This is a genomic window from Paraburkholderia hiiakae (genome assembly GCF_904848665.1).
GTDB classification, from domain to species: Bacteria; Pseudomonadota; Gammaproteobacteria; order Burkholderiales; family Burkholderiaceae; genus Paraburkholderia; species Paraburkholderia hiiakae.
The window spans coordinates 113,149-170,819 of sequence record NZ_CAJHCQ010000009.1 but is presented as its reverse complement, the minus strand read 5'-3'; the positions used below and the strand labels follow the sequence as shown (position 1 = coordinate 170,819).

49 protein-coding genes (2 of these 49 only partly in view) are annotated in these 57,671 nt (G+C 64.3%); 22 read left to right on the top strand and 27 right to left on the bottom strand.

Going from position 1 to position 57,671, the window contains the following annotated elements; genetic code table 11:
• The 4 genes in view from JMY28_RS18865 to JMY28_RS18850 are tightly spaced (at most 33 nt apart) and all read right to left on the bottom strand, a layout consistent with a single transcriptional unit that may run on beyond the window.
• A protein-coding gene (locus JMY28_RS18865) for an acetyl/propionyl/methylcrotonyl-CoA carboxylase subunit alpha (RefSeq protein ID WP_201697424.1) crosses the window boundary here: on the bottom strand, window positions 1-1,867 show its 5' portion. It extends 143 nt beyond the left edge of the window; only the first 1,867 of its 2,010 coding nucleotides appear in the window; the start codon lies at window positions 1,865-1,867; its stop codon lies beyond the left edge, outside the window.
• A gap of 33 nt (window positions 1,868-1,900) precedes the next feature.
• Window positions 1,901-2,689 carry an enoyl-CoA hydratase/isomerase family protein gene (locus tag JMY28_RS18860; RefSeq protein WP_201697423.1) on the bottom strand — a complete coding sequence of 263 codons (789 nt, stop codon included), beginning with the start codon at window positions 2,687-2,689 and terminating at the stop codon, window positions 1,901-1,903.
• 18 nt (window positions 2,690-2,707) lie between these two features.
• Window positions 2,708-4,315: a carboxyl transferase domain-containing protein gene (locus JMY28_RS18855; protein ID WP_201697422.1), complete on the bottom strand. Its 1,608-nt coding sequence runs from the start codon at window positions 4,313-4,315 to the stop codon at window positions 2,708-2,710.
• A 25-nt stretch (window positions 4,316-4,340) separates the two neighbouring features.
• Complete coding sequence (locus JMY28_RS18850) at window positions 4,341-5,522, bottom strand: isovaleryl-CoA dehydrogenase (RefSeq protein ID WP_201697421.1); 1,182 nt, start codon at window positions 5,520-5,522, stop codon at window positions 4,341-4,343.
• A 194-nt stretch (window positions 5,523-5,716) separates the two neighbouring features.
• On the opposite strand from JMY28_RS18850, the gene JMY28_RS18845 reads away from it, so the two are divergent.
• Complete coding sequence (locus JMY28_RS18845) at window positions 5,717-6,442, top strand: TetR/AcrR family transcriptional regulator (protein ID WP_201697420.1); 726 nt, start codon at window positions 5,717-5,719, stop codon at window positions 6,440-6,442.
• A 21-nt stretch (window positions 6,443-6,463) separates the two neighbouring features.
• Here the strand turns inward: JMY28_RS18845 and JMY28_RS18840 are convergent, their stop codons facing one another.
• Genes JMY28_RS18840 through JMY28_RS18825 form a run of 4 tightly spaced genes read right to left on the bottom strand, consistent with a single transcriptional unit; the run spans window position 6,464 to window position 11,044 of the window.
• On the bottom strand, window positions 6,464-7,951 hold the full coding sequence (locus JMY28_RS18840; protein WP_201697419.1) for a chemotaxis protein CheW: 1,488 nt from the start codon (window positions 7,949-7,951) through the stop codon (window positions 6,464-6,466).
• Window positions 7,948-8,502, bottom strand: coding sequence for a chemotaxis protein CheD (locus tag JMY28_RS18835; RefSeq protein WP_201697418.1), 555 nt, complete (start codon window positions 8,500-8,502; stop codon window positions 7,948-7,950). Before JMY28_RS18835 ends, JMY28_RS18840 begins: the two co-directional genes overlap by 4 nt.
• The gene (locus tag JMY28_RS18830) at window positions 8,486-9,328 is read right to left on the bottom strand and encodes a CheR family methyltransferase (protein WP_201697417.1); all 843 of its coding nucleotides are present in this window, start codon (window positions 9,326-9,328) and stop codon (window positions 8,486-8,488) included. The genes JMY28_RS18835 and JMY28_RS18830 overlap by 17 nt, the downstream gene beginning before the upstream one ends.
• A 15-nt stretch (window positions 9,329-9,343) precedes the next feature.
• Window positions 9,344-11,044 carry a methyl-accepting chemotaxis protein gene (locus tag JMY28_RS18825; RefSeq protein ID WP_236596923.1) on the bottom strand — a complete coding sequence of 567 codons (1,701 nt, stop codon included), beginning with the start codon at window positions 11,042-11,044 and terminating at the stop codon, window positions 9,344-9,346.
• A gap of 876 nt (window positions 11,045-11,920) precedes the next feature.
• On the opposite strand from JMY28_RS18825, the gene JMY28_RS18820 reads away from it, so the two are divergent.
• On the top strand, window positions 11,921-12,319 hold the full coding sequence (locus tag JMY28_RS18820; protein ID WP_201697416.1) for a hypothetical protein: 399 nt from the start codon (window positions 11,921-11,923) through the stop codon (window positions 12,317-12,319).
• Window positions 12,320-12,344: 25 nt separating this feature from the next.
• On the top strand, window positions 12,345-12,893 hold the full coding sequence (locus tag JMY28_RS18815) for a glycine zipper family protein (protein ID WP_201697415.1): 549 nt from the start codon (window positions 12,345-12,347) through the stop codon (window positions 12,891-12,893).
• A gap of 108 nt (window positions 12,894-13,001) precedes the next feature.
• Here JMY28_RS18815 and JMY28_RS18810 read toward each other — a convergent pair whose 3' ends face one another.
• Entirely contained in the window at window positions 13,002-16,172 is a 3,171-nt protein-coding gene (locus JMY28_RS18810) for a transglycosylase domain-containing protein (protein WP_201697414.1), read from the bottom strand.
• 225 nt (window positions 16,173-16,397) lie between these two features.
• Between JMY28_RS18810 and JMY28_RS18805 the strand changes: the two genes are divergently transcribed.
• Both JMY28_RS18805 and JMY28_RS18800 read left to right on the top strand, forming a co-directional pair.
• On the top strand, window positions 16,398-16,730 hold the full coding sequence (locus JMY28_RS18805; protein ID WP_201697413.1) for a hypothetical protein: 333 nt from the start codon (window positions 16,398-16,400) through the stop codon (window positions 16,728-16,730).
• A 272-nt stretch (window positions 16,731-17,002) separates the two neighbouring features.
• Window positions 17,003-17,254, top strand: a complete 252-nt coding sequence (locus JMY28_RS18800) for a hypothetical protein (RefSeq protein WP_201697540.1) — start codon at window positions 17,003-17,005, stop codon at window positions 17,252-17,254.
• Between the two features lie 103 nt (window positions 17,255-17,357).
• On the opposite strand, the gene JMY28_RS18795 is transcribed toward JMY28_RS18800, so the two are convergent.
• On the bottom strand, window positions 17,358-18,092 hold the full coding sequence (locus JMY28_RS18795) for a response regulator transcription factor (RefSeq protein ID WP_201697412.1): 735 nt from the start codon (window positions 18,090-18,092) through the stop codon (window positions 17,358-17,360).
• A 383-nt stretch (window positions 18,093-18,475) separates the two neighbouring features.
• Between JMY28_RS18795 and JMY28_RS18790 the strand changes: the two genes are divergently transcribed.
• Both JMY28_RS18790 and JMY28_RS18785 read left to right on the top strand, forming a co-directional pair.
• Complete coding sequence (locus JMY28_RS18790; RefSeq protein ID WP_201697411.1) at window positions 18,476-19,777, top strand: MFS transporter; 1,302 nt, start codon at window positions 18,476-18,478, stop codon at window positions 19,775-19,777.
• Between the two features lie 127 nt (window positions 19,778-19,904).
• Window positions 19,905-21,374 (top strand): MFS transporter, encoded by a 1,470-nt coding sequence (locus tag JMY28_RS18785; protein WP_201697410.1) that lies wholly within the window; start codon window positions 19,905-19,907, stop codon window positions 21,372-21,374.
• Window positions 21,375-21,438: 64 nt separating this feature from the next.
• Here the strand turns inward: JMY28_RS18785 and JMY28_RS18780 are convergent, their stop codons facing one another.
• The 3 genes from JMY28_RS18780 to JMY28_RS18770 all read right to left on the bottom strand — a co-directional run bounded on the left by JMY28_RS18780 (window position 21,439) and on the right by JMY28_RS18770 (window position 22,608).
• Window positions 21,439-21,708, bottom strand: coding sequence for a hypothetical protein (locus JMY28_RS18780; RefSeq protein WP_201697409.1), 270 nt, complete (start codon window positions 21,706-21,708; stop codon window positions 21,439-21,441).
• A gap of 70 nt (window positions 21,709-21,778) precedes the next feature.
• Window positions 21,779-22,213, bottom strand: coding sequence for a DoxX family protein (locus JMY28_RS18775; protein ID WP_201697408.1), 435 nt, complete (start codon window positions 22,211-22,213; stop codon window positions 21,779-21,781).
• A gap of 233 nt (window positions 22,214-22,446) precedes the next feature.
• On the bottom strand, window positions 22,447-22,608 hold the full coding sequence (locus tag JMY28_RS18770) for a hypothetical protein (RefSeq protein WP_169739094.1): 162 nt from the start codon (window positions 22,606-22,608) through the stop codon (window positions 22,447-22,449).
• A 198-nt stretch (window positions 22,609-22,806) separates the two neighbouring features.
• On the opposite strand from JMY28_RS18770, the gene JMY28_RS18765 reads away from it, so the two are divergent.
• The 7 genes from JMY28_RS18765 to JMY28_RS18735 all read left to right on the top strand — a co-directional run bounded on the left by JMY28_RS18765 (window position 22,807) and on the right by JMY28_RS18735 (window position 32,982).
• Entirely contained in the window at window positions 22,807-23,637 is an 831-nt protein-coding gene (locus tag JMY28_RS18765; protein WP_201697407.1) for a helix-turn-helix domain-containing protein, read from the top strand.
• Window positions 23,638-24,095: 458 nt separating this feature from the next.
• Complete coding sequence (locus tag JMY28_RS18760) at window positions 24,096-27,887, top strand: nitrate reductase subunit alpha (RefSeq protein WP_201697406.1); 3,792 nt, start codon at window positions 24,096-24,098, stop codon at window positions 27,885-27,887.
• Window positions 27,884-29,407: a nitrate reductase subunit beta gene (narH, locus tag JMY28_RS18755; RefSeq protein ID WP_201697405.1), complete on the top strand. Its 1,524-nt coding sequence runs from the start codon at window positions 27,884-27,886 to the stop codon at window positions 29,405-29,407. Before JMY28_RS18760 ends, narH begins: the two co-directional genes overlap by 4 nt.
• A 2-nt stretch (window positions 29,408-29,409) precedes the next feature.
• Window positions 29,410-30,105, top strand: coding sequence for a nitrate reductase molybdenum cofactor assembly chaperone (gene narJ, locus JMY28_RS18750; protein ID WP_201697404.1), 696 nt, complete (start codon window positions 29,410-29,412; stop codon window positions 30,103-30,105).
• A 55-nt stretch (window positions 30,106-30,160) separates the two neighbouring features.
• Window positions 30,161-30,844: a respiratory nitrate reductase subunit gamma gene (narI, locus tag JMY28_RS18745; RefSeq protein WP_201697403.1), complete on the top strand. Its 684-nt coding sequence runs from the start codon at window positions 30,161-30,163 to the stop codon at window positions 30,842-30,844.
• A gap of 31 nt (window positions 30,845-30,875) precedes the next feature.
• Window positions 30,876-31,664, top strand: a complete 789-nt coding sequence (locus JMY28_RS18740; RefSeq protein WP_201697539.1) for a peptidylprolyl isomerase — start codon at window positions 30,876-30,878, stop codon at window positions 31,662-31,664.
• 31 nt (window positions 31,665-31,695) lie between these two features.
• The gene (locus JMY28_RS18735; protein WP_201697402.1) at window positions 31,696-32,982 is read left to right on the top strand and encodes an MFS transporter; all 1,287 of its coding nucleotides are present in this window, start codon (window positions 31,696-31,698) and stop codon (window positions 32,980-32,982) included.
• 33 nt (window positions 32,983-33,015) lie between these two features.
• Here the strand turns inward: JMY28_RS18735 and JMY28_RS18730 are convergent, their stop codons facing one another.
• Window positions 33,016-33,477 carry a universal stress protein gene (locus tag JMY28_RS18730; RefSeq protein ID WP_201697401.1) on the bottom strand — a complete coding sequence of 154 codons (462 nt, stop codon included), beginning with the start codon at window positions 33,475-33,477 and terminating at the stop codon, window positions 33,016-33,018.
• A 767-nt stretch (window positions 33,478-34,244) separates the two neighbouring features.
• Here JMY28_RS18730 and flhD point away from each other — a divergent pair.
• Window positions 34,245-34,565 carry a flagellar transcriptional regulator FlhD gene (gene flhD / locus JMY28_RS18725; protein WP_201697400.1) on the top strand — a complete coding sequence of 107 codons (321 nt, stop codon included), beginning with the start codon at window positions 34,245-34,247 and terminating at the stop codon, window positions 34,563-34,565.
• A gap of 11 nt (window positions 34,566-34,576) precedes the next feature.
• Window positions 34,577-35,179, top strand: a complete 603-nt coding sequence (gene flhC / locus JMY28_RS18720) for a flagellar transcriptional regulator FlhC (RefSeq protein ID WP_158759205.1) — start codon at window positions 34,577-34,579, stop codon at window positions 35,177-35,179.
• 148 nt (window positions 35,180-35,327) lie between these two features.
• Here flhC and JMY28_RS18715 read toward each other — a convergent pair whose 3' ends face one another.
• The 9 genes from JMY28_RS18715 to JMY28_RS18675 form a co-directional block, all read right to left on the bottom strand.
• Complete coding sequence (locus tag JMY28_RS18715) at window positions 35,328-36,653, bottom strand: Nramp family divalent metal transporter (protein WP_201697399.1); 1,326 nt, start codon at window positions 36,651-36,653, stop codon at window positions 35,328-35,330.
• 52 nt (window positions 36,654-36,705) lie between these two features.
• Complete coding sequence (locus tag JMY28_RS18710; protein ID WP_201697398.1) at window positions 36,706-37,899, bottom strand: acyl-CoA dehydrogenase family protein; 1,194 nt, start codon at window positions 37,897-37,899, stop codon at window positions 36,706-36,708.
• 82 nt (window positions 37,900-37,981) lie between these two features.
• A complete protein-coding gene (locus JMY28_RS18705; protein ID WP_201697397.1) occupies window positions 37,982-38,638 on the bottom strand; it encodes a methionine ABC transporter permease in 657 nt (218 codons plus the stop codon).
• Window positions 38,631-39,746: a methionine ABC transporter ATP-binding protein gene (locus tag JMY28_RS18700; protein ID WP_201697396.1), complete on the bottom strand. Its 1,116-nt coding sequence runs from the start codon at window positions 39,744-39,746 to the stop codon at window positions 38,631-38,633. Before JMY28_RS18700 ends, JMY28_RS18705 begins: the two co-directional genes overlap by 8 nt.
• A gap of 53 nt (window positions 39,747-39,799) precedes the next feature.
• Window positions 39,800-40,627, bottom strand: coding sequence for a MetQ/NlpA family ABC transporter substrate-binding protein (locus JMY28_RS18695; protein WP_407945516.1), 828 nt, complete (start codon window positions 40,625-40,627; stop codon window positions 39,800-39,802).
• A 222-nt stretch (window positions 40,628-40,849) separates the two neighbouring features.
• The gene (locus JMY28_RS18690) at window positions 40,850-42,418 is read right to left on the bottom strand and encodes an efflux transporter outer membrane subunit (protein WP_201697394.1); all 1,569 of its coding nucleotides are present in this window, start codon (window positions 42,416-42,418) and stop codon (window positions 40,850-40,852) included.
• 23 nt (window positions 42,419-42,441) lie between these two features.
• On the bottom strand, window positions 42,442-45,627 hold the full coding sequence (locus JMY28_RS18685; RefSeq protein ID WP_201697393.1) for an efflux RND transporter permease subunit: 3,186 nt from the start codon (window positions 45,625-45,627) through the stop codon (window positions 42,442-42,444).
• 104 nt (window positions 45,628-45,731) lie between these two features.
• Window positions 45,732-46,949: an efflux RND transporter periplasmic adaptor subunit gene (locus JMY28_RS18680; RefSeq protein WP_201697392.1), complete on the bottom strand. Its 1,218-nt coding sequence runs from the start codon at window positions 46,947-46,949 to the stop codon at window positions 45,732-45,734.
• Between the two features lie 69 nt (window positions 46,950-47,018).
• A complete protein-coding gene (locus JMY28_RS18675) occupies window positions 47,019-47,912 on the bottom strand; it encodes an alpha/beta hydrolase (RefSeq protein WP_201697391.1) in 894 nt (297 codons plus the stop codon).
• Between the two features lie 188 nt (window positions 47,913-48,100).
• Between JMY28_RS18675 and JMY28_RS18670 the strand changes: the two genes are divergently transcribed.
• Window positions 48,101-49,105, top strand: a complete 1,005-nt coding sequence (locus JMY28_RS18670) for a LysR family transcriptional regulator (RefSeq protein WP_201697390.1) — start codon at window positions 48,101-48,103, stop codon at window positions 49,103-49,105.
• Window positions 49,106-49,317: 212 nt separating this feature from the next.
• Window positions 49,318-49,590, top strand: coding sequence for a DUF4148 domain-containing protein (locus tag JMY28_RS18665; RefSeq protein ID WP_201697389.1), 273 nt, complete (start codon window positions 49,318-49,320; stop codon window positions 49,588-49,590).
• 204 nt (window positions 49,591-49,794) lie between these two features.
• Here JMY28_RS18665 and JMY28_RS18660 read toward each other — a convergent pair whose 3' ends face one another.
• From JMY28_RS18660 to JMY28_RS18645, 4 genes are all read right to left on the bottom strand, one after another.
• Window positions 49,795-50,700, bottom strand: coding sequence for a cation diffusion facilitator family transporter (locus JMY28_RS18660; protein WP_201697388.1), 906 nt, complete (start codon window positions 50,698-50,700; stop codon window positions 49,795-49,797).
• Window positions 50,701-50,707: 7 nt separating this feature from the next.
• Window positions 50,708-51,775, bottom strand: coding sequence for a selenide, water dikinase SelD (gene selD, locus JMY28_RS18655; protein ID WP_201697387.1), 1,068 nt, complete (start codon window positions 51,773-51,775; stop codon window positions 50,708-50,710).
• A gap of 93 nt (window positions 51,776-51,868) precedes the next feature.
• Window positions 51,869-52,639: an alpha/beta fold hydrolase gene (locus JMY28_RS18650; protein WP_201697386.1), complete on the bottom strand. Its 771-nt coding sequence runs from the start codon at window positions 52,637-52,639 to the stop codon at window positions 51,869-51,871.
• Window positions 52,636-53,670 (bottom strand): M14 family zinc carboxypeptidase, encoded by a 1,035-nt coding sequence (locus JMY28_RS18645; RefSeq protein WP_201697385.1) that lies wholly within the window; start codon window positions 53,668-53,670, stop codon window positions 52,636-52,638. The genes JMY28_RS18650 and JMY28_RS18645 overlap by 4 nt, the downstream gene beginning before the upstream one ends.
• Before the next feature lie 332 nt (window positions 53,671-54,002).
• Between JMY28_RS18645 and phnC the strand changes: the two genes are divergently transcribed.
• The 4 genes from phnC to JMY28_RS18625 all read left to right on the top strand — a co-directional run.
• Window positions 54,003-54,830 (top strand): phosphonate ABC transporter ATP-binding protein, encoded by an 828-nt coding sequence (phnC, locus tag JMY28_RS18640; protein ID WP_201697384.1) that lies wholly within the window; start codon window positions 54,003-54,005, stop codon window positions 54,828-54,830.
• Window positions 54,831-54,883: 53 nt separating this feature from the next.
• Window positions 54,884-55,861 carry a phosphonate ABC transporter substrate-binding protein gene (phnD, locus tag JMY28_RS18635; RefSeq protein ID WP_201697383.1) on the top strand — a complete coding sequence of 326 codons (978 nt, stop codon included), beginning with the start codon at window positions 54,884-54,886 and terminating at the stop codon, window positions 55,859-55,861.
• Window positions 55,862-55,869: 8 nt separating this feature from the next.
• Window positions 55,870-56,763: a phosphonate ABC transporter, permease protein PhnE gene (gene phnE / locus JMY28_RS18630; RefSeq protein WP_201697382.1), complete on the top strand. Its 894-nt coding sequence runs from the start codon at window positions 55,870-55,872 to the stop codon at window positions 56,761-56,763.
• A 198-nt stretch (window positions 56,764-56,961) separates the two neighbouring features.
• A protein-coding gene (locus JMY28_RS18625) for an EamA family transporter (protein ID WP_201697381.1) crosses the window boundary here: on the top strand, window positions 56,962-57,671 show its 5' portion. Its footprint extends 127 nt past the window's final position; only the first 710 of its 837 coding nucleotides appear in the window; the start codon lies at window positions 56,962-56,964; its stop codon lies off the right edge, out of view.

Sequence of the window (57,671 nt, the reverse complement as noted above, 5' to 3'; positions counted from 1 at the left end):
CTTTCTCGACCACGGTGCCCGGCTCCACCAGCACGGCGATTACCTTGCCCGGCATGGGCGCGGTCAGGCGGCCCTCGCTGTGCTCCGCGTCGGCAGCATGCGCGAGCAGGTTCTGCCACTCGAACGCCATTGCCATGCCGAGGCAGAACACATGAAACACGTCGCCGTCGATGAAGACGCGACCCGTCACGTGCTTGTCGCCGATGGTCGCGCCGTATTCGTCCGCGCCCTCGCCGCGCCACCACGTGTAGCGCGCTTCGTGCCCCGCATAGGCCAGCGTTTCCTCGCCGCCATCATGCGTATGCGTCACCGCAAACGCAGTATCGCTTTCGACATCACGCCAGGAAAGCGATTGCGTGAAGCCGCTATTCAGGCGCCAATGCGAAAGCGACTGCCACGGGGACGCACCATGCGCTGCGCCACCCTCACGGCCAAGCAGCGCCGCACACGCGAGCGCAAGCGCTTCGCGAACCGGCTTGTGCTGCGGCGAGAACAACGCGTCGTGGTTACGCTCGATCAGACCCGTGTCGAGATCGGCGCTCGCAAACGGCTCACAGGTCACGAGCCGGTGCAGGAACTCGACGTTCGTATGCGGCCCCACCACCTCGCACGCTTCGAGCGCACGCTCCATGCGTGAGAGCGCGTCCTCGCGCGTCGCTCCATGCACGATCAGCTTGGCGATCATCGGATCGTAGAACGGCGTAATGGTGTCGCCTTCGCGCACGCCGCTGTCGATGCGCACGCTCGCCCGCTGGCCTGCGTCGCCGAGCCGGAACTCGACGCCCTCGGGCATGCGCAGATGCTTGAGCGTGCCCGTGGAGGGCAGGAAGCCGCGCGCCGGGTTTTCCGCGTAAATGCGCGCTTCGAGTGCATGGCCCGTAATCGAAAGCTGCGACTGCTCGAGCGGCAGCGGTTCGCCCGCGGCCACACGCAATTGCCATTCAACGAGGTCGAGGCCAGTGATCATTTCCGTCACCGGATGTTCGACCTGCAGGCGCGTGTTCATCTCCATGAAGTAGAAGTCGGCGCCCGTCATGATGAATTCGACGGTACCCGCGCCCTCGTATTGCACCGCACGCGCGGCGGCCACGGCCGCCTCGCCCATGGCGCGGCGCACATTGTCTGCCAGGCCCGGCGCGGGCGCTTCTTCGAGTACTTTCTGGTGACGGCGCTGCACCGAGCAATCGCGGTCGAACAGATAAACCGCGCCGCCATGCTTGTCGGCAAACACCTGGACTTCGACGTGGCGCGGCCGCGTGAGGTACTTCTCGATCAGCACGCGGTCGTTACCGAAGCTGCTGGCCGCCTCGCGCTTGCACGAAGCGAGCGCCGCCGCGAAATCTTCGCTGCGCTCAACCACGCGCATACCTTTGCCGCCGCCGCCCGCGCTCGCCTTGAGCAGTACCGGGTAGCCCATTGCATCGGCTTCGCGCTGCAAGAGCGCGGGGTCCTGATCGTCGCCGTGATAGCCCGGCACGAGCGGCACGGACGCCGCATGCATCAGCGCCTTCGCGGCCGCCTTCGAGCCCATGGCGGCAATCGCCCCGACAGGCGGCCCGATGAAGACGATACCCGCTGCCTCGCACGCATGGGCGAAGTCTTCGTTCTCCGAAAGAAATCCGTAGCCGGGGTGAATGGCTTGCGCACCCGTGGCGCGTGCGGCTTCGATAATGCGCTCGAAGCGCAGATAGCTTTGCGCAGCGGCCGCTTCGCCGATATGCACGGCTTCGTCGCAGGCCGCGACGTGCTTGGAATTCGCGTCGGCGTCCGAATACACGGCCACGCTCTTCACGCCGAGCCGCCTGCACGTAGCCGCAACCCGGCATGCAATTTCGCCGCGGTTGGCGATCAGGATTTTGTTGAACATGTGCTGTCCTCGCTTCGTTTCCTGCTTCTTGCCTTATTGATCGCGCCAGCGTGGCGTGCGCTTTTCGAGGAACGACGACACGCCGTCGCGCCCCTCTTCGCTCGCACGAATACGCGCGATGCGAACGGCGGTGTCTTCGATCAAAGCGTTGTCGATCGTTTGGCCCGCGACGTCCTGCACGAGCTGCTTGCACTCGCGCACGGCGTTCGGGCTGTTCGCGCAGAGCGTTTCCGCAATGCGTTGCACGGTCGCGTCGAGTGCTTGCGCACTCACCGCTTCGCTCACGAGGCCAAGCCGCTGCGCGGTCGCGCAGTCGAAGGCTTCGGCGGTGACGAAGTAGCGGCGCGAGGCCTGCTCGCCGAGCGCGCGGATCACGTAAGGCGCGATCGTGGCGGGCATGAGACCGAGGCGCGCTTCGGAAAGGCAGAAGTGCGCGGTTTCCACGGCCACCACGATATCCGCCGCGCAAACGAGGCCCATGCCGCCCGCATAGGCGTCGCCATGCACGCGTGCGACGACCGGCTTCGGGCAGCGATAGACAGCCGAGAGCATCTGCGCGAGACGCATCGCGTCGGCGCGATTCTCCTCGTCGGAATAGCCGGCCATCTTGCGCATCCAGTTCAGGTCCGCGCCTGCGCAAAAGGCCTTGCCATTGCCGGCGAGCACGATCGCCCGCACGTCGTCGTGCGCGCCGAGCGCCGTGAAAGCAGCCGTGACGTCCGCGATCATCGTTTCGTTGAACGCATTGCGTACGTCCGGGCGATTGAGCGTGACAGTCGCCACGTGCCCGACGATGTCTACAGTGAGCGTTTCGTATTGCATTGTCAGTTCCTCAATGCATCACATGCGGAACACGCCGAAGCGCGTCTCTTCGATCGGCGCGTTCATCGTGGCGGAAAGGCCAAGGCCGAGCACATCGCGCGTTTGCGCCGGGTCGATCACACCGTCGTCCCACAGGCGTGCGCTCGCGTAGTACGGATGGCCCTGCACCTCGTATTGATCGCGGATCGGCTGCTTGAATGCATTTTCTTCTTCGGCGCTCCACGTGCCGCCCTTTGCTTCAATGCCGTCGCGGCGCACCGTGGCGAGCACGGATGCGGCCTGCTCGCCGCCCATTACCGAAATGCGCGCGTTCGGCCACATCCACAGGAAGCGCGGCGAATACGCGCGGCCGCACATGCCGTAATTACCCGCGCCGAACGAGCCGCCAATGATGACCGTGAATTTCGGCACTTTTGCCGTGGCTACCGCCGTCACCATCTTCGCGCCGTTGCGCGCAATGCCCTCGTTCTCGTACTTGCGGCCCACCATGAAGCCCGTGATGTTCTGCAGGAACACCAGCGGAATCTTGCGCTGGCAGCACAGCTCGATGAAGTGCGTGCCCTTCAACGCCGATTCGGAGAACAAAATGCCGTTGTTCGCGATGATGCCGACCGGGTGGCCCCAGATGTGCGCGAAGCCGGTCACGAGCGTGGTGCCGTAGCGCGCCTTGAATTCGTCGAAGGCCGAGTCGTCGACGATGCGGGCGATCACCTCGCGCACGTCGAAAGGCTTGCGCGTATCCACGGGAATCACGCCGTAAAGGCTTTTCGCGTCGAAGCGCGGCGGCAGCGGTTCGCGCAGCACCACGGGCGGCGTTTTCGTGCGGTTCAGATTGCCGACGATCGAACGCGCAATGGCCAGCGCATGGGCGTCGTTCTGCGCGAGATGGTCGACCACGCCGGAAAGACGCGTGTGGACGTCGCCGCCGCCCAGGTCCTCGGCGCTCACTTCCTCGCCCGTCGCCGCTTTCACGAGCGGCGGCCCGCCCAGGAAAATCGTGCCCTGGTTCTTCACGATGATCGACTCGTCGCTCATCGCCGGCACATACGCGCCGCCAGCCGTGCACGAACCCATCACCACGGCGATCTGCGGAATGCCCTGCGAAGAAAGATTCGCCTGGTTGTAGAAGATGCGGCCGAAGTGATCGCGGTCCGGAAACACCTCGTCCTGGTTCGGCAGGTTGGCGCCGCCCGAATCGACGAGATACACGCACGGCAAGTTGTTTTCCTGCGCGATTTCCTGCGCGCGCACGTGCTTTTTCACCGTGACCGGATAGTACGTGCCGCCCTTCACCGTGGCGTCATTACAGACGATCACGCATTCCTGGCCTGCAATGCGGCCAATGCCCGTGATGATGCCCGCGCCCGGCGCGTCGTCGTTGTACATGCCGTAGGCCGCGAGCTGCGAGAGCTCCAGAAACGGCGTGCCCGGATCGAGCAGTTGTGCAATGCGATCGCGCGGCAGCAGCTTGCCGCGCGAAAGGTGCTTGTCGCGCGCGGCCTCGCCGCCGCCCAGCGAAAGCTTCTGGATCTTCTCGCGCAGGTCCGCGACGAGCACCTCAAGTGCCGCGGTATTAGCCTTGAAGTCTTCCGAGCGCGGATTGAGCTTCGATTCGATGACCGGCATCCTGTTCTCCCTCAATCACTTAGGATTACATCGTTTCCGCGAACAGTTCGCGGCCGATCAACATGCGGCGAATTTCGCTCGTGCCCGCGCCGATTTCGTAAAGCTTCGCGTCACGCCAGAGACGCCCCACCGGATACTCATTGATATAGCCATTGCCGCCGAGAATCTGAATGGCCTCGCCCGCCATCCACGTGGCCTTTTCTGCGGTGTAGAGAATCACGCCCGCGCAGTCCTTGCGCACCTGGCGCACGTGGTCCTTTCCGAGCGTGTCGAGCTGGCGGCCCACTGCGTAGAGATAAGCGCGGCACGCCTGGTACGTCGTGTAGAGATCGGCGACCTTGCCCTGAATGAGCTGGAACTCGCCGATAGCCTGACCGAACTGCTTGCGATCGTGGATGTACGGCACGACGGCGTCCATGACCGCGGCCATGATGCCCGTGGGGCCGCCCGCGAGCACGGCGCGCTCGTAGTCGAGGCCGCTCATCAGCACCTTCACGCCGCCGTTGAGTTGGCCAAGGATGTTCTCTTCGGGCACTTCCACATCCTGGAACACCAGTTCGCCCGTATGCGAGCCGCGCATGCCGAGCTTGTCGAGCTTCTGCGCGACCGAAAAGCCCTTCATGCCCTTCTCGACAATGAACGCCGTCATGCCACGCGAACCCGCTTCAGGATCGGTTTTCGCGTAGACGACCAGCGTGTCGCAATCCGGGCCGTTGGTGATCCACATCTTCGTGCCGTTGAGCACGTAGCGCTCACCCTTCTTTTCCGCGCGCAGCTTCATGCTCACGACGTCCGAGCCCGCGTTCGGTTCGCTCATGGCGAGCGCGCCGATGTGCTCGCCGGAAACGAGCTTCGGCAGGTATTTGCGCTTTTGCGCTTCAGTGCCGTTGCGATGGATCTGGTTCACGCACAGGTTCGAATGCGCGCCGTATGAAAGGCCGACCGAGGCGGACGCGCGCGAGATTTCCTCCATCGCGACCATGTGCGCCGTGTAGCCCATGTTTGCGCCGCCGTATTCCTCCGAGACCGTCATGCCGAGCACGCCCAGGTCGCCGAACTTGCGCCAGAGGTCCATCGGGAACTGGTCGGTGCGGTCGATCTCGCCCGCGCGCGGCGCGATTTCCTTCGCGGCGAAGTTAGCGATGCTGTCGCGCAGCATTTCGACTTCTTCGCCTAGCGGGAACTGCAAACCGGGTACGTTGCTCATGTGTGTCTCCAGAGAATCTCGATCCGGGCGGTGCTTCGCCCCATGGACGCACATTTCACGCCACATTTACGTTAACGTCAATAGGTATTTTTGAGTGACACTCAAGTTCTCGTGCCGATGAATTTTCCTTGTCCAGTGGCGATTCTTTCGTAGATAATGAATTCCACCCTGACGTAAATTGAATCAAACTCAACATGGAAGCCGTCGCCCAGAAAGCCGTCCTGCCCGCGTCGCGCCGCCAGCCGGCGGGCCGCAAGTCTCAGCAGCGCGTGCGGGAAATCCTCCAGGCGGGGCGCGAAGTGTTCTCGGAAAAAGGGTACGCACGCGCCACTACGGCCGAGATCGCCCAGCGCCTGGGTGTGTCCGAGGCGACGGTGTTCAGCTACTTCCGGGGCAAACGGGAGTTGTGCGCGCGCGTGATCGGCGACTGGTATGACGAATCGATCGCGGCGATCGAAGGCGGCCTGCCGCGCGACGGCACCGTGCGCCAGCAGTTTGCATTCATCGTGCGCATGCATCTGCAGTTGATGCTGGAGAGCGGCACCGGTATCTGCGAACTGGTGCTCTCGGAGGGCCGCACACGGCACCACGATCTGAGCGAAGCGCTCACGGAAATGCAACGCCGCTACACGGCGCCGCTCATGCGCGTGCTGGCGCGCGGCCAGGAAAGCGGGCAAATCCGCAACGACCTCTCGCTGCGGTTGCTGCGTTCGCTGGTATTCGGCCCCATGGAGCACGTGCTGTGGGACGCGACGCTCGCCAACCGCCGCACGGACATCGACGCCACGGCCGACCGACTCGTGGACGCGCTCTGGTCGGCCCTGCAGCCGCCCAACCTCGAGCTCGCCGCGCTCGCGCAGTTCAGCCAGGACGTGGGCGAAGCCGTGCGCCGGCTCGAGCGCGAACGCGCCGCGCGCTAGCCGGCGCGCCCTCGCCAGCGATCAAACTGCCGCCTCCTCGGCCACGCGCGCGCATAGCGAAGCGGGGTCGAGCAGCATCAGCGTGCCCTTGCCCGGCAGTTCCACGGCTTCGCGCATGTCGTTGTGCACGCGCACGCCTTCGCTGCGCGTGAATGCCTGCGGCATGCTGAGCTGCGCCGAGCCGGTCAGCGTGACGATATCCTCGACTGAATCGACAAGCAGTCCGTATTTTTCGCGCTCGTATTCGACGATGAGCACCTTTGCGCGCGTGAGATCCTCATACGGCGGCATGCCGTACATCGCGCGCACGTCGATCACGGTCACGAGCACGCCGCGCAAGTTCAGCATGCCGCGCACGACGCCGGGCAGCCCCGGCGTACGCATGATGTCGTCGCGATAGTCGATCACCTCGCGCAACTGGGCGATGCGCACGCCGATCAACTGGCCGATGCGGAACGTAACGAGCGTTTGCCGCGTGCCTGCGCCGCGCTTTTGCGCCGCCTGCGCTAGTACGTTTCGATACAGATCGCGATGACCCGCTGCGAGCGCCACGACGCGTTCGTTGGCAAAGAGGGCGTCTGCGTTCATGAGCAGTACACCCGGGCGGTCCTCTGCCGCCAGATAGCCTGCGAACAACGAGCGCTGCGCATTGCCGCCATAGGCCGGCATGGGCAGCATGTCTTCTTCGCGGTACGCTACGATGCTCGCCACTTCGTCCACCAGCATGCCGAAATGCAGATCGTTGCGATGAAGCACGACAATGCGCTGCTCGTCGACGCTCGCTTGCGCGCCGCTCGCGCGCGCGAAGCCCAGGAGCGCGCTGAAATCGAGCACTGGAATCGTCGCGCCGCGCAGGTTCAGCATACCGATGCAAACCTCGTTAGCCAGCGGCGACTGCTGCAAGGCCGGCACGCGGATGATTTCCTGGATCGCGTCCATCGGCAGCGCGAGCGCCGTGGCGCCCACCTTGAACGACACATTCTGGCGGCGTTGCCCCTGCTGCGCCCGCCGCTCGGCCGCGCGCGGCGCCGATTGCGCCAGTTGCGGCATGTCGCGCAAGCTAAGCAGCACGGCAGGCGCGAGCACCTGCAGAATGCGCTCGCCGTCGTCGAGCTTGAGCACCGCGCCAATCGCCATGGGCGGGCTGCCCTCGGGCACGTCGAGCGTAATGACCTGCTCGCGCGGCACGCGCAGAATTTCGCCCGTCGCGTCGAACAGCAGCCCCACGCGTACGCCGCCAGATTCGACAATGGCGACTTTGCGCGCAGCGCTCGTGCTCTCTGCGTTCAGACGCAGCAACTGCCGCAGATCGACCACGGGAATCAGCGTGCCGCGCAGGTTGAAGAGCCCGAGCAGATACGGTGGCGCAAGCGGGATCGCAGTCAGCGTCTCGGGCGGGTTGACGACCTCCTGCAAGGCGGCCACCGGCAGCGCCAGTTCCGTGCCCGCCAGATGGAACGATCCGTACAGCTCGACGTTCGGGCGGGCTGCAAGCGTGCGTACACTCATCGAATGACTCCTTGCTCCGGCAACTGCGAAGGCATAACAGAAGACTGCGGCTCGAGTGAGCGCGAGAAGTGGCGCACGGCGTAGTGATGGTGCTCGCAGTCGATGGTCAACTGGCGTCCGCAATCACCGCCCACGTCGACGTGCACGAGCTTCAGTCGCGCATCGGCCAGCATCTGGCGCGCGATGCGAACGTTTAGCTCTCCGATCGGTTCGTGGATCGTCGTGCGATGGTGCATCATGTTTGCGCCGCCCGCGAGCACGGCCTCGATATCGCCTTCGCGGGCCTCGTCCGCGTGCATCATGGCGAGCAGCTTCGGCAAGGCCTGGATCACGTACTTCGCGCCGTTGCCGGCCTGCGGAGCGCCTGCGGCCTGCGCGCCACCCGTGGGCTCGGGCAGCAGACAATGCGCGAGCCCGTAGGTCGCACGCGAGCGCCACAGAAGCCCGATGCCCACACAGGACCCCAGTGTCGCGCGCAGGATCTTCGCGTCCTCGCCGCTGCTCACGGCGATCTCACACATTCGCACCTGCACGTCACGCTGGATGCTCATGTTCCCGTTCCTCGTTGCGATAAATGAGCGGCTGCTCGAAGGCGAACCCCGCTGCGACCCGGCTCAGCGATTCGGACTCGCCCACGATCAGCACGGCGCCCGGCCGCATCGCCCGCCGAACGTTGGCGAGCACGGCCTTCTGGCCTTCGAGATCGAAATAGATCAGGACGTTGCGCAACAGGACCAGATCGAACTGGCCGAGATCGCGCGGCACGTCATAGAGGTTGTGACGGCGAAAGCTCACGTGCGCCCGCAAGGCCTCGTTCACGCTGATCGCCGCCGCGTCGCTGCGGAAATACCGCTGCACGAGTTCCGGCCGCTGTAGACGCAAGCTCTCCATGTTCCGGCCGACATAGGTTCCCGCGCGTGCGTTCGCAAGAATGCCGTCCGAGATATCGGTGCCGACGATCGCATAGCGCAGCGAGGGATGCAGCAGGCGGAACTCCTCGCAGAGCATGGCCGTCGTCCACGCCTCCTCGCCGCTTGACGCCGCCGCCGACCAGACGCGCAGGGGCTCGCCCGTTCGCTTCGCGGCCCAGCGCGGCAGGAATTCGCTCGCCAGATACTGCCAGATGCGCGGCGTGCGAAAGAACGACGTTTCGTTCGTCGTGACAAGATCGATGAAGTCGCGCACCTCGTCCGTGCTGTGGTCGAGCACGCGCAGATAGTCGCCATAGTCGGGTAGCCCGAGCGTCATAATGCGACGGCGCAAGCGGCCCTTGAGCATGGTCCACTTGCGTTCGTTCATCGCGATGCCGGTATGCCGGCGCACCTGCTCGAACAGCGCGTTACGCACCGACAGTTCGGTATCCTGATCGATATCCACTGCAACCTCCAGACTTCACACCACGAAGCGCGCCACCGTCGTATCGAGACCAAGCGCGCCGCCCTTGAGCGACGCCGCCGCGCGCGCGATCGTGTCGCACGCGCCCGCCGACTTCTCGGTTTCCTCGGCCACCTGCTGGATTGCCGCGCTCACCTCGCGCGCCGCAATGAGCTGCTCGTCCGCGCCACATGAGATTTCCGAAATGGCCTGCGTCGTGCGGCTCACGCCGGCCACGATCTTCTCGAACGCCTCGCCTGCCTGCTTCGAGATTTCGCTGCCCTGCGCAACGCGTTTCACCGACTCGTTGATGAGCTTCGAGATTTCCTTCGTCGCTTGCGAAGAGCGTTCCGCCAGCTTGCGCACTTCGTCGGCGACCACGGAGAAACCGAGGCCGTGCTCGCCCGCACGCGCCGCCTCGATCGCCGCGTTGAACGCGAGCAGATTGGTCTGGCTTGCGATCTCGCCAATGACTTTGATGATCTCGCCGATATCCTCCGACGAGCGGTTGATCAGCTCCATGGCCTCGATCGATCGCGTCACGGCCTTCGCGCCGCGCTCCGCTTCCTGTTGCGTGTCCTTGGCGAGCTGGTCCGCGCCGCGCGAGTTGTCGGCGATCGAGTTGATGGACGCCGTGAGTTCCTCGATCGACGCGTTCATTTCCTCGACCGTCGCACCGAGCAGTTGCGCGCCACTCGCCACGGTGTCCGCGCGCGCTGCAATGTCCTGCGATGAGTCCTTGAAGGTGCCCGCCGATTCGACCACCTTGCCGATCACGCTCGCGAGGTCGCTCATCATGCCCTTGATGCCGGCAGCCAGCCGGTCGATAGGGTCCTCGCCGTGCACCTCGACGTCGCCCGTCAGGTCGCCGGCGGCCGCGCGGCTCACCACGCCGAGCAGCTTCTCGACCTTGCGCTGATCGTCTTGCGCGCGGCGCTGCACGCTCTCTTCGAGTTCGACCTGGGCGGTCACGTCGTTGGCGAACTTGACGACCTTGTAGAGCCGGCCATTCACGTCGAAGATCGGGTTATAGGTCGCCTGGATCCACACCACGCGGCCGCCACGGGCGATGCGCTTGTAACGTCCCGCGTCGAACTCGCCGCGATTGAGCTTGGCCCAGAACTCGCGATAGTCGGGGCTGGCCGCGTACGCCTCCTCGCAGAACAAACGGTGGTGCTTGCCGAGAATTTCTTCGAGGCGATAGCCGAGTGTGTCGAGGAAGTTCTGGTTTGCGTGCAGCACGATGCCGCCCGTATCGAACTCGATCACGGCCTGTGCCTTGTCGATGGCGCGCAGGCGCCCTTCGTATTCAGCGTGCTGCTGCTTGGCGGCGGTGATATCGGTCGCGAACTTGATGACCTTGTAGGGCCGGCCGTTTTCGTCGATCACCGGGTTGTACGACGCGTTGATCCAGATCTCGCGGCCGCCGCGCCCCACGCGCCGGTATTCGCCGCGGTCGAACTCGCCACGGCCAAGCCGTTCCCAGAACTGGCGGTAAGCCTCGGTATGCACATAATCAGGATCACAGAACATCCGGTGATGTTTGCCGCGCACTTCTTCGAGCGTATAGCCGAGCGTCGCGAGGAAATTCTCGTTGGCGTGAAGAATGGTGCCTTGAAGGTCGAATTCGATGACTGCCTGAACACGATTTAGCGCCGCATTGACTGCGCTTAATTCGCGTAATTCGATCTGACGATCCGGTGTCGATTGTTCCATCATCCTGCCCTCGTATTGGTTTCGCTTTCGATGCAAATCGGATTGCGGCGTGCCGCCGTCAGGTTCGGGCGATTTCTCTCGGATTTTTTGTGGCGCTCGTGGCGCGTAGATGCTGCATCTCTTACCCGTGCATTAACGGCTCACTATTTGGTTAACTTGACCAGGGGTTTGCGCTAAGGCAAACGTTTTCGTTCGGGACTCCATTAGCCATTGCGTGATGTCTTTTCCCTTGAGACACGGGTATTTCAATCCGCATCTTCATTTAATGAAAAATTGGCAATTGAAATGCCATTTCATGCAATAAGTAGTGAAAACGTTTTAGGTCTTTCTTATTCAGTTATTTAGCAATAAAAAAGGCGCACTTTACAGTGCGCTTTCGTTTCTAACGTCGCCGCGTGCAACTAGCGATTCACATATGCCACATAGGGATGCCACATAGGGACCCGTTTTCGCGGTCTAGTGGCGCGGCCGCGCGTTGGATCGCTCGAAACGGACGATCCGCGAATACCTCGACGCGAAAGGCGGCCACGCGGGGAAATAGCTGTCGAGCAGCTTTTCGATTTGTTGAGGTCAGAGGGAGCCGTCCATGTGCGCAATGGGCGGAAGCGGCAAACGCATCGATATCCAATTGTTACAGCCGGGCGGCACACGCTCGCCCCCCACTACGCGCATTTGTGTGAAACATGGCCCGCGAAGCAAGCCGTTGCGCGCCGTTTGCGCTCCGGCCGGCCTTCGCGCCCCACAAACCCGGCACCGCCTGTAACAACTCGAAAAATCGGCGCAACTCGCGTAATTGCATTGATTCTGCCAATGTCATAGCGTTCGATAATTGGCTGGCGCGCGCCGTTGCCCCAGCCTGCCCGTTTCTGGAGATCGTGTGTGAGAAGGTCGAAATTGTTTCTCGGAGCCGCTGCGGCCGCGCTTATTGGCGTATGCGGCGTAGCACAGGCGGCGCACGTCGGCGTGTATGTCGGCGCTGGCGTGCCGTATTACTACCCGGTCGCGCCCGTACCGTACTACTACGGGCCGCCAGCCGTCATCGTCGCGCCGCCACCGACTCAGGCGCCCGACTACATCGAGCAGGGGCAGGCCGGCGCCCCCGCGATGGACCCGCAGCAGGGGCCCGTCAACGCCCCGCCCGGCGATGCAGGGGGCGACCAGCAGGCAAGCGCCGACACCTGGTATTACTGCGACGAGTCGAGAACCTACTATCCCTATGTAAAGCAATGCTCGTCGGGCTGGCGCGCGGTTCCCGCCCAGCCGGCGCCTTCGAATTGAACACCTTGACGATATCGAGCCGCAAATGAAATACACGTATCTCGCGCTACTCGCCACAGCGGGGCTGCTGAGCGCATGCGCCGTGACGCCCACGGGGCCGAGCGTGATGGCCCTGCCTGGCACGGGCAAAACCTTCGACCAGTTCCGCGTCGACGACGCGAATTGCCGCCAGTTCGCCTTCCAGCAGGTGGGCGGCGTCACCACGAACCAGGCGGCGACCGGCGCAGGCCTCGGCAGCGCCGTGGTGGGCACGGCGCTCGGCGCTGCCGCAGGCGCCGCGTTCGGCGGCGGCCAGGGCGCGGCCATCGGTGCGGGCGCGGGCCTGCTTGCGGGCAGTGCGGTCGGCATGGGCAACGCCCAGGGCTCCGCGTATGACGTGCAGCGCCGCTACGACTACGCTTATCTGCAATGCATGTACGCCACCGGCAACCGCATACCGGCGCCCGGCAACATGACGACATCGCAACCCCAGCAGTTCCAGGCGCCGCAGCAGCAATTCCAGACAGCGCCGCAACCGCACTATTTGCCGCCGCCCCCGCCGGGGTCGGCGCCTCCGCCGCCAAGCGGTTATTGAAGCGGATATCGTCCGCATAAAGAAGAACGCGAGGCCTGGCGCATGCGCCAGGCCCCGCGTTTTGCTTTGGATGCCGAATATTTTGCTTTGGATGCCGAATCGCCTGAATCAGTGCGCGTCGAGCTCGAGCGCCTTGCCGTTCCAGACCACACGGTGCATTTCACCCGATTGCGGGTCGATGAGCGTCATCTGCTGCGCGGCGTGCACGGGATCGGGTTTCGCATCGCCCTCCGTGCCAGACCTCGATTCGAGCAGCGGCTGCAACACGGGCGCAAGCGACTTCAGCAGTTGCACGGACAGCGCGCTCGTGAACGTGTAACGCGCCGCATACGGCTCATGCACCCATGCCGTGAGCGTGCCGTAGAAGCGGTTGCCGATCACGAACACGAAGGTCGCGCTGCGGTTCACCTTGCGCGATTCGATCAGCCGCGCGCCCGGCGCGTACACGTTGAAGCGCTGGTCGCCGGTGCCGGTCTTGCCGTAGACCGGCAGCGTCTTGCCGTCGGGGAGTGTCATGCCGTCGGCGAGGCGCTTGGCCGTGCCGCCCTCCACCACCGACGTCAGCAACTCGCGCACCACTTGCGAAATCTCAGGCGAAACCAGTGGCTGCGGCGGCGTGGACGCATGAACGAAGTGCGTCTCGTAGGGCGTGCCGCGCGCGAAGTCGAGCGACTCGAAGCTATGCGTCGGCAGCTTTTCTCCATTGCTCGATATGAGGCCGATGAGTTGCGCGAGCGCCGCGGGCCGGTCGCCCGACGCGCCGATCGCCGCGCCATACGAAGGCGTGATGCTGTCGAACGGATAACCGACCGCGCGCCAGGACTTGCCGATCGCTTCATACGCGCGCAGCTCGATCATGTGGCGAATGCGCCGGTTCTGGGTGGCGTGATATTTCGTCTTGAAGAGCCACGAGTAGGTATAGAGCCGCGTGTCGCGACTCGCCTGCTGAACCTGCGCGAGCGTCGCATCTGGGTGCGCGTGCAAGTAATTCAGCAACCACAGTTCGAGCGGATGAATGCCCGCAATATAGCCACGGTCGTTGAGGTTGAATTTGTCGATTGCGTACTTGTCGTAGTAGTGCGCGAGGTCTTCGTCGTCGAGCCACTGGAACTTCGTGTTCTTTAGTTGCGCGCGCATCTGTGCGTCGAACCACGGCAGTTGGCCATCGGGCTTCACGCTGCGCAGCACGGTCGCAATGCGCGCCGGACCTTTGCGCGTGTGCTGCAGCAAGATCGCCAGCGCTTCGTCGTTGCTCTTGCCCGCGTAGCGCGTGTAGAAGCGCTTCATGTAGACCTGGCTCTCACCATCGGCAAACTGCGTGAGAAAACGCGTGCGCACGGCCGGGTCATCGAGCCACTGCGCGGGCGGCCCCGAAGTCTGGATCATCTCGTAGTGAACGATGTCGCGCATGAGCCGCACGAACACCAGATTCACCGAATGCTGGAACGCGCGGTGCACCGTGAGAATTTGCGCATTGTCGCTCGACTCGAAATTGTTGAAGCTCTGCGCGCCGCCGCCGGTGTAGAACGTCTCGCCCGGGCTGGCCGAGTACTTGCGCTCCACGGCCGCCTCCAGCATGGAATGCAGCGAGCGGTCGGACGTCTTCGAAAGATAGTCGATCGCCCAGCGCGTGAGCGCGTCGCTCGGATCGACTTGCGGCAGCATCGCGCGCAACGACTTCGCGTCATCGTCCGCGTACCGCGCGTGCAGCGCGCTCACGATCTGCAGATACGTCACGAGCGTGCGTAGCTTCGCAGTCGAACCCAGATTCAGGCGCGCGCCCGAATTGATGTCGAACGGCTGGTTCACGCTGTCCGTTTGCACGCGCACGAGGTTCTCGCCGTTGCTGCGCTCGAACAGCGTGAAGCTATACGCGATCTTCGAAGGATCGTCGGAGGGGCGCAGCATCTCGAAGCCGACCAGACCCGCCTCGCGCGCGCCGTCCTTCGTCGCGGCATCGGCGAGGCGGTCGCCCACGGCCTGCTGCACGCTATCGACGAGCGTGGCCGTGGCGGTGAGATCGAGGCGGTCGAGGTCGTAAAGCGTCTTCAGTCCGAGCGCCTGCATGAGCTGGGTGCGCAGCGTCAGCACCGCCTTGCGCTCCACGAATGAAACCGGCGCGCGCTGGGACGGCTTCGAGCGGTCGAGCGTGAGTTGCGTGGCGAGCGCCGCGTCGCGCAACGCGGGCGTAATCACGCCGCCGGCGCCGAGCAGGCGGATGTAGCTATCGGTCAGTTTCGCGAGTGCGTCGTTGTTCTTTTGCAGGAAGTACGAAGGCGCGCGCTGGGCAATCAGCAGCGAGAGCACCTGGCGGAACGCCAGCGCCTGCGCGTCGAGCGTCTCGGGCGTAAGCGGCGCGCGCAGGATCCGGTTGACGTCGCGGAAGTCGCGACCATACCAGGCGGCAAGCCCGTCGCCGAGACCGTTGACTTCGCCCACACCCGCCTTGGCGGAGAGCGGCACCGAATTCAGGTAGTGCACGAGAATCTGCTGGCGCGCAGGCATGGTCTGCGGGCCGTCCAGGTAGGCGCGCAGCGAAGCGGACGCGATCTGGCGCAGCTTCTCCGGCGGCGTGGCGGTGCGCCCACCCGACGAGTGCCGGAACTTCTCGATCTGCGTGGCGAGCGTGCTGCCGCCCGGCGTTTGCTGATGCCGGTTCACGAGGCGCGCACCCTGGTCGACGAGCGCGCGGCTAAAGCGCCCCCAGTCGATGGCCGGGTTGCGGTTCGGCTGGTCCGGGGCCAGCAGGTATTTGTCTTCGATGAAAAGGAGCGAATCGCGCACCACGGGCGGCACGGCGTCGAAATTCTCGTAAGCGCGCTGCGGATAACGCGTATGGAAGAGCGTCGCACCCGACGCGTCGCGCAGCACAATCCCAGCCTGATCCTTTTCTTCGAAGGGCAGGAAAAGCCCCTCGTCGGCCACGGCGATCATGCGATCTGAATCGCGCGCCTGCGCCGCGATCGCGAAACCGCGTTCCGCAAGCCGGTTCTCGAAGATGGGCAATTGCGCATAACCGAGCCGCACGTCGTACGGGCCGTTCGTAGTGGGAAAACGGATGCTGTGGCTCGGTCCGTTCTCGACCGTAAAGCCTATGTCGCGCGTGAGTTCGGAGAGGTAGCGCGCCTGCAGGCGTGACGTATCGATTTCGATCTGTACGATGCGCGCGATGATGACGAGGGCGGCCAGAAACGCGACGACGAATCCCCACTTGACCCACCTGAACAGTGAGCCTGCGCCAGCGGCGCGAAAAGGAAAGCGTACCGATGGGCGGTTCATGCGTATTCTCCTGACGTCACGTCAGATTTCCAGACGGCACCCCTCAGATAGTCTATCTCTCTCCGCAAGTTCTTGCGTGCCGGTATGTAGGCCTCCGCACGCACGTCGCACTGTTGCAACACCTATGCCCGGCGCGTGACAGTTTTGCGGCATTTTGCGCCGTCCCCGTGGCACGGGAGATGCTCCCGATATAATGATTGGCTATTTCGTTGGATACCGAGATATATGAAAAAGCTTGCCGTGCCCCTTGCCCTTTCGCTCACGCTAGGCGCGTGCGCGTGGTTTCAGAGCAACCCGGACGCGGGTCAGCCGGTCATCGATTCCACAACCAACCGGTCGGTCCAGGACGTGATCTCGTGCCTGACCGTGGAAGCCCAGCGTCACGGCGCCAGCTTCACCACCTCGCCGCTGCCGCAAGGCCAGATGCTCGAGTTCGGCGACTCGAACGTCATCAAGGTTCGCACCGACAATGGCGCGACGACCTACCGCTATTACGCCGGCAAACGCCACGCCTCGAACCTGTGGATCGAGGGTGCGAGCAAAACCTGCGCACCTTGAACATTTGACGGGCGGCTTTCGTTGCCGCAGCCGCGATGTGTGCGTATTGAAAGCGTTTTCGTGCCTTTTCGTGCAGCTTCGCGCCCTTCTATTACAGCCTTTTACATTCATGGGCGCCGTGTAGCGCGATGACACATTTTCGCCAGGCGTTTTAAGAATCGCTTAAGTCTTCGTGCGCATCATCGCTTCACCCCGAAGAAACGAACGTAGAAACGAACCCAGCAGGAGGTTCCGTGAAACAGCAAGATCCGCAGATCCACGCGGCGAGTCAGATCAATAGCGAGTCAACGCCCGGCGCGAAGCCCGCTCGCCGCACCTTGTTGCGCCGGTTGCTGAGCCACCACGAGCTTGCGACCCTCCTGTTGCTGCTGCATGCGCCGATCGACGCGCATGCCAAACCGGAGATTCCCATGCTCAAGGAAGCCGGCCTCGTCGAGCAGGTGCAGGACGCCGCCGGTGACGCACGCATTCGCCTGACGACGGAAGGCAACGCGGTGCTGCAAGGACTCGGCCTCGCGCGCTGAGGTTACCGCGCGCAACAATCGAGGCAACGCATTCAAAAAAAGACGGCGGCACGCGATGCGTGCCGCCGTCTTTTTATCAACCACCTAATCCCCGCGCTTCGCCTCAAGCCGACTCGCACTCCGCGCCTTCGGTGGCGAGCGCCTCATTGTCGTCCTGCAAGCGCAGCAGCCGGTAACCGCTCTTGTACACCGGCTGGAGCCGAAAGCCGTTCGGCGTCTCGATCTCCAGCAACAGGCGCAGTCGCGACACGTGGCTGTCGATCGTGCGGGTCAACGTATGCAACTCGCGCCCCCACACCATCGCGTAAATGTGATCGCGCGAGAGCACGCGTCCGATGTTCGAAAAAAACAGCGCGGCGAGCCGGTATTGCGTAGTCGAGAGCAGCACGGGCTTGCCGTGCACGCTGACAGCCTGACACCGCATGTCGAAGTGATAGGGGCCAGCGTCGATCGTCATGTTCTCGTAACGGTCGGGAAACGCGCGGCGCAGAAGCGCGTTCACGCGCGCGCGCAGCACCGAGGGGCACACGGGCAGGCCCACATAGTCGTCCGCGCCGACCGAAAACGCGCGCACCACGCTCTCGTCGGACGCGTCCTCCGAGACGAACAGCACCGGAATCTGACTACCGTTCACCGCCCGCAACGTCCTCAGCAGCTCCGCGCCGGCGACCTGCGAGCCCTGCCAGTCGAGCACGAGCATGTCGACGGTCGATGCGGCCAGCGTCCTCGCAAGCGTCAGCGCGTCGCCGAACGGAACGCAGGCGTGACCGCACTGCGTCAGCACGCGCTCGAGTTGCTGGCGATGGTCAGCGTCGCGCTGAAAAATCGCGATGCGCATGTTGGGTCCTTAATGGATCGAATAGTGAAGCGGGCAATTTTGTGGATATGTGCAAAATCTGCCCATCGGACGAGTCTGAAATCCAATCTGCTTCTTCGTTTTCCCACAGCGACGCATGCGCGCTCTGCCGCACGCGCGCCAGGCCCGCATCTGGCGGCTTGCAAGGTTCCTGTAGAATTCGCGGCTGGCCTGAACTCGTCGGCACGTCCGCCCACCCGCGCGGACGCGCTGTTGCCGTGCCCCACCCTTGCGCCCGCTTATCCGACGACCGCCGCCCCCGCGCCACGCGCGCACCAGGCAAATTCGGCCATCATGGACGTCCACACGCGTTCTTCACGCGCTACATAAAACGTCGTACATAACAACACCCTGGTTTTTCGGAAATGCAAGCAACAGACATTGGCGTGCGCACGCCTGCCGCTGCGCGCGCGCTCACCCGCAGTGACTACAAGACGCTCGGGCTCGCCGCACTGGGTGGCGCCCTCGAGTTCTACGACTTCATCATCTTCGTTTTCTTCGCGCCGGCTATCGGCCAGTTGTTCTTCCCCGCAACGATTCCCGACTGGCTGCGCCAACTGCAGACTTTCGGCATCTTCGCGGCGGGCTACCTCGCGCGGCCGCTCGGCGGCATCGTCATGGCGCACTTCGGTGATCTGCTCGGCCGCAAGCGCATGTTCACGCTCTCCGTCCTGCTGATGGCGCTCCCCACGCTCGCCATGGGCTGCCTGCCCACCTTTGCTTCGATCGGCGTGCTCGCGCCCGTGCTGCTGCTCGCGCTGCGGGTGCTGCAAGGCGCAGCCGTGGGCGGCGAGGTGCCGGGCGCGTGGGTGTTCGTTTCCGAGCACGTGCCGCGCCGCCATATTGGCTATGCGTGCGGCACGCTCACGGCGGGTCTCACGTTCGGCATCCTGCTCGGCTCGTTGATCGCCGCGGCCGTCAATCATCACTACACGCCGAGCGACATCGCCGCGTATGCCTGGCGCATTCCGTTCCTGATTGGCGGGCTGTTCGGCATGTTCTCGGTGTATCTGCGCCAGTGGCTGCACGAAACGCCCGTGTTCGCGGAGATGAAGGCGCGCAAGTCGCTCGCCGACGAAATTCCGCTCAAGGCCGTGCTGCGCGACCACGGCCGCGCCGTGATCATCTCGATGCTGCTCACGTGGATGCTTTCGGCCGCCATCGTCGTCGTGATCCTCATGACGCCGCCGCTGCTGCAGAAGCAGTTCCATCTCGACGCCACCACGTCGCTGCTCGCGAACTGCCTGGCGACGCTCTTCCTGACGGTGGGCTGCGTGAGCGCGGGCGCGCTCGCGGACCGCTTCGGTGCGCGCCGCGTGCTGGCGATCGGCGGCATGGCGCTCGCGATCGCGTACTACGTGCTGTTCCGCCAGATCGCCGTGGACACTTCGATGCTCATGCCGCTCTATGCGCTCTGCGGGCTGCTGGTCGGCACGATCGGCGCGGTGCCGTATGTGATGGTGAACGCGTTCCCGCCCGTGGTGCGTTTCTCGGGCATCTCGTTCTCGTACAACGTGGCGTACGCCGTGTTCGGCGGCCTCACGCCGATCGTCGTCGCACTGCTGATGAAGTCCGCACCGCTCGCGCCCACCTACTATGTGGCCACGATTTGCGTGCTCGGCGCGATCACGACGCTGTTCTTCAAGGACACGCACCGGGAGCAGTAAGTGCGCCTCAATGCGTTCTGACTGCACACTGGACGCCCGCCTCTGGTCCGGCACCATTTTGCCGGCGGTTTCGACGATTCACCTCGCGCTGAAACGTCGAAGCCGGCGAGCGTCCTACCATGGGCGCATGAATACCTCACACCCCACCCCCCTCCATTTCACGCCCGCGCTCACGCGTATCGTCGCAACCGTGAGCATTGGGTTCGTCGTCACGCAGCTCGACGTCACCATCGTCAATATCGCGCTCGCGCGTGTCGCTTCCGATCTGCATGCGAACGTCGCGGGCCTGCAATGGATCGTCGACGCCTACACGCTCGCCTTCGCGGTACTGATGCTCTCGGGCGGCGTGCTCGGCGACCGCTACGGCGCGCGCCGCCTCTACGCGGCCGGTCTCGTCGTGTTCGCGTTCGCCTCGCTGGCCTGCGGGCTCGCGGCCAATCCGGTCATGCTGGTCGCCGCCCGCGCGGTGCAGGGTGCGGGCGCGGCGGCCATGCTGCCCAACTCGCTCGCGCTGCTCAATGAAGCGTGCCGCCACGACCGCGGGCTCAGGGCACGCGCCGTGGGCTTCTGGACCGCGGCGGGCGCCATCTCGATCGCCGCCGGCCCGGTGGCGGGCGGCCTGCTGATCGCGGCGTTCGGCTGGCGCAGCATTTTCCTCGTCAACTTGCCGCTGTGCGCAGCCGGCCTTTGGGCCACGCTCGCGTGGATTCCCAAGCCACGCCGCCATGCGCACGATTCCAAAGCTGCCGGCGCGCCCGCCAAGCGTAGCCTCGACGTGCGCGGCCAGTTACTCGCCATCGTGGCGCTCACGGCTTTTACAGGCGCCGTGATCGAATGGCGGCCGCTCGGCTTCGTGCACTGGGCGGTGGCGGGCGGCTTTGCGCTCGCGCTCGTGTCGGGATTTGCGTTCGTCTCGCTCGAAGCGCGCACACGCGACCCCATGGTGCCGCTCGCGATGCTGCGCAACCGCACGTTCAGCGCGGCGGTACTGTTCGGTATCTGCGTGAATCTCACGTACTACGGCACCGTGTTCGTGCTCGCGCTTTACCTCCAGCATGCGCGGGGCGAAACGCCGTTGCAGGCAGGCCTCGCGTTCATCCCGCTCACCGGCGGGTTCCTGCTCTCGAACATCGTGAGCGGCCATGTGGTGGCGCACTACGGCACGCGCCGGCCGATGATCGTCGGCGCGCTGATCGCGGGTGCGGGCTACGCGCTGCTGATCGGCGTGGACGCCTCGACGCCGCTCGCCTTCGTGCTGCTCGCCTTCCTGCTGATTCCCTCGGGCATGGGCCTCGCCGTGCCGGCGATGACGACGGCCGTGCTCTCCTCGGTCGAGCCGGCGCGCGCGGGCACGGCCTCGGCGCTGCTCAATACGGCGCGTCAGGCAGGCGGTGCGGTGGGAGTGGCGGCGTTCGGTGCGCTCGCAGGCGGCGCGGGCGCGGCGCAGGTGGTGGCCGGCTTGCGTGCGGAAACCGCGGTCTCGACGGCGCTCCTGCTCACGGCGGCCGGGCTCGCGTGGTTCGTGAAAACCGATCCGGCCCATGCGGGCGCGCGCCGAGCCGCGCCAGCGCGAATGAACGAATCGGAATCGCGCTGATGCAATGGCGAACGGTGGTGGCCAACTGCGGTGGCGATCTGCGGCGCCAAACTGCGGTGCCAAACTACAGCGACGCCTCCTGGATCGCGCCGGAGTCGATCGCGCGGGCGATCAAGCCATCGTTCTGCGCCTTGCGGATGGCGTGAGCAATCAGCTGGGCGGGCTCTTCGAGCTCTGCCTTGAGCACGCCGAGGAGCCCGGTGGCGTCGAGGATCACCAGCGTCTTCGCGGTATCCGCGTAGCTGATGAACACGCGCCGCGTGCCGTCTTCCGCAAGACTCGCGCAAAGCTGCTCGGTCTTGCCTGCCACGTTGAAGTCGAAGTTCTGTATCAAGGCCTGCTCCCTTTACACCCGGTTGCCCGGTGGTTGTGATTCGACACTCGCGCCTCGCCACGCGAAGGCGTCAGCCTCGCAGGCCGCCGCCGCGCGGCGCGCGCATACCATCAACGGAAGCACGTCCCGCGCCCGTCACGGTCAGCAGCAGGAAACCGCCCGCGATCGCCACGTTCTTCCAGAAGTGAATGACTGCGTCTTGCTGCGCCGCGGCCTGGGTCACGTTCCAGAAGTCATGGCCAAGTATCGCCGTGGCGATAGCGTACACGGCCAGCAGGAAGGCAACCGCACGTGTGCGCACGCCCAGCACGAGCGCAATGCCGCCGAGCAGTTCGACCGCGGTTGCCACGATCGCGCCATACGAGGCATACGGCACGCCCTTCGAGTGCAGGTAGCCGACGAACCCCGCGTATCCCAACAGCTTCATGGCACCGCCCCAGAGAAACAAAATGGCGAGCGCGATGCGCGCGATGAAGATGATGAAAGAATCGGCGGGACGGGTCATGGAGGGCTCCGGTATGCAATATCGGAATGACCGCGACGCGCACGGTCAGTTCCCTCGAATTGATGCGGGAATGGCAGACGAGGCGGTACGCGCAACCGCGCAGCATCAGCCGGAGCGAAACAAACTAATCCGGAATTGATTCGGAATGCTACAGAATTTACCTGACGGCTAATGCGGCGATCCGCTCGCGATGCAAACACTCAATCGCGCAAACCGCCGCGGCGCTGGCACGCTCAATGCTTGTGATGCATGCCGTGCGGCCGATGCGCGTCGAGCCAGCGCGTCAGGCGCGCCTCGAGCGCGCCTCTGCTGCGGCGCGACACGGCCCACATGGCCGCGCACACCAGTAGCATGACGCCTGGTCCGAGCAGATAAGCAGCAACGGTTTCCCTCATGGCTGTCTCCTCAACGCGACGCCACAGTACGTGAGATTTTTCATTCTAGGCGATAGCGCGGCACACGGTAAACGTCGTCCACGAATGCAGCAGGGTCATCAACCCAAGGTTTTCATATATTCGTTGTCGGCAGCGACAGACCGTTTCTTTACCTCATACGTAATCGCTTCGCCCACGCGTTTCGCTAGAATCGGCGGCATGAACACACTCGCCTCCATTCTCCCCGCCGCGCCGTCCGGCACGGTGCGCCGCAGCGTCGGCGAAATGCTGCGCGACTGGCGCACGCGCCGGCGCATGAGCCAACTCCTGCTCGCCACCGAAGCCGAGATTTCGACGCGCCATTTGAGCTTCGTCGAGTCCGGCCGCGCGCTGCCGAGCCGAGAGATGGTCATGCATCTCGCGGAGCAACTCGATGTTCCGCTGCGCGAGCGCAACGCGCTGCTGGTGGCGGCGGGCTACGCGCCGCTCTATCGCGAGCGCGCGCTCGACGACCCGCAGCTCGCCGCCGCGCGCGAGGCGGTCGATCTCGTGCTGCGTGGGCACGAGCCCTATCCCGCCGTCGCCGTGGACCGCCACTGGAATATCGTCGCGACGAACGGCGCGCTCGCGCCGCTCATCGGCGACGCATCGCCCGCGCTGCTCGCCGCGCCCATCAATGCGCTCCGGCTTTCGCTGCATCCCGAGGGCATGGCGCCGCGCATCGTCAACTGGCACGCGTGGCGCGCGCATCTGCTTACGCGCCTGCAACGTCAGATCGATGCGAGCGCCGACCCCGCGCTCGCCGCGCTGCACGAAGAACTCGCGTCGTATCCCACGCCGCCGGGTGTTGCGAACGCGAGCGCCGAGCCGATCGCACATCACATTGCCGTGCCGCTGCGCGTGCGCACGGTGCTTGGCGAACTGGCGTTCTACAGCACGACCACCGTGTTCGGCACACCGGTCGACATCACGCTTTCCGAGCTGGCAATCGAAGCGTTCTTTCCCGCCGATCCGCAAACGGCACAGGTATTACGCGATCAAGCGCGTTGAATCAGGTCTGACTCGTGAAACGCGCGGGAATAACAATGCAGATTCATGCGCACGCAACAATCACGCAATTTGACGCACAGCGACGTATTACCGCAGCGTACTCTCATCTAATTACAAAAAATAAGTCGTCTTTTTTCACTTTTATTTACGACTCGCTTCCAGCTCGATAACGCAATCGAGAAAAGGCCACGCGCCGATCAATCGAACGATTCATCCATGAAATCAGGGGCTTTCCTTCACTGAAAGGAAAGCTTTAGAACATGAATCGTTTTCAAACATACTCAAAGCCAACGTGCGTTTCGCATAGTCGACATTTCGTCATTTATTCGACAAATATTACGAGAAGTCGATATGTCCGTGCAAATACGACGAAATAGATTACATTCATCCCCTTTACATCTTCTTGTCCCTACTCTTAAATACGGGTGTCCCCGACGCACACAAAAGCTGGAGATGTTATGAGCCATTTTCTGGATCGTCTGCGTTACTTCACTGCGACACGAACACAATTCGCGGACGGTCACGGCGCCGTCACAGACGAAGACCGAAAATGGGAGGAGGCGTACCGTACACGCTGGCAGCACGACAAAATCGTGCGCTCCACACACGGTGTGAATTGCACGGGCTCATGCTCGTGGAAGATTTATGTGAAGGGCGGCATTGTCGCGTGGGAAACGCAGCAAACCGACTATCCGCGCACGCGCCCCGACATGCCCAACCACGAACCGCGCGGCTGCTCGCGCGGTGCATCGTATTCGTGGTATCTCTACAGCGCCAATCGCCTCAAGTACCCGCTCGTGCGCAGCGCGCTCGTGAAGCTGTGGCGCGAGAAGCGCCGCACGCTCGAGCCCGTCGCCGCGTGGGCCGCCATTGTCGACGACGATGCCGCGCGCAAAAGTTATCAAACGCGGCGCGGTCTTGGCGGCTTCGTGCGGGCAGAGTGGAGCGAAGTGCTCGAAATCGCGGCCGCCGCGAACGTGCACACCATCAAGCGTCACGGCCCCGACCGCGTGATCGGCTTCTCGCCCATTCCCGCGATGTCGATGGTGTCGTACGCAGCGGGATCGCGCTATCTCTCGCTCATCGGTGGCGTGTGCCTCTCGTTCTACGACTGGTACTGCGACCTGCCGCCCGCCTCGCCGCAAACGTGGGGCGAGCAGACCGACGTGCCCGAGTCCGCCGACTGGTACAACTCGTCGTTTATCGTGATGTGGGGGTCGAACGTACCGCAAACGCGCACGCCCGACGCGCACTTCATGGTGGAAGCGCGCTATCGCGGCGCGAAGATCGTTTCGATTTTCCCCGACTACGCCGAAGGCGCGAAGTTCGGCGACATCTGGCTGCATCCCAAGCAAGGCACCGACGCGGCGCTCGCGCTCGCCATGGGCCACGTGATCCTCAAGGAGTATCACCTCGCCGGAAAGAGCGCCTATTTCGCCGACTATTGCAGCCGTTTCACCGACATGTCCTGTCTCGTCACGCTCGTCGAGCGCGATGGTCAGTACGTGCCCGACCGCTATCTGCGCGCGTCCGACTTCGACGGCGCACTCGCGCAGGACAACAACCCCGAGTGGAAGACCGTGGTGATCGACAGCGCGACGAACGCGTTCGCGGTGCCGCTCGGCTCGGTGGGCTTTCACTGGGGCCAGCAGGAAGGCGCCGATCGCGGCAAGTGGAACCTGCGCGAGGAAAGTGTCAGTGGCGACCCGCTCAAGCCCGCGCTCTCGCTCGTTGAAAAGCACGACGATGTGGTGGACGTGCTGTTCCCCTACTTCGGCAACGTCGCGCATCCGCATTTCCCGCACACCTCGCATGGGCCGGTGCTGAGCCGCCGCATTGGCGTGCGGCGCGTGGCGACGCCTGCCGGCGAGCGGCTCGTGGCTACGGTCTACGATCTCTTCGTGGCGAACTACGGGCTCGACCAGGGCCTGGGCGGCAAGGACCTCGCGCGTAGCTACGACGATGATGTGCCCTACACGCCCGCCTGGCAGGAAGCGATCACGGGCGTGAAGCGCGCCGACGTCATCAACGTCGCGCGCCAGTTCGCCGAGAACGCCGACAAAACCGAAGGCCGCTCGATGGTCATCATCGGCGCAGGCATCAATCACTGGTTCCACATGGACATGGCGTACCGCGCCATCATCAACATGCTCGTGATGTGCGGCTGCGTCGGCAAGTCCGGTGGCGGCTGGTCGCATTACGTGGGCCAGGAGAAGCTGCGGCCGCAAACGGGCTGGACCGCGCTCGCGTTCGCGCTCGACTGGAACCGGCCGCCGCGGCAGATGAATGCCACATCGTTCTTCTACGCGCACACCGACCAGTGGCGCTACGACCCGATGAACCCCACGGACTTGCTTTCGCCGCTCGCGAACAAGGCCGACTATCACGGCGCGCCGATCGACTACAACGTGCGCGCCGAGCGTATGGGCTGGCTGCCTTCCGCCCCGCAGCTCGCGGGCAATCCGCTGAAGCTCGGCCGCTCGCTCGAAGACCCCACGAAAGCCGGCGTCGAAGTCGCGCGCCGCCTGAAAGACGGCAGCCTCAAGCTCGCCTGCGAGGACCCGGACAATCCGGCCGTATTCCCGCGCAACCTCTTCGTATGGCGCTCGAACCTGCTCGGTTCGTCGGGCAAGGGGCACGAGTACTTCCTCAAGCATCTGCTTGGCACAACGAACGGTGTGCAGGGTGAAGAAGTGGTGAAGGACGGCGTGCCTCGTCCCGAAGAAGTCGTCTGGCATGAGGAAGCGCCCGAGGGCAAGCTCGACCTGCTCTGCACGCTGGACTTCCGCATGTCCACCACCTGCATGTACTCGGACATCGTGCTGCCCACGGCCACGTGGTACGAGAAGGACGACATGAACACGTCCGACATGCACCCATTCATTCACCCGCTCTCCGCCGCCGTCGATCCGGCGTGGCAAGCGCGCAGCGACTGGGAAATTTTCAAGGCCATCGCGAAGCGTTTTTCCGAGTTGAGCGTCGGCCATCTCGGCGTGGAGCGCGACGTGGTGCTCGCGCCCATCGCGCACGACGCCGCGGGCGAGCTGGCGCAGCCCTTCGGCGTAGATGACTGGAAGCGCGGCGAATGCGAGCCGATTCCGGGCAAGACCATGCCGGGCGTGGTCATGCTCGAGCGCAATTATCCGGAGACGTATCACCGCTTCACGTCGCTCGGGCCGCTCATGGACAAGCTCGGCAACGGCGGCAAGGGCATTAGCTGGAATACCGAGGAGGAAGTGCACGAACTCGGCGCGCTGAACTATCGCGATCAATCCGAAGACGCCGGCGACGCGAAGGGCCGACCGCGCATTGAGACCGCGCTCGACGCCGCGGAGACGATTCTCTCGCTCGCGCCCGAGACGAACGGCGCGGTTGCGAAGAAGGCGTGGGAGGCACTCTCGAAGTTCACGGGCATCGAGCACGCGCATCTCGCCGACGCCCGCGCCGACGAAAAGATTCGCTTCCGCGATATCCAGGCGCAGCCGCGCAAGATCATTTCGTCGCCAACGTGGAGCGGCATCGAGTCGGAGCACGTGTCGTACAACGCGGGCTATACGAACGTGCACGAGCTGATCCCGTGGCGCACGCTGAGCGGCCGCCAGCAGCTCTATCAGGACCACGCGTGGATGCGCGACTTCGGCGAGGCGCTGTGCGTCTACAAGCCGCCTATCGACACGGGCAGCTACGAGAAGATGGCCGGCACACGCTCGAATGGCAATCCCGAGCTGGCGCTCAACTTCATCACGCCGCACCAGAAATGGGGCATTCACAGCACCTACACCGACAATCTGCTGATGCTCACGCTCTCGCGCGGCGGCCCGATCGTGTGGATCTCGGAGAAGGACGCAGCGCAGATCGGCGTAGTCGATAACGACTGGATCGAATGCTTCAACGCGAACGGTGCGCTCTGCGCGCGCGCCGTGGTGAGCCAGCGTATTCCGCGCGGCATGGTGATGATGTACCACGCGCAGGAAAAGATCGTGAATACGCCGGGGTCCGAAATAACGGGCACGCGCGGCGGCATTCACAACTCGGTCACGCGCATTTCGCTCAAGCCTACGCACATGATCGGCGGCTATGCGCAACTCGCTTACGGCTTCAATTACTACGGCACAGTCGGCTCGAACCGCGACGAATTCCTCATCGTTCGCAAGATGAAGAACGTCGACTGGCTCGACGCGGAGGAAACGCCCGTTGGTCCGTTGCCTGCCGCTGTGAATGCGGCCGTTCGCGAAGGAGAGAGCTCATGAAAGTGCGCGCACAGATCGCGATGGTGCTGAACCTCGACAAGTGCATTGGCTGTCACACATGTTCGGTCACCTGCAAGAACGTCTGGACGAGCCGCGAGGGCATGGAATACGCGTGGTTCAACAACGTCGAGACGAAGCCTGGCATTGGCTACCCGAAGGAATGGGAGAACCAGGAGCGCTGGCGCGGCGGCTGGGTACGCAAGGCCGACGGCCAGATCGAGCCGCGCCTGGGCGGCAAGTGGCGATTGCTCGCGCAGATCTTCGCGAATCCGCATCTGCCGGAAATCGACGACTACTACGAGCCTTTCACGTTCGATTACGCGCATCTGCAGGAAGCGGGCAACACGAAGGCCACGCCGGTTGCGCGGCCGCGCTCGCTCGTGAGCGGCGAGCGCATGGAGAAGATCGAGTGGGGTCCGAACTGGGAAGAGATTCTGGGCGGCGAGTTCGAGAAGCGTTCCAAGGACTATAACTTCGAGAACGTGCAGAAGGAGATCTACGGAGAGTTCGAGAGCACCTTCATGATGTATCTGCCGCGCCTGTGCGAGCACTGCCTGAACCCGGCATGCGTGGCCGCGTGCCCTTCCGGCTCGATCTACAAGCGCGAGGAAGACGGCATCGTGCTGATCGATCAGGACAAGTGCCGCGGCTGGCGCATGTGTGTTTCGGGTTGCCCGTACAAGAAGATTTACTTCAACTGGAAGAGCGGCAAGGCGGAGAAGTGCATCTTCTGCTATCCGCGTATCGAGGCGGGGCAACCCACTGTGTGCTCGGAAACCTGCGTGGGACGCATTCGCTACCTCGGCGTGCTGCTCTACGACGCCGACCGCATTCGCGAGGCCGCGAGCGTAGCCGACGAAAAGGATCTCTACCAGGCGCAACTCGACGTATTCCTCGATCCGTTCGATCCGGCCGTGACCGAGCAGGCCGCACGCGACGGCGTTCCGCAGGCGTGGATCGACGGTGCGCAGCGCTCGCCCGTCTACAAGATGGCGATCGACTGGCGCATCGCCTTCCCGCTACACCCCGAGTACCGCACGCTGCCGATGGTCTGGTACGTGCCGCCGCTTTCGCCGATCAACGCGGCGGCCAATAGCGGCGAACTCGGCATGAACGGCTGGCTGCCCGACGTCCATTCGCTGCGCATTCCGCTGCGCTACCTCGCGAACCTCCTGACCGCCGGGGACGAAAAGCCGGTACAGGTCGCGCTGGAACGTCTGCTCGCCATGCGCGCGTTCATGCGCTCGCGTCACGTGGACCGCATGGATGCTCCGCAGGTCCTGTCACAAGTGGGACTGTCGCTTGCACAGGTCGAGGAGATGTATCGCTATCTCGCGATTGCTAACTACGAGGATCGTTTCGTGATTCCCACCACGCACCGTGAGTACGCGGAAAACGCCTTCGACCTGCGCTCGTCGTGCGGCTTCACGTTCGGCAACGGTTGCTCGGACGGCAAATCGGAGGCGAGCCTGTTCGCACCCAAGAATGGGCATCGCAAGATTCCCATTCAGGAGATCTGACCATGTTCGCGGCTCGTCCCCAGCCCATGACGTACCGGCTCGTCGCGTCGTTGCTCGAGTATCCCGATGCGTCGCTCATCGAGGCCGTGCATGAACTGCGCGCGATCGTGCGTAGCGAGCGGGCGTTCGGCGCCGAGGCGCGCGAGAAGCTCGAACGCTTCCTCGACTATCTCGGCTCGCGCGATCTGCTTGCCCTGCAGGAGAACTACGTCGCGTTGTTCGACCGCGGCCGCGCCACGTCGCTGCATTTGTTCGAGCACGTACACGGCGAATCGCGCGATCGAGGCCAGGCGATGATCGACCTCGTTCAGACCTACGAGAAGCACGGCATGCTGTTGCAGCCCGGCCAGTTGCCCGACTATCTGCCCGTGTTCCTCGAATACCTCTCGATTCTGGAGGCGAACGAGGCGCGCACGCTGCTGGGCGAGACCGTCGCGATCCTGCAATCGATTACGGAAGAGCTGAGCCGGCGCAACAGCCACTACGCGTATGTGATCGGCGCGCTGCTGCCGCTCGCGGGCGCGGGCGGCGCTGATCTGCCGGAGGCGGCGCACGACGACGACGCGGGCAAGCCGCACGACAAGGAGCATCTGCGAGCGCTCGACGCGGCCTGGGCCGATGAGCCCGTGCAATTCATGGGCGCAGAGCGCCCGGCCGTGGCGCCCGTCGAGTTTCATCCGCGCCGCGTGCCGCGCTAGAAAAGCAGCACGCTACCCGAACACGTCGTTCGAACACCGCAAGCAAGGAGCCGTCATGGGCGAATACTTCCATCAGTTTCTGTTCGGCATCTATCCATACATCTGCCTTGCGGTGCTGCTGTTCGGCTCGCTCGTGCGCTTCGACCGCGAGCAGTACACGTGGAAGAGCGACTCGTCGCAACTGCTGCGGCGCGGCGCGCTACGGCTTGGCAGCAACCTGTTTCACTGGGGCATTCTCGTCGTGGTGATGGGTCACTTCGTCGGCTTTCTCGCGCCGCACTGGCTTGTCGCGCCGTTCATCTCGGCCACCGTGCACCAGTTGCTCGCGATGGTCGCGGGCGGCGTGGCCGGCAGCTTCGCCATTGTCGGCCTCACGATCCTGATCGTGCGACGGCTTGGCGACACGCGCATTCGCGTGAACAGCAAGGCGTCCGACATCCTCATCGTGTTCATGCTGTGGGCGCAACTCGCGCTCGGCCTCGCGACCGTGGTGCTCTCCGCGCGCCACATGGACGGCATGATGTTCGAACAGCTCACCGACTACGTGAAAGGCGTGGTGACGTTCCGGCCCAATATCGCCGGGTTGCTCGACGGCGTGCCACTCGTGTATCAAACCCATATCGCACTCGGCTTCACGATCTTCCTCGTCTCGCCCTTCACCCGCATGGTGCATATCTGGAGCGGCATCGCTTCGGTGTTCTATCTGATCCGTCCATACCAGCTCGTGCGTAAGCGCTAATCGCCAACCGGAACCAGGAGCGCTATCGATGATGAATGTGGTCCCCCATGAAGATTCCGAAGGCCTGCCCGCCCGCGTGAACGATGTTGAGATCGGTCTCGCCGCAATCGAGGCCGAGCGCGGCAATCACGCCGATGACCCAGAGCCCGCGCTCGCCGCGCGGCGCACGCTCGTCGTGCACGAACTGCTGCGCCAGCGCGCCGTGGCGCTGAACCTGCTGGCGCCTGACGCCGAACTCGACGACAGCGCGATAGACATGCTGCTCGAGCGCGAACTGCGCATGCCCGAGCCCACACCTGAAGACTGCGAGCGCTACTACACGCAGCACACAAAGCGCTTCGTGCGCAACGAACTCGTGTACGCGAGCCATATTCTCTTCGCCATTACCGATCGCGTGCCGCTCGCGCTGCTGCGCCAGAAGGCCGAAGAAACGCTGCGCGAGTTGCAGCAGGCGCCCGACACTTTCGAGGCGCTGGCGCGCCAGTTCTCGAACTGCCCTTCGGCGGGCGTGGGCGGGAGTCTTGGCCAGCTCGCGCGCGGCGACACGGTGCCCGAGTTCGAAGCGGCGCTGTTCGACTGCGCCGACATGGGGATTCTGCCGCGCCTCGTGCGCACGCGCTTCGGCTTTCATCTGGTGCGCGTGGATCAGCGCGTGCCGGGTAATTCTGTGCCCTATGAGGAAGTCTGCGGCGACATCGCGCGCTTTCTCAGCGAACGCGTGCGCCACAAGGCCATTCAGCAGTACGTATCGATCCTGGCTTCCGAAGCGACGCTCGAAAACGCGGCGCTGGAAGCCGCGACGAGCCCACTCGTCCAGTGAAGTCGATCTGTACCCCCACGATGGAGGCAACATGAATCTGCGTAGCGAACCGGCGCGCCCCGTGACGAGCGCAGCGGAGCCCGAGAAAGTCGGCGCGAAGGCATGGTCCGTTCTGCTCGTCAGCACGCTCGCGTTTCTCGTCTGTTTCGTGGTGTGGATGATGTTCGGCGTGCTGGGCGTGCAGTTGCGCGACGAACTCCAGCTCAACAGCACCGAGTTCGGCCTGCTTACCGCCACCCCCGTCCTGACCGGCGCGATCATGCGGCTACCGCTCGGTGCGTGGACCGACCGCTTCGGCGGGCGCATCGTCATGACCACGCTGCTCGTGGTCTGCGCCGTGCCGGTCTATATCGTCAGTTACGCAAGCGAGTTGTGGCAGTTCCTGCTCATCGGCCTCTTTCTTGGCTGCGTGGGCGCCTCGTTCGCCGTGGGCACGCCGTATGTGGCGCGCTTTTTCCCGCCGAGCCAGCGCGGCTTCGCCATGGGCTTTTTCGGCGCGGGCACAGTTGGCGCCGCCGTCAACCTGTTCGTCACGCCGCAACTGGAAAACCTCTATGGATGGCGCTTCGTGCCGCGCGTCTATGCCGTCGCGCTGGTCGTGACCGCCGTGATTTTCTGGCTCGGCTCGGCGCGCGACCCGGGCGCTGGCAAGTCGGGCGGCTCGCTGCTCGACTCGTTCAAAGTGCTGGCCGACCCGCGCGTGTGGCGACTGTGCCAGTACTACTCAATCACCTTCGGCGGCTTCACGGCCCTTTCGCTATGGATTCCGCAATACCTGAAGGCCGAATACGGCATGTCGCTCGTCATGGCTTCGGCCTTCGCCGCGGGCTTTTCGCTGCCGGGCTCGATCCTGCGCGCCGTGGGCGGCGTACTCGCCGACAAGCTCGGCGCGCACACCGTCACGTGGTGGGGCCTCTGGGTGGCGTGGATTTGCCTCTTCATTCTCTCGTACCCGCCCACGGACTTCGTGATCCACACGATCGACGGCCAGGCGGCGCTGCACATCAGCATGCCGCTGTTCGGCTTCGTTGCGGTGGCCTTCGTGCTGGGCGCGGTGTTCGCGTTCGGCATGGCCTCGACGTTCAAGTATGTGGCCGACGACTTCCCCACCAACATGGGCGTCGTGACCGGCATTGTCGGGCTGGCGGGCGGGCTGGGCGGCTTTCTGCTGCCGATCCTGTTCGGTATCTTGCTCGACTGGCTCAAGATCCGTTCGAGCTGCTTCATGCTGCTTTACGGCATCGTGTGGGTCTCGCTGATCCTGCTCTACCTCTCCGAGGTCAAGCGCACGTCGATTTTTGGTGAGCCCACCGTCTGAGCGGCGCACCGGTCAAACCTGCGCCGCGGCGGCTCAGGCCGCCGCTTTCGCCGGCTCCGGGTCCGGCGCGGTAACAACCAGCACGCTGCACGACACGCGGTCGAGCAGCAGGCGGTCGTCGCGCCCGTTCCACCAGCGCTTGAACGGACCGCGCCGGTGGTGAGCCAGCACGATGAGATCGGGCAGGAGTTCCGCGCAGTAGCTCGCGATCACCTCGATCGGCCGGCCCACCACGAAGTGGCCCGTTGCCGCGAGGCCCTTTTCCTGCAGGCATGCCACCCCGTCACGCAGAATCTCGCGCGCCGCCTCTTCCGCGGCTTCGAAAGGCACGGCGGACGCGATGTCCGTCCCCCATTGCAGCGGCGCCTGATCGAGCACGGCCAGCAAATGCGTTTGCGCGTGGCATTCGCGCGCAAGGTCGGCGCCCTCGCGCAAAGCCCGGCGGCCTTCGCGCGTTGCGTCGTAACACAGCAGAATCCTGTTGAACGAGGCCATGATTTCCCCCGATGATTCCCGGCGTAAGGCAGGCGAGCGCGCCGTCCCCGGAATGCCGCTTTCACTATGCCAGTTATATCACGTCATGATATGGCTAAATGCACCGACTCTAATCGTCGGGTATACAAGGAGGCGCGATGGCCGGTCTGTTACCGGGCGCCGCCCGCCACGCAAACGTTTCAAAGGCGCGATCCCCGCGCGATATCCAGTCTGCATATATTTCAAAAATCAACGGTGTTTCCCGCTGTCTGCACTCGTAACATCTCAGTTACACATTGCCCTGTTACAGGTCGTCAGGGTCGAAACACCTGTTACATCTTAATCGTCATAGGTATTAATCCGCAGATGCGTATTTTTTACCTGTCAACGCAATTCCTTTCAAAACGTTTATTTCAGCTGACGGCGTTTTCCGTCTCCCGGCGATTCGTTGCGCATGCATCGATGGTTTGGCGGAAACCCTGATAAACCAAGGCCGTACGACCGACTTTTCCAGCCGGATCAAGGTTGCCGCGGCGTGCCGCATGGCGGGTTTCTAACTGCGGCAAAACTTACCGAAAATAATTTACAACAGTACGATTATTTTTGATCCGAGGGATTGCTTTCTGAGATAAGCCCTCATACAATTCACTCCAAGGTTGTTACGAGATGTAACAACCTGTATCAAAGAGTCAGGTCAAGCCAAAGAGCGAAGATCGACCACAAGAGCAAAAAAGATACAACGGCGAAAAAGCCGGGGGGTTAAATTCGGGGCTTCGGAAACTAGAGAAATGGACCGCAGCAGCGAGACGCTGGAATCTATCCGCGAAATTAATTTGTCGTATCTGATGCTCGCACAGCGCATGCTGCGCGAGGACAAGCCGGTCGGCATGTTCCGACTGGGACTGTCGTCGGAATTGGCCGATCTGCTTGGCGCTCTGTCGCTCGCGCAGATCGTCAGGTTGGCCTCTTCCGACCAACTTCTCTGTTTTTTCCGCTTCGACGATCATGCGATGTTGTCCGCGCTCACGCAGACCACCAAGCATACCGACGTGGCGGCTACCCATGCGGCGATCCTGCTTGCAGGACAGCCGGCTGGCCAATTCGCCTGAGGGTGACGTCCATGACCACGCGACGCAGCCTCACCGAAGACGCTCAGGAAGTATTCCGCGCGATCGCACTGATCGAGCTGGGCGCGCGCATGCAGGTGCTCGAAAGCGAACTCACGCTCTCGCGCGACCGCATGATCCGCCTGTATCGCGAGATCCGTGGCGTATCGCCGCCCAAAGGTATGCTGCCGTTCTCGGCGGACTGGTACATGACGTGGCTGGCCAACATCCACGCCTCGCTGTTCTATAACACGTACCTGTTCCTGAAGAACGAAGCGCGTTGCTCGCATCTCGACGCGCTCACCAAAGGGTTCCGGCTGTATCTGGAACACTGCCGCCACAGCGGGGCCGAGCCGGCGCTCGACCTGACGCGTGCGTGGACCCTGGTGCGATTTTTTGATGCCGATATTCTGCAGTTGACGCCTTGCTGCCGTTGCAACGGCAAGTTCGTCGCGCATCGCCACGACCTTCAGCACAACGTCGTGTGCGGCGCATGCCAGCCTCCATCGCGAGCCGGCAAGACGAAAAAGGCGGCTGCAGCGCGACGGGGCGCCGAGCAGACCGAGAGCGACCTTCCGGCAGTTGTGACGTCGGATGGCATTGCCGAGGCTGCATAAGCGTAGGAGAGCAGATCCGGCTCAACCGGACGAGAGACCAAGACGCGAAACCGTCCGGTGCCTGAGCGCACCGGACGGCGAAGCGCTTTCTGATTGCCGCTTTTACTTGCCGCCTCTGTGGTGCGCGCCTGTTACACCTTTCCCGCGTTTAATTTCCGCTGAACGTCTGCCAGACGAGCCACAGGTTCGCCGCCGAAATCACGACGAACAGGAACCACGCCAACAACCGCGTGGGGAGCCGGTTCACGAACTCGCCCATCAGCGCGCGGTCGTTCGTCATGCGAATGAGCGGCCAGAGCGCGAACGGCAGTTGCAGGCTCAACACCACCTGGCTTGCCACCAGCAGCTTGCCCACCGCGCCGTTGCCGAGCAGCGCCACGCCCGCTAAGGCGGGAATCAGCGCGAGCACGCGCGTGATCAGCCGCCGCTGGTAACACGGAATCTTCATCTGCAGGAAGCCTTCCATGATGACCTGGCCCGCCACGGTACCCGTGAACGTCGAGCTTTGCCCGGAGGCGAGCAGCGTGATCGCGAACAGCACCGCCGCCGCACCCGTGCCGACAATGGGCGCGAGCAGCCTGTAGGCTTGTTCGATATCGGTGACCTGGGTGTGCCCGTTGGCGTGGAACGCCGCCGCGGCCAGAATCAGGATGGCCGCGTTGATCAGGAGCGCGATGAGTAGCGAGGCGATTGTATCGAGGCGCGAAAGGCCGATGGCCTGCTTGAGGCTTGCAGGGTCGCGCTTGACAGCGCGCGTCTGCACGATGGACGAGTGCAGGTAGAGGTTGTGCGGCATGACGGTCGCGCCGAGAATGCCGATCGCCAGATACAGCGGTTCCACCGAGGAAATGGCGTGCCACGACGGCACCGCACCCGCGAATACCGCCGGCCAGTGCGGCTTCACGAGCGCGAGCTGGATCACATAGCCGAGGCCAATCGTGGCAATCAGTCCGGCCATGATCGCCTCGAGCGAGCGGAAATTCTTGCCCTTCAGGCCCAGCACGATGAGCGTGTCGAACGCAGTGAGCGCCACGCCCACCATTAACGAGCAGCCCAGCAGCAGGTGAAACGCGAGCGCGCCGCCCAGCACCTCCGCAAGATCGCAGGCGATGATCGAAAGCTCGGCGAGCACCCACTGGCCGAGCGCGACCGGCCTCGAATAGCGCTCGCGCGAAAGCGCCGCGAGATCGCGTTGCGTGACGATGCCAAGGCGCATGGAAAGGCATTGCAGCGCGATGGCCGCGAGGCTCGATAGCACGACCACGAACAAGAGGCTGTAACCGTAGCGCGAGCCCGCCTCGATGTCGGTGGCCCAGTTGCCCGGGTCCATATAGCCGATCGACACCAGCAGGCCGGGACCCGCGAATTGCCAGAACTTCTTCCAGAACGGCGCGCGCGGCGAAACCTCGATGCTGCCCTGCACTTCGGAAGGGCAAAAAGGCGCCGTTGCCGTGGTCGGTAGTCGGAACTCCAACGGTTCGATCCTCAAGGGTTGACCTGTCGCTGCGCATGCCGCGATCGGGCCCTCAAGTGTACAGCGTCGGCTGCGGCACTTCTCTCAAGAGCGTAAAGCGGCCCACGTCGCGCAGGCGGTAGTCGAGCGGATCGTGCAGCGTGTGCACGCGCGCGTTGCGCCAGAAGCGGTCGAACGCAAGCGCCGCGCCCGTGGCGCGCGCGCCGCACGCCTCGAAAAGCTGCTCGCCGCCCTGGAGCGCGGCGCGGTGCGCGACGATCTTCGCCTCTGAGATCGCGAGCGAGACTTCGGCGCGCGTGGCCGTCACGAGCGCTTCGCCTTCGTCCCACGCGGCGTCGAGCAGCGCGCCCGCGCGATCCGCCAGCACCGCCGCCGCGAGCGACTGCACGCGCATCTCGCCAAAGCGCTGCTGCAGGAACGGGTCATCGGCCACGTGCTGCACGCCCGAATTGACCCACGGGCGGCCGTTTGCCAGCACGTAGGCGCGCGCCTCTTCGAGCGCGCCTTCTGCGAGGCCCACGAAAAGATTCGTCAGTACCCCCTGGGAAACCAGCGTGCGCAGCGTGGCGCGCGGCGTATCGGGCCGCTGCAGCACTTCGGCGGCGCGCACCGCCACGTTCTCGAACGACACGGTGCCGCTATCGGTTTGGCGCTGGCCTATCGGGTCCCAGTCGTCGTGCACCGTGATCCCGGCGCGCGTGGTGGGCACGACCGCGAACACCGGGCTGCCCGTGGCCGGATCGTGCGCGCTCACGGTCATCATCTGCGAACCGTAGGTGCCCGAACAGAATCCCTTCTTGCCATGCAGACGCCAGCCACCTTCCTTGTCAGGCTGCGCGACGAGCCGCGTGTCGATTGGGTTCACAGCGTTGCCCCACCACCAGCGTTGCTCGACGGTGCCTTGCAGCCAGTTCGAACGCTGTGCGGCGTTGCCCCACAATTCGACGCTCGCCACCTGCAAACACTGGAAGCCAAGCAGATGTGCGAGCGCACTGTCGACGCGCGCGAGCGCGCGGATCGTCGCGTAGATATCGCTCCAGCGCACGCCGTCCTTGCCGAACTGTCCGCCGAATTCGCGAGGCACTGCGAGCGTGAGCAACCCGGCGTCGGCAATGCGCTGCTTTTCGGCCGCCGCGTGCCCTCCCGCGAGATCGCGTTGTGCGGCGTTCGCACGCAGCGCTTCGAGCAGCGCGGTGAAACGCGCCTCGTTCTGTTCGCGCCCAAGGGGCCGCAATGCTTCGTTCATATCCGCATTTCCCGAATGTGATGCCGAAAAGCGAAGCGCGCAGCAAAGGGCCGCGCGCGTGATGTCGAAAAGGCTGCGCCTTTCAGGTTCGCCGCAAAAGACGCCGCACCAGCACGTCGCCCGTGAACTGCACGGCCGCAACGATCGCGATCAGCAGCACGATGACTGTGACCATGACCGTCGTGTCGAAGCGTTGATAGCCGTAGCGTATCGCGAGATCGCCGAGGCCACCCGCGCCAACGGCGCCCGCCATCGCCGACGAGCCGATCATCGCCACCACGGTGATCGTGAAGCCGCCGAGCATGCCGGGCAACGCCTCGGGCAGCAGCACATGCCACACGATATGGCGGCGCTGCGCGCCCATGGCCTGGGCCGCCTCGATCAAGCCGCGATCGACTTCGCGCAGGCTCACTTCGGCCACGCGTGCGAAGAACGGAATGGCCGCGATGGAGAGCGGCACCACGGCGGCCCACACGCCGATCGTCGTGCCCACAAGGAAGCGCGTGAGCGGCAGCAACGCAACCAGCAAGATGATGAAGGGCGTGGAGCGAAACGCATTGACGAGCGCGCCCAGCGCGGTGTTGAGCGCGGGCCGCTCCAGAATGCGGCCGCGCGCGGTCGTGACAAGCAGCAATGCGATGGGAATACCGATCAGGAGTGCGAATATCGCCGATACGCCGACCATCAGCAAAGTGTCGCGTATGCCTTCGAGGAGTTCGGTGATCCATATGTCAGACATAGCCCAGCACCTCCACACGACTCGCATAGCCACGTACCCGCTCGGCGAGCGACGCGGCCTCGGCGGCGCTCTGCACCGGCGCGGAAACGACTAGCCGTCCTTGCGCGCGCCCCTGAATCCGCTCGATGCCGCCATGCACGAACCGCACGCCCTGCGCGCCGAACGCCTGCGCGAGCGTGGCGAGTTCGGGCTCTTGCGCCGCCTCGCCCGTGAAGCGCACATCGAACAGCGCATGCGCGCCGGCCTGGGGCGAAGCGTGAATTTGCGCCGCCAGGTCGTCGGGCAACTCGTGGCCGGGCGTGTGCAAGAGCGCGCGCGTCGCCTCGTGCTGGGGATCGCCGAACACGCGCCAAACCGGCCCTTGCTCGACCACCTCACCGCGCTCGATCACCGCGACCGTATCGCACACGTCGCGTATCACCTCCATCTCATGCGTGATGAGCACGATGGTGACACCCAGGCGCCGGTTGATGTCGCGAAGGAGCGCGAGAATGGCGCGCGTGGTTTCCGGGTCAAGCGCCGAAGTCGCCTCGTCGCAGAGCAGGATATCGGGCTCGTGCACGAGCGCGCGTGCAATGCCCACACGCTGCTTCTGCCCACCGGAAAGGCGCGCGGGCCACGCATCGCGGCGCTCGCTCAACCCCACGAGTTCGAGCAACGCGTTCACGCGCGCCTCGATGGCCGCTTTCGGCACGCCCGCGATTTTCAGCGGCAGCGCAATATTGTCGTGCACGGTCTTGGCGGAAAGCAGGTTGAAGTGCTGAAACACCATGCCGATGCGCCGTCGCAGCGCTACCAGCGCCCGCTCGTCGAGCGCACCCACGTCCACGCCGTTCACACGCACTCCGCCGCTCGTGGGCTTTTCGAGCCCGTTCACGAGGCGCAGCAGCGTGGATTTGCCCGCGCCGCTGCGTCCGATAATGCCGAACACCTCGCCGCGCGCCACCTGCAAGTCGACGCCCGCGAGCGCCGCGTGCGCGCCTGCCGCGTAGCTCTTGCCGACGTTTTCGAACACCACCGCGGGCTGTGACGCGTCGGCATCGCGCGCCGCCTCGCCCGCCGCCGGCCCCGCTTCGATGAAGCGCGCTGCCCCGAACCATTTCATCATCGCTGCTCCTCGTGCGTGATTGACGCGTGATTGACGCGTGATTTACGCGCGCTTTACCAGGCGACCGCGTAGAGGTTGCCGAAGGCCTTGTCGAGTTCCTTGCGCACGGCCGGCGAATGCTGGTAGATATCGATGAACTTGCGAATGCGCGGATCGTTCACGCTTTCGGGCCGCACGACGAACTGGATCGCAAACGCCTTGTTGTCGACGCCGTCGAAGAGCAGCGCGCTATTCGGATCGGTCGTGCCCGCAAGCTTGATGAAGCTCGGGTAACCTTGCGCGAGATCGACGTCGTCGAGCGAGCGTGCGAGTTGCGACGCTTCGAGCTGAACGATCTTCAGATGCTTGGGATTGGAAACGATGTCGAGCGTCGTGGCGCGATAGTCCACGCCCGGCTTGAGCTTGATGAGGCCCGCGCGCTGCAGCAGCAGCAGGCCGCGGCCGCCGTTCACGGGATCGTTCGCGATGGCGACCGTCGCGCCATCCTTCAGGTCTTCGAAACGTTTTACCTTCTTCGAATACAGGCCGATCTTCATGATCGTGCCCGGCGCAATGGCGACGAATTTGTAACCGCCCTGCTTTTCGGCGTTTTCCAGAAACGGCGTGTGCTGGAAGTAGTTGACGTCGATGTCCTTGTTCGCCAATGCGGCGTTGGGCGTGTTCCAGTCGGTGAATTCGATGATTTTCACGTCCACGCCCTGCGCCTTCGCCTCGCGCGCCGCTTCCTGGAGCGCGGGCGTTTGCGGCGTGGTGGCAATGCCGATCTTGAGCGTGGGGGTGTCTGCGTGCGCGCCCGCCGTGGTGAGCGCGAGCGATACGGCGATTGCCGTCAGCAGCCCGAACCATGCAAAACCGCGCTGAAAAGAAGAAGGGCGCCCCACGGCGTGCACGGCACGGATCATCGCTTTCCTCGAATGGAAGTTGGACTTCGTTCAGTGAGGAGCGACGCGATGAGGGCCCATCGCGTTGGCTCCAGATGGGTCCAGACGATGATAGGGGCGCGGCGTGGCTGGGTCTACGAAGCGATTGCGCAAAGGAAATCGCCGCCTGCGATATGCACAGGCGGCGAGCGTTTCGGCGTTTTTCGCGGAGTCTTGCTGGGGCTAGCGCGCCGCGAGCGGTGCCGGCGGCTGCGGCGTGGTATCGCCGGGCTTCGCATCGCCCCAGCCGCCGCCTAGCGCGCGGATCAGGTTCACGGTCGCCACGGCCTGCGAGCCCTGCAGATGGCTGGCCTGCAATTGCGACACGAGCACCGTCCGTTCGCTGTCGATCACATTCAGATAGCTCACCTCGCCTTCCTCGTACTGCGTGCGCGAAAGGTGTGCCGATTGCTGCGAAGCGCTCACCGCGTCGTTCTGCTCGCGGATCTGGTCGTCGAGCAGGCGCAGGTCGGAGAGATTGTCCTCCACATCGCGGAAGGCCACGAGCACCTGTTGCCGGTATTGCGCAACATCTTCGTCATACTTCGCGCGCGACTGTGCGAGATTCGCCTTGCGCCGGCCGCCGTCGAAAAGTGGCAGCGTGAGCGCCGTACCGGCAAGCGGCCCAAGCAGGAACGCGCGGCTCGACCACATGAACAGGTCGGCGAGCGTAGCCGACTCGAAGCCCGCCGCACCCGTGATGTTGAGCTGCGGGAAGAAGGCCGACTTCGCGAGACCCACGCGCGCGTTCGCGGCCGCCATCGCGCGCTCGGCCGCCGCGACGTCGGGGCGGCGCTCCAGCAGCGTGGAAGGCAGGCCCGGCGGCACTTGCACGAGCACCGGCGCGAGCGGCGTTTCCGGGAACGTGAAGTCCGCAGGCGCCTTGCCGAGCAGGATCGCGAGACTATGCTCCGAGGCCGCGCGCTGACGCGCGACGCCCACCGCGTCGGCACGCGCGCTCGCAAGCTCGTTGCGCGCCTGCGCCACGTCGAGCGCGCTGATGTCGCCTTCCTTGAAGCGGCGCTCCACAAGCTTGAGCGCGTCCTCACGCAGCGACACCGTGCGGCGGTACAGATCGATGTCGGAGTCGAACTGGCGCAGCTGGAAGTAGTTCTGCGCGACGTCGGCCTGCAAGGCGAGCTGCACCGAGAGGAACAAGGCTTCGCTTTGCTGGGCGTCCGCCTGCGCGGCGTGGACGTTCGAACTCACGCGGCCAAACAGATCGACCTCGTAGCTCGCCGTGGCCTGCGCGCGCCACAACGTTTGCGCGGGCACGTTGGTGTTCTGCGGAAAATACAGCGAAGCCGGCGAAGCACGCTCGTAGGTCGGGCCGAAGCCCGCGTCGATCGATGGGAACCACGAGGCGCGCGCGGCCTGCGTCACGGCGCGAGCCTGCTGCACGCGCGCTGCGGCTGCCTTGAGGTCCTGGTTCGCATCGAGCGCCTGTTGTTCGAGCTTGTCGAGCGTCGGGTCGCCGAACACCGTCCACCATTCGCCGCGATGGGCGCTGTCGGCGGGCTGCGCGGGCGTCCACGTGCCCACGTCGTGGGGATCCGTGCTTTTCGTCTGCTGCGGCGCTTCCTTGTAGGCCGCGGGCACGGCGGCGTCGGGCACCTTGTAGGTGGGCTCGACCGAGCACGCCGCGAGCCAGGCAAAGAGCGCGACACTCGCCGCGATTCGTGTGATACGCGCGAACTGGCCGCCTCCCAGCGAGACATTCCCGCTATCGCGCAAGCTGGATTCGTTAGTCATATTAATCATTTTCCCTTGTCGCCTTACGCGTCGACCATCGACTGCGGCTTGCGCGCATTGTCCTTCTGCGCGACGTGAATCTTGCCGCCCGCAAGCGTGCGCAGCACCACGTAGAACACCGGCGTGAGGAGCAGACCGAACGCGGTCACGCCCAGCATGCCGAAGAACACGGCCACGCCCATCGCATGACGCATCTCCGAACCCGCGCCACTGGAGAGCACGAGCGGCACCACGCCCATGATGAACGCGATGGACGTCATCAGGATCGGGCGCAGACGCATGCGGCTTGCCTCGATGGCAGCGGAGAGTGGCGTGTGTCCGTCGTGCTCCAGTTCACGCGCAAACTCGACGATCAGAATGGCGTTCTTCGAAGCCAGCCCCACCAGCACCATCAAGCCGATCTGCGTGAAGATGTTGTTGTCGCCTTGCGTGAGCCATACGCCCGTTAGCGCGCACAGCACGCTCATCGGCACGATCAGGATCACCGCGAGCGGCAGCGTCAGGCTCTCGTAGAGCGCGGCCAGCACGAGGAACACGAGCAGCACGCTGATCGGGAATACCCAGACGCCCGCATTGCCCGCCAGCACCTGCTGGTACGTGAGGTCGGTCCATTCGAACTTCACGCCGCGCGGCAGCACTTCGGCCGCGATACGCTCAGCCGCCGCCTGCGCCTGACCCGACGAGTAACCGGGCGCGGGGCCCCCGTTGATGTCGGCAGCGGTGTAGCCGTTGTAGCGCACCACCATTTCGGGGCCGTACGTGGGCGTGACCGTGACGAGCGACGAGAGCGGCACCATCTCGCCCGCGGCGTTGCGCGTCTTCAGCTGCAGGATGTCGTCGGCCCTCTGGCGGAACGGTGCATCCGCCTGCACGCGCACCTGATACACGCGCCCGAAGCGGTTGAAGTCGTTCACATAGAGCGAGCCGAGATAGACCTGCATCGTGTCGAATACGTCCGTGACCGGTACGCCAAGCTGCTTCGCCTTCGTGCGGTCGAGATCGACGTTCAACTGCGGCACGTTGATCTGATAGTTCGTGAATGTCGGGCCGAGCTCCGGCGTTTGCGCCGCGCGCTTGACGAAGTCCTGTGTCGCGCGGTTGAGCGCCTCGTAGCCGAGCGCACCGTGATCCTCCAGCTGCATCTTGAAGCCGCCGAGCGTGCCGAGGCCGAGCACCGGCGGCGGCGGGAACACGGCGATGAAGGAGTCCTTGATACCCGCGTACTGCTGGTTCAGCGCACCTGCAATCGCACCTGCCGAAAGCGCTCGGCCCTTGCGCTCCTTGAATGGCTTGAGCGTGACGAACACGATGCCCGCGCTCGAACTATTGGTGAAGCCGTTCACCGAAAGGCCCGGGAACGCGACGGCGCTTTCCACGCCCGGCTGCTTGACCGCAATGGCGCTCATGTCGCGAATCACATTCTCGGTGCGATCGAGCGCTGCGCCATTGGGCAGTTGCGCGAACGCGATCAGATACTCCTTGTCCTGCGCGGGCACGAAGCCGCCCGGCACCACACGCGCCATCAGCACCGTTGCGGCGATCAACACCACATAGACCGCGAGCATCGCGCCCTTGTGGCGCAGCACGCCGTTCACGCCGCGCCCGTAGCTTTCCGAGCCGCGATGGAACACGTGGTTGAAGCGGCGGAAAAAGCCGCCCAGCACGAGGTTCATCCCGCGCGTGAGCCAGTCTTCCTTTTCGCCGTGGCCGCGCAACAGCAGCGCCGAAAGCGCGGGCGAAAGCGTGAGCGAGTTGAACGCCGAGATCACCGTGGAGATGGCGATGGTCATCGCGAACTGCTTGTAGAACTGGCCCGTGAGGCCGCTCATGAATGCGAGCGGCACGAACACGGCCACGAGCGTGAGCGCGATGGCGATGATCGGCCCGCTCACCTCCTGCATGGCCTTGTAGGTCGCATCGCGCGCGGACAACCCGCTGGCGATATTGCGCTCCACGTTTTCCACCACCACGATCGCGTCGTCCACCACGATACCGATGGCGAGCACCATGCCGAACAGCGATAGTGCGTTGATCGAGAAGCCGAACGCCAGCAAGAGCGAGAACGTCCCGACGATCGACACCGGCACCGCGATCAACGGAATGATCGAGGCACGCCAGGTTTGCAGGAACACGATCACCACGATCACCACGAGCGCGATGGCTTCGAGCAGCGTATGCACGACCGCTTCGATACTGGAACGCACGAACTGCGTGGGGTCGTAGACGATACGGTAGTCCACGCCCGCGGGCATGTCCTGCTTGAGTTCCTTCATCGCTGCGCGCACCTGGTCCGAGATAGCGAGCGAGTTCGCGCCCGGCGCCTGGTTGATAGCGAGCGCAACGGCCGGCTTGTTGTCGAGCAGCGAGCGCAGACCGTATTCGGAAGCGGCCAGCTCGATACGCGCGATATCGCGCAGGTACGTCACGCCGCCATCGGGATTCGTCTTGACGATGATGCTGCCGAATTCGCTTTCCGTGCGCAGACGGCCGCGTGCGTTCACGTTCAGCTGGAACGGCGTGCCGGGCACGCTAGGCGAAGCGCCGATCACACCCGCCGCCACCTGCACGTTCTGCTCGCGAATCGCGTTGACCACATCGTTCGCGGTGAGATTGCGCTGCGCCACCTTCTGCGGGTCGAGCCAGATACGCATGGCGTAATCGCCCGAGCCCCACAACTGCACCTCGCCCACGCCCTGGATGTTCGAAAGGCGGTCCTTCACATTGAGCAGCGCGTAATTGCGCAGGTACGTCATGTCGTACCGGTTGTCCGGCGAAATCAGGTGCACCACCATCGTGAGCGTGGGCGAGCTCTTGATGGTCGTGATGCCGAGACGCTGCACGTCTTCCGGCAGGCGCGGCAGCGCCTGGTTCACCCGGTTCTGCACGAGCTGCGTGGCCTTATCCGGGTCGGTGCCGAGGCGAAACGTGACCGTGAGCGTGAGATTGCCGTCGCTATTGGCCTGCGACTGCATGTACAGCATGTTCTCGACGCCGTTAATCTGCTCCTCCAGCGGCGCAGCCACGGCTTCGGCGATCACCTTCGGGTTCGCGCCCGGATACTGCGCGTGGACCACCACCGAAGGCGGCACGACCTCGGGGTACTCGGAGATCGGCAACTGGAACAGCGCGATCACGCCGGCCAGCAGGATCAGCACGGACAGCACGCCCGCGAAGATCGGCCGGTCGATGAAGAATTTCGATATGTTCATGGGTTGCTCTTTTTCATGACGCTGAATTTGGCGCGAATTTTTTACGCTTAGTGATCCTTATCGACGACGAGGCGCATGCAGCCATCGCACACGCCCGCCGCTCGTCAGGACGTCTTCGCTGCCTTGGCGCCGGGGTTCGCTGCCGTGCTGGTCGAATCGGCGTCGGGGTCGCCGTTCATCGGCACCATGTGCGAGCGCACGACAATGCCTGGACGCACGCGCTGTGTGCCATTCACCACCACATGGTCGCCCGCCTTGAGGCCGTCCAGAATCACGCGCAAGTTGCCCTGCTGGCCGCCCGTTTGCACGGTGCGGTACGCGACCTTGCCGCTGTTATCCACGACGTACACAAACTTCTTGTCCTGGTCAGTGCCGATGGCGGCATCGTCCACGAGCAGCGCCGGGTGCGGGGCGCTGCCGCCCACCTTGATGCGTGCGTAGAGCCCCGGCACCAGCGCGCCGTCGGCGTTGTCGAAGCGCGCGCGCACGCGGATCGTGCCCGACGTCGTGTCGAGACGGTTATCCACCGATTCGATCGTGCCGGTACGCGAATAGCCCGCTTCGTTCGCAAGGCCCAGTTCGACCGGCACCTTCGAGCCATCCTTCATGCGGCTGATGTAGTCGAGATAGGTCTGCTCGTCAGCGTCGAATTCGGCATAGATGGGCGAAACGGAAACCAGCGTCGTGAGCGGTGCGGCGCTTGCGCCCGCCGAAACGACGTTGCCCACCGTGATCTCGGCGCGCGATACACGGCCGGCCACGGGCGCCACGATGCGCGTGTAGCCCAGGTTGATCTGCGCGGCTTCGAGCGCGGCCTGCGCGGCCTTGAGGTTCGCGTTCGCTTCGCGCGACGCGTTCTGCTTCTCGTCGTAATCGCGCTTCGCGATGGCGTTGTCGCCGATGAGACGCTGCGCGCGTTCCCAATCACTTTGCGCGTAGCCCGTGCGCGCCTGTGCGGCGGCAAGCTGCGCGGCGGCCTGATCGACAGCCGCCTGGTACGGGCGCGGGTCAATCACGAACAGCGTATCGCCCTGCTTCACGAGCGCGCCGTCACGGAAGTTCACTGAGACGATCGTGCCCGAAACCTGCGGACGTATCTCCACTTTTTCGACGGCGGCCATGCGGCCCGAGTAGCTCTGCCAGTCGGTGATGGTGCGATTGAGCACCGCTGCGACATCGACCTCAGGCGCGGGCGGCGCTTCCGCGGCAACGGCGGGATGCGAGTCGAGGCGGATTGCCCCGAGGGTGCCCAGGCCCGCGACCACGAGCACGCCAAAGACCGCCAGCGCGATGCGGGTTCGGGATTGAGAAAAGAGTGACATGTCGGACTCCAGAAATAATGGTTGATTGTTCTTCACTGGTTCGGCAGCACCGCAGCGTGGACGCTTTGCTTATGACGCGCCCGCGTCGAAGCAACATTGAAAAAACCGCACGGCTTCGATGAGCGCGGCCGGATGCGCCGCGAGATTCGCATGCGAGACGCTCGGGTAACGCACCACCTGGGTGCGCACGCCCGCGTCGATCAGGCGGCTCGCGTACTTCTCCGCTTCGATGTGCAGGACGTCGTTCTGTGCGGTCACGATGAGCGTGGGCGGCAAGCCGCCAAGGCGCAGCGATTCGAGCGGCGCCGCGTACGGATGCATGCGCTGCGTCGCATCGGGCAGATACGCGCGATAACACGCTGCGCATTCGCTTGCGGTGATATCGGAGCCGAGGCGCGCCTCGTCGCCAAGACGCGTGAGGCTCGGGTCCAGCATCGGCGCGAACAACGCCTGCGCCGCGAGTTTCACGTCGCCCCGATCGCGTCCCATGAAGGCGAGCACGTTGGCGATCTGGCCGCCCGCGTCGTGGCCCGCCGCGATCACGCGTTTCGGACTCCCGCCGAAGGCGCGGGCCCGCGTGAGCGCCCAGAGCGCCGCGCGATGCGCGTCTTCGGGCGCGGCGGGAAACGGGTGCTTCGGCGCAAGCGAATACCCCACGCTCACTACGAGCGCTGGTAAGCGTTCTGCGAGAAAACGCCCCACCGCGTCCGCTTCCTCGATCGACCCGCGCACAAAGCCGCCGCCGTGGAAATACAGCAACACCGGCAGGCCGTTCGCGGCTTCGGGGCGGTACAGGCGCAACGGAATCTGCTGCGCGTAGCCTTCGATCACCACGTCGGTCGTGAGCAACGCGCGCGCCTTGCCGGGCTTGGCGGACGCGGTAACAGGAACAGCCGCCGGGATTTCGGCCAGCGGCGCTTCTTCCGCGGAGATCCAAGACGTCGGGCGTTTAAAGACATCCATGTCAAGTCGGCGCAATGCGCGAGAGTAGATTCGAATGGATCGAATTGTGGGTTCGGCAGACTTGCAAATAAATGCCTATAATCCGGCAACACAATTCGGCGCACCTGAACAATCTGTCTCCTCTTTCCGCGCGGGCGTTTCCCTTAAACGCTGCGCGCCGTGCGACCGAAGCTTTTTGGAGAATGGCAATGGACCGCCTTCAGGCCATGCAGGTGTTCACCCGCGTCGTCGATACCAACAGCTTCACACGCGCGGCTGAAACGCTCGACTTGCCGCGCGCTTCAGTCACGACGATCATCCAGAATCTCGAAGCCTTTCTCGGCGTGCGCCTCATGCACCGCACCACGCGCCGCCTTTCGCTCACGCCCGACGGCGCCGCGTACTACGAGCGCTGCGTGCGCATTCTCGCGGACGTCGAGGAAACGGAAACGACATTCCAGGATCGCAACCGCAAGCCGCACGGCAAGCTGCGCATCGACATGCCCGGCTCGATCGGGCGGCTCATCGTGATTCCGTCGCTTTGCGAATTCCACCAGCGCTATCCGGACATCGACCTGCAGCTCGGCCTCTCCGACCGCCCCGTCGACTTGCTGCAGGAAGGCGTGGATTGCGTGGTGCGCGTGGGCGCGCTGCAGGATTCGTCGCTGGTCGCGCGGCGCATCGGCCTTTTCGAAGGCGTGTCGTGCGCGGCGCCGTCCTATCTGGAGCGCCACGGCACGCCGCAAACGCTCGAAGAACTGGCCGAGCATCGCGCCGTGAATTACTTCTCGTCCCGCACGGGGCGCGTGATCGACTGGGCATTTCTTGTCGATGGCAAGGAAGTGGAGATCAAGCTCAAGAGCATGGTCTCGGTGAACGACGCGGACGCTTACGTGACCTGCGGCATCGAAGGTTTCGGCCTGATTCAGGGGCCGCGCTACATGGTGCTGCCGCATCTGAAGTCGGGTGCGCTCGTCGAAGTGCTGCCCGACTTCAAGCCGCTGCCCATGCCGATTTCGGCCGTGTACCCGCACAGCCGCCATCTGTCACCCAAAGTGCGCGTGTTCGTGGACTGGATCGCCGAAGTGTTCGACCGCTGTCCACTGCTGAGCGGCCGCGCCTCGCTCGACAAGGCCTGCACGATGCGCACGCTCGAAGAGCGCGAAAACGCGCCCGCGCTCGAAACCCCGGTGATTTCGGAATGGGCCGCATAGGCTGGGCCGCATAGGCTGGGCCGCTTAACGCTGTAAGCCTGCGCCCACCCTCAAAGCCGCGTCCGCAAAGGCTTTCGCGGGCGCGGCGCAGCGATTGTTCCGGATTTTCGACAATTCCTTTCGCGTTCCGGCCGTTTATCGCAAGCGGCTGCGCAACTACATTTGCTCCTGTCGCCGCGAACCACGTGGCACCAGTAGAAAAGGAGCAGATCATGAAACGCACTCTCGCAACCGCCATTGGCGCCACGCTCGTTCTCTCGCTTGCCGCTAGTGTTTCGGCCTTCGCACAGGACAACGGCGCCCCGAAAACCCGCGCCGAAGTCAAAGCCGAAATCGCCGCCGCGTATCGTGACGGCACGCTGCCATCGCTGAACAAGACGAGTTACCCCGAGCAAAGCCTGATCGGCCGCACGCAAGCGCAACGCATCGCGCTGCAGGAAAGCCGCGCAAATAACGCTCAGCGCGTAGCGCAGGCTGGCGAATAAATCCGCAAGACGCATCGGTATTTGGATTGCAAGACGAAAAACGTAGGAGTCCAACATGAATTCGACCGTACCTTCCGAACTCGAGCAGTGGGACAACACCACGCCCGTGTGGACGCCGTTTCGGCATTGAAATTTGAAGCGCGCGTGACGATGTCGTGAAGATGTGAACAGGCCCGGCGGTTTTCCAACCGCCGGGCGCTGGCGTTACCGATTCACGAAATCCGGCTCGAAAAACACCCAGCGCACGAGTGGAAAACGCGCCTGCAGGTCGGCTTCGATCCCGTTGATCGCTTCGACCATGGTGCGGCTGTGCTCGTAGTCGAGCATTTCGCACTGCACCGCCACCATCACCTCCTTGCCCCATTGCAGGGTAATCAGGCTGATGATGCTGCGAATCTCGGGCCGCGCGCGCAGGAACGATTCGATATCGCGCCGCATTTCCGGGCTCGCCGATTCGCCCACGATCATCGACTTCACTTCGCGCGCGATGAACCACGCAATCAGCATGAGCAGCACGCCCACGCCGATCGAGCCGCACGCGTCCCATACCGGATTGCCCGTAATGACCGTGAGCAGCACCGCGGCGAAGGCAATAGCGAGACCCGCGAGCGCGGCGATGTCCTCGCCCGCCACGACGAGCAGGTCCGAGTCGCGCGTTTCGCGCGCCCAGCGCCACAGCGATTTTGTGGGAGAACCCTTGCGAATCTCACGCATCGCGCCGTAGAGCGAAAACGCCTCGAGCACCACAGAAATGCCCAGCACCACGAGCGCCACGTACACGAATCGGAGCGGCTCGCGAAGGATCAGCCGATGCACGCCCTCGTACACCGAGAACGCGCCGCCCACGAAAAACAGCAGCAGCGCCACGAGCAGCGAATAGAAGTTGATCGCGCGGCCCGTGCCCATGGGATGCAGCGGCGTGGGCGGCTCGCGCGACTGGCGCAGACCAAAGAGCAGCAGCAGCTGATTGCCGCAGTCGGCCGTGGAGTGAATCGCCTCCGCGAACATCGATCCCGAACCCGTGAACGCCGCGGCGGCGTACTTGCAGACCGCAATGCCGAAGTTCGCTGCGAGCGCATAAAAGATGGCTTTCGGCGATTCTCCGCTCATACGGTCCTCACAGCGCTTCCACGCGCGCCGGGCCGTCGCTCAGTTCGCCGATCACACGAGCGTCGCTAAAGCCTTCGGCGCGGAAGATCGCCAGCACTTCGTCCACGCTCTGCGGCGCGCAGGCCACGAGCAGGCCGCCCGAGGTTTGCGGGTCGGTGAGCAGCGTGCGCGCGCTTTCGGGCAGGCCGGGTGCGAGCGTCACAGCGTCGCCGTACGACGCCCAGTTGCGGCCCGAGGCGCCCGTGAACACACCGTCATCGACGAACTTCTGCACGCCCGGCAGCCACGGCAGGTCGGCGTAGCGCAGGCGTGCCGTGAGCGTCGCGCCGCGCGCGATCTCGAGCGTGTGACCGAGCAAACCGAAGCCGGTCACGTCGGTCATGGCGTGCACGCCCGGTAATTCAGCGAGCGTCGCGCCCGGCTTGTTGAGCATCGTCGCGGCGGTCACCATCGCTTTGTAGCCGGCGTCGTCGAGAATTTCCTTCTTGAGCGCGGCGGAAAGCACGCCCACGCCCAGCGGCTTGCCGAGCACGAGCACGTCGCCGGCCTTTGCCGATGCGTTGCGCTTCACGCGCTCGGGATGCACCACGCCGAGCGCCGCCAATCCGTAAATGGGCTCCACGGAGTCGATCGAATGTCCGCCCGCCACGGGGATGCCCGCCGCCGCGCACACGTCCTCGCCGCCGCGCAGCACCTGCGCGATCACGTCGTGCGGCAGCACGTTGATGGGCATGCCCACCAGCGCGAGCGCGAGAATCGGCTTGCCGCCCATGGCATAGACGTCCGAAAGCGCGTTGGTCGCGGCGATGCGGCCGAAGTCGTACGGGTCGTCGACGATCGGCATGAAGAAGTCCGTGGTCGCGACGATGGCCTGCTCGTCGTTGAGCTTGTAGACGGCAGCGTCGTCAGCGGTCTCGGTGCCGACCAGCAGGTTCGGAAACGCGGTGGTGAGCGGCGTGCTGCGCGCGAGCAGCGCGGAAAGCACGCCCGGCGCGATCTTGCAGCCGCAGCCACCGCCGTGCGAAAGGCTCGTGAGGCGCGGCACCGCAGCGCCAATGGCGGGTTTGTCGTTCATGTCTGGAAACCGTCCTGAAAGTGCCGGATGAGTTTTCGTATTATGGGGCAATCGCCGGACGGGCGATGCGGACGGCGCCGCTGCGAAAGCCGCTCAGACGCGCCCGGCGGCCTGGCCCGCGGCGTTCGCGGCGATATCGCCCGCGTGGAGCGTATCGACGAGCCATTGCGGATCGTCATGCGGCAGATCGTGCCCCGCCCACGGATGTTCCACGTGCGGCGCGCCCCAGGCCCGCGCGAGGCGCGCCGAGCAAACGGGATTCACGAGCCGGTCGCCGCGCGACGACACCACGAGCACCGCACAGCGCGGCACCCCGCGCGCCTTGAAGCGCGCGGCGGCAGCTAGCTGGCGTAGCGCGTTCGCGCGGCTCACGTGGGCGCTCTCGCGGATCGCGCGCCACGTTTCGAGGTCGGCGGCGAGCGTGTCGCGCCGCGCGCAGGTGAGGCCGTGGATCAGCGTCTCGGCAATATCGTCGCTGTCGTCGCCATCCCAATAGCGCGCCACGCGCACGAGCGCGGACCACGCCGAGGGCCGCAAGCGCTCGTACACACGGCTATGCGGTCGCATGCTCGTGTTCACGAGCACGAGGCGCGCGATCTCTTCGGGATAGCGCAGCGCCCACGCCGTCGCCACCATGCCGCCCAGCGACATCGCCAGCACGCGGTAAGGCGCACGCGCGCCGCGCCGCTGCGCCTCGGCGCGCAGTGCGTCCACGTAGGCATCGACGGCGAGCGGAGAACGGACGTGCGCCTCGGTGCCGTTGCCCGGCAGGTCGACAGGCATCGCCTCCTCGCGCGTGGCGAACGCGCCCCAGTGACGCGATTCGCGCGTGAGGCCGCGCAAGAGAATCCACGGTTCGCTCATGCGCCCGGCCTGCGATACCAGTGCGCGATCGCGCTTTGCAGCACCTGTTCGCGCGTCACGCCCTCGGGCAGCCAGCGTTGCGACGAATACGCGGCGCGCGTGAGGAAATCGAACAGGTTCGCGTGACGCCGGAGAACGCGCGCCGTGCGATGCTCCATCAGCGGATTGAACATGCCCTGGCGCGAGAAAATCTGGCGCGGGTTCTTCTTGATCCACAGCCACGAGCCTAGTTCGAGCGTGAGCGGCAGGAAGATGTTGCCGGCGGGCGCGCGATCGTACGCGCAATCCCACAGGTCGCCATGCAGCAGATATTGGTGGCTCTGCGGCTCGAATGTGTAGCCGTGATGCGGATGCGCGCGCTCGAACATCGTCTTGAGCACGTACATTTCGGGCAGGTGGCGCATGAGCCGGCGCGTGCGTGCATACGGAAACCAGATGCTGTCGCTCCAGCCGTAGCCCGAATGACAGTCGAGCGCGAAAGAGAGCGGGCGCCGCGAGAGTTCTTCGTCCACGATCTTCAGGAGCGCGCTCGCCTCGGTTTCCATGGGTGCGCCGCGCCTGCCGCGATACCACGGCAGCCACGAGCCCACACGCTGGCCGCCCGCGAGAAAGGGCACGCGTTCGTCGGCGTCCTGCGGCGCGTTGCGCATGAGATCCACGCCGTTCGGGTTCGCACGCGTGGCCAGCCACATGCCGCCCGGATTGACGATCGGCGCGAGCACGATACGCACGGATTCGAGCTGGCGCATCAGCAGTTCGTCCCACGCGAGACGCCCCACCAACGCGCGCATGTAATCGAGCACCAGTTGCGAGCCGATCCGCTCGAGCCCATGAATGCCGCCGAAAAAACCGATGGCGGGCGCCGCCGGATCGCGCGAGCCGATCGCCGCGACATGAAGCGCAAACGCACGGCCCCGCACTTCGACTTCGCCCGCGCTGTGGATGTCGAACCAGCGTGCGCCGGCATCGAGGATCGCCTTGAGGTCCTCGTATTCCGCGAAGCTGTCGGGTAGGAAGCTCAGTGCCTGCATAGGGCGCCGGGTTTCGTCGCTCGGTCTGATCGGGGCCGCGGTGTGCGGCCGCATTGTCTACAACTGCCTTGCGCCTGCCGCCCCTGTCGACAATGAGTCGGCAATAAGTCAGGAAAACCAGGGACAGCATGTGCGTTACCTATCAATATAGCCGCTTCCTTCGATATTGAGCGTGACAGATGTTTGGCGTCATGCCTCTGTCACATCTCACGCGATTTTTCTGCGCCCGGAAGGCCGTAAAACATGTAGTCGTCTAGACGTCGCGACACCTTCACTCAACCGTCACAGTCGCTTCCTAGAATGAGCCCTCGACTACACAGCGACGGATTGTTATGGACGCCATTCGCATCGAACGCCTCTCGAAAAGCTTCGACAGCGGCCGCAAGGCACTCGACGAAATCAACCTGCGCGTAGGCGTTGGCGAGATGGTCGCGCTGATCGGCGCATCGGGCTCGGGCAAATCGACCTTGCTTCGCCATATTGCGGGCTTTACCGCTTCCGACCCGCAGCCTTCGCGCATCGAAATCCTGGGTCGTCCTATTCAGCAGGACGGACGCATCGTGCGCGAAGTGCGCCGCATTCGTCGCGACATCGGCTTCGTGTTTCAGCAGTTCAATCTCGTGAATCGCCTCACGGTCGAAACGAATGTGCTGATCGGCGCGCTGTCGCGGCTGCCGTTGTGGCGACGCCTCACGGGCCGCTTTCCACGCGCCGAGCGCGAGCTGATGCTTGCTGCGCTCGGCGAAGTCGGCATCGCGCACAAGGCCGCTGAGCGCGCCGCGAATCTCTCGGGCGGCCAGCAGCAGCGCGCGGCGCTCGCCCGCGCACTCGTGCAGCGCGCGCGCCTCATTCTCGCCGACGAACCCATCGCCTCGCTCGACCCCACATCGTCGCGCCGCGTCATGGACATGATGCGCATGCTAAACCGCGATCACGGCTTGACCGTGGTCGTCTCGCTGCATCAGGTAGATATCGCCATGGAGTATTGCCCGCGCACCATCGCGCTGCGCGACGGTCGCGTGGTGTACGACGGCGCGTCGGCGGCGCTCACGCCTGCCCTGCTGCAACAGCTTTATGGCAACGCCGCGCGCGAACTGCTCGAACCCGATGCTGCGCCATCTGCGGCAATGCGCTTCGGCGCACAGCCTCGCGCGGCATGACAGCCCAACCCATTTTCAACCCGCAACGTTTCCCCTCACCACGGACCGCTCCAATGAAACTGCTCCGCTCCATGCTCTCCTGGTGCGCCGCCGGCACCGTCGCGTTTGCCTCGCTTGGCAGCGCGGCCGCTCACGCGGATGACCTCAGCTTCGGCATCATCTCGACCGATTCGTCTGCGGTGCTCAAGCAACGCTGGCAACCGTTCATCGACGACCTGAACAAGCAGACCGGCCTGCACGTGAATGCGTTCTTCGCCACCGACTACTCGGGCATCATCGAGGCAATGCGCTTCAACAAAGTGCAGATCGGCTATTTCGGCAACGCTTCGGCCATGGAAGCCGTGGACCGCTCGAATGGCGAGATCTTCGCGAAGGTGCTCTACGCGAACGGCGACACGGGTTACAAGTCGGTGCTCATCACCAACGTGAACAGCCGCGTGAAGACGATCGACGATGTGTTCAAGAATACTAAGGATCTCACGCTCGGCTGGGGCGACCCCAATTCGACCTCGGGCACGCTGATTCCGGGCTACTACCTCTTCGCGCAGCACGGCGTTTCGGTGAACGCGATGAACTTCAAGACCGTGCTGCCGTCGAGCCATGAAGCCAACCTGCTCGCCGTGGTGAACAACAAGGTGGATATCGCCACCAACAACTCCATCGAACTGTCCACGCTCCAGCAGAAGCACCCGGACCGCTTTGCGCAGGTGCGCGTGCTGTGGACCTCGCCGCTCATTCCTTCCGATCCGCTCGTGTATCGCAAGGATCTGCCTGAAGCCACGAAGCAAAAGCTGCGCGACTTCTTCTACCACTACGGGAAGACCGATCCGCGCGAGAAGAAGATCATGGCCGACATTACCGGCTATGCAGGCTTCGCGCCCGCCACCGACGCGCAGCTCCTGCCGATCCGCCAGGTCGCGCTGTTCCAGCAGAAAGAGAAGATCGCCGCCGACACGCATCTCTCCGACGACGACCGCAAGAGCCAGATCGCGGCCATTGACGCCAAGATCGGCGCACTCGCGAAGCAGTAATGGGCGCAATGGATTTCGACAGCTCACGCGCCGTGCGGCAGGCAGAAGTCTCCGGTCCCGTTGCTGGACCGGCGGCGGCGCCAGCCGTCGCCGCCGCGCCAAAAACGGCTCAAGCGGCGGCCGTCCTTGCGGCGAGCAAGCAGGCAGGCAAGCGCAGCTGGTCCTCGCTCGTGCTCTGGGCCATGGTGTTCGTGCTGCTCGGCGTGGCGTGGCGCGGCGCCGACATGCGCCCGCTCGACCTCTTCTCCGACCCCGCGAACATGGGCACGTTCGCACGCGGCTTCTTCCCGCCGGACTTCACGGAATGGCGCACGTACGCCCACGAAATGTGGGTGACGGTCGCGGTGGCGCTGTGGGGCACGGCGCTCGCCATCGTCTGCGCAGTGCCGTTCGGGTTGATGTCGGCGCACAATCTCGCGCCCGCATGGGTGCTGCATCCCGTGCGGCGTTTGATGGACGCGTGCCGCGCCATCAACGAGATGGTGTTCGCGATGCTCTTCATCGTGGCCGTGGGCCTCGGGCCGTTCGCGGGCGTGCTCGCCTTGTGGGTGCACACCACGGGCGTGCTCGCGAAGCTCTTTGCCGAAGCCGTGGAAGCCATCGACCCGCGCCCCGTGGAAGGCGTGCGCGCCACGGGCGCCTCGCCGCTCGACGAGATCATCTACGGCGTGCTGCCCCAGGTCATGCCGCTGTGGATCTCCTACACGCTCTACCGGTTCGAGTCCAACGTGCGCTCGGCGATGGTGGTGGGCATGGTGGGCGCGGGTGGTATCGGCGTGGTGTTGTATGAGGAAATCCGCTCGTTCGATTATCAACAGACCAGCGCCGTACTCATCATGGTGATCGCCGTCGTCACGGCCATCGATCTCATCTCCGCAAAGCTGCGTGCGCGCGTGATCTGACGCCGCAGTTCGACCCGCCGCCGCCCTTTTCGCGCGCCTCCCCCCGCGCGAGCCGAAACAACATCCTGATAAAACGGCTCGCGCATCCCCTTTTCTGGCGATTTGTGGCATTTTGTGGCGATCGGTGGAATAATCGCTTCCTTGCGGCCGCAACGGCCCGCATCCGCCCTAACCAATCGATCCGGTCTGCTGCCCCCAATGGCCAGTTTCATCGTCCTGCTGGTCCTGCTCTCGGCACTCATGCACGCGAGCTGGAACGCCTTCCTCCATCTTTCGGGCGACCGCCTCTGGCTGCTCGGCATGTTCTCGGTTCCGTACATCGTCGTGAGCGCGATCGCGGTGTGCGTGCTGCCGCTGCCCGCGCAGGCGAGCTGGCCGTATATCGCCGCTTCGGTGGTGCTCGAGTTCGTGTACTGCTTCACGCTGATCCGCGCCTATCGCAGCGGCGACTTCGGGCAGATCTACCCCATCGCGCGCGGCCTCTCGCCGCTGCTCGTATTCGGCGGCGCGCTCGTGTTCGCGCACGAAGCACTGCATGCGCTCGCGGCCACCGGCGTCGCACTCGTTTCGCTCGGCATCATGTCGCTCGCGTTCCGGCGCGGCATGCGTTTTTCAGGCGAGAGCGTGCCGTACGCGCTGCTCACGGGCCTTTTCATCGCGATGTATTCGGTCATCGACGGGCTCGGCGCGCGCCTGGCCGGCAACGGCATCAGCTACATCATGTGGGTGTATCTGCTCTGGAACGTCCCGCAGTTTCTCGTGGTCTGCAAGCTGCGCGGAGGCGCCGCAAAGATGTTCACGTCGACATCCGCGGTCGCGCGCGGCATGCTCGCGGGCGTGCTCGCGCTCACGGCGTATTGCCTCGTGATCGAGGCGTTCCGTTATTTGCCTATCGCGATGGTTTCCGC

Coding starts and splice junctions, on each gene's coding strand:
- JMY28_RS18805 (WP_201697413.1), top strand. CDS start 16,398: ATGAAAAAGCTTGCCGTGCCCCTTGCCCTTTCGCTCACGCTAGGCGCG.
- flhC (WP_158759205.1), top strand. CDS start 34,577: ATGACCACGCGACGCAGCCTCACCGAAGACGCTCAGGAAGTATTCCGC.
- JMY28_RS18770 (WP_169739094.1), bottom strand. CDS start 22,608: ATGAGGGAAACCGTTGCTGCTTATCTGCTCGGACCAGGCGTCATGCTA.
- JMY28_RS18845 (WP_201697420.1), top strand. CDS start 5,717: ATGGAAGCCGTCGCCCAGAAAGCCGTCCTGCCCGCGTCGCGCCGCCAG.
- JMY28_RS18690 (WP_201697394.1), bottom strand. CDS start 42,418: ATGACTAACGAATCCAGCTTGCGCGATAGCGGGAATGTCTCGCTGGGA.
- JMY28_RS18730 (WP_201697401.1), bottom strand. CDS start 33,477: ATGGCCTCGTTCAACAGGATTCTGCTGTGTTACGACGCAACGCGCGAA.
- JMY28_RS18860 (WP_201697423.1), bottom strand. CDS start 2,689: ATGCAATACGAAACGCTCACTGTAGACATCGTCGGGCACGTGGCGACT.
- JMY28_RS18735 (WP_201697402.1), top strand. CDS start 31,696: ATGAATCTGCGTAGCGAACCGGCGCGCCCCGTGACGAGCGCAGCGGAG.
- JMY28_RS18660 (WP_201697388.1), bottom strand. CDS start 50,700: ATGAGCGGAGAATCGCCGAAAGCCATCTTTTATGCGCTCGCAGCGAAC.
- JMY28_RS18710 (WP_201697398.1), bottom strand. CDS start 37,899: ATGAACGAAGCATTGCGGCCCCTTGGGCGCGAACAGAACGAGGCGCGT.
- JMY28_RS18645 (WP_201697385.1), bottom strand. CDS start 53,670: ATGCAGGCACTGAGCTTCCTACCCGACAGCTTCGCGGAATACGAGGAC.
- JMY28_RS18810 (WP_201697414.1), bottom strand. CDS start 16,172: ATGAACCGCCCATCGGTACGCTTTCCTTTTCGCGCCGCTGGCGCAGGC.
- JMY28_RS18790 (WP_201697411.1), top strand. CDS start 18,476: ATGCAAGCAACAGACATTGGCGTGCGCACGCCTGCCGCTGCGCGCGCG.
- JMY28_RS18670 (WP_201697390.1), top strand. CDS start 48,101: ATGGACCGCCTTCAGGCCATGCAGGTGTTCACCCGCGTCGTCGATACC.
- JMY28_RS18650 (WP_201697386.1), bottom strand. CDS start 52,639: ATGAGCGAACCGTGGATTCTCTTGCGCGGCCTCACGCGCGAATCGCGT.
- JMY28_RS18775 (WP_201697408.1), bottom strand. CDS start 22,213: ATGACCCGTCCCGCCGATTCTTTCATCATCTTCATCGCGCGCATCGCG.
- JMY28_RS18825 (WP_236596923.1), bottom strand. CDS start 11,044: ATGATGGAACAATCGACACCGGATCGTCAGATCGAATTACGCGAATTA.
- selD (WP_201697387.1), bottom strand. CDS start 51,775: ATGAACGACAAACCCGCCATTGGCGCTGCGGTGCCGCGCCTCACGAGC.
- JMY28_RS18760 (WP_201697406.1), top strand. CDS start 24,096: ATGAGCCATTTTCTGGATCGTCTGCGTTACTTCACTGCGACACGAACA.
- JMY28_RS18835 (WP_201697418.1), bottom strand. CDS start 8,502: ATGAGCATCCAGCGTGACGTGCAGGTGCGAATGTGTGAGATCGCCGTG.
- narI (WP_201697403.1), top strand. CDS start 30,161: ATGGGCGAATACTTCCATCAGTTTCTGTTCGGCATCTATCCATACATC.
- phnD (WP_201697383.1), top strand. CDS start 54,884: ATGAAACTGCTCCGCTCCATGCTCTCCTGGTGCGCCGCCGGCACCGTC.
- JMY28_RS18685 (WP_201697393.1), bottom strand. CDS start 45,627: ATGAACATATCGAAATTCTTCATCGACCGGCCGATCTTCGCGGGCGTG.
- JMY28_RS18855 (WP_201697422.1), bottom strand. CDS start 4,315: ATGCCGGTCATCGAATCGAAGCTCAATCCGCGCTCGGAAGACTTCAAG.
- JMY28_RS18795 (WP_201697412.1), bottom strand. CDS start 18,092: ATGCGCATCGCGATTTTTCAGCGCGACGCTGACCATCGCCAGCAACTC.
- narJ (WP_201697404.1), top strand. CDS start 29,410: ATGTTCGCGGCTCGTCCCCAGCCCATGACGTACCGGCTCGTCGCGTCG.
- phnE (WP_201697382.1), top strand. CDS start 55,870: ATGGATTTCGACAGCTCACGCGCCGTGCGGCAGGCAGAAGTCTCCGGT.
- phnC (WP_201697384.1), top strand. CDS start 54,003: ATGGACGCCATTCGCATCGAACGCCTCTCGAAAAGCTTCGACAGCGGC.
- flhD (WP_201697400.1), top strand. CDS start 34,245: ATGGACCGCAGCAGCGAGACGCTGGAATCTATCCGCGAAATTAATTTG.
- JMY28_RS18850 (WP_201697421.1), bottom strand. CDS start 5,522: ATGAGCAACGTACCCGGTTTGCAGTTCCCGCTAGGCGAAGAAGTCGAA.
- JMY28_RS18840 (WP_201697419.1), bottom strand. CDS start 7,951: ATGAGTGTACGCACGCTTGCAGCCCGCCCGAACGTCGAGCTGTACGGA.
- JMY28_RS18700 (WP_201697396.1), bottom strand. CDS start 39,746: ATGATGAAATGGTTCGGGGCAGCGCGCTTCATCGAAGCGGGGCCGGCG.
- JMY28_RS18675 (WP_201697391.1), bottom strand. CDS start 47,912: ATGGATGTCTTTAAACGCCCGACGTCTTGGATCTCCGCGGAAGAAGCG.
- JMY28_RS18665 (WP_201697389.1), top strand. CDS start 49,318: ATGAAACGCACTCTCGCAACCGCCATTGGCGCCACGCTCGTTCTCTCG.
- JMY28_RS18740 (WP_201697539.1), top strand. CDS start 30,876: ATGAATGTGGTCCCCCATGAAGATTCCGAAGGCCTGCCCGCCCGCGTG.
- narH (WP_201697405.1), top strand. CDS start 27,884: ATGAAAGTGCGCGCACAGATCGCGATGGTGCTGAACCTCGACAAGTGC.
- JMY28_RS18680 (WP_201697392.1), bottom strand. CDS start 46,949: ATGTCACTCTTTTCTCAATCCCGAACCCGCATCGCGCTGGCGGTCTTT.
- JMY28_RS18785 (WP_201697410.1), top strand. CDS start 19,905: ATGAATACCTCACACCCCACCCCCCTCCATTTCACGCCCGCGCTCACG.
- JMY28_RS18705 (WP_201697397.1), bottom strand. CDS start 38,638: ATGTCTGACATATGGATCACCGAACTCCTCGAAGGCATACGCGACACT.
- JMY28_RS18815 (WP_201697415.1), top strand. CDS start 12,345: ATGAAATACACGTATCTCGCGCTACTCGCCACAGCGGGGCTGCTGAGC.
- JMY28_RS18765 (WP_201697407.1), top strand. CDS start 22,807: ATGAACACACTCGCCTCCATTCTCCCCGCCGCGCCGTCCGGCACGGTG.